The 56,624-nt window shown below is 61.9% G+C and carries 49 protein-coding genes and 1 pseudogene (1 of these 50 cut by a window edge); 20 read left to right on the forward strand and 30 right to left on the reverse strand.

All coding sequences use genetic code 11. The features are described 5' to 3' along the window. Positions 1 to 134 precede the first annotated feature (134 nt). From EGJ86_RS10515 to EGJ86_RS10540, 6 genes are all read right to left on the reverse strand, one after another. Positions 135 to 1,481 (reverse strand): class II 3-deoxy-7-phosphoheptulonate synthase, encoded by a 1,347-nt coding sequence (locus EGJ86_RS10515; RefSeq protein ID WP_125835065.1) that lies wholly within the window; start codon positions 1,479 to 1,481, stop codon positions 135 to 137. 74 nt (positions 1,482 to 1,555) lie between these two features. Beyond that, positions 1,556 to 3,349, reverse strand: coding sequence for an amidohydrolase family protein (locus EGJ86_RS10520; RefSeq protein WP_125835066.1), 1,794 nt, complete (start codon positions 3,347 to 3,349; stop codon positions 1,556 to 1,558). Further along, positions 3,346 to 4,086, reverse strand: a complete 741-nt coding sequence (locus EGJ86_RS10525; RefSeq protein ID WP_125835067.1) for a sulfite exporter TauE/SafE family protein — start codon at positions 4,084 to 4,086, stop codon at positions 3,346 to 3,348. The genes EGJ86_RS10520 and EGJ86_RS10525 overlap by 4 nt, the downstream gene beginning before the upstream one ends. After that, positions 4,086 to 4,868, reverse strand: a complete 783-nt coding sequence (locus EGJ86_RS10530) for an SDR family NAD(P)-dependent oxidoreductase (RefSeq protein ID WP_125835068.1) — start codon at positions 4,866 to 4,868, stop codon at positions 4,086 to 4,088. Before EGJ86_RS10530 ends, EGJ86_RS10525 begins: the two co-directional genes overlap by 1 nt. Then, positions 4,868 to 5,806, reverse strand: coding sequence for a bile acid:sodium symporter family protein (locus EGJ86_RS10535; RefSeq protein WP_125835069.1), 939 nt, complete (start codon positions 5,804 to 5,806; stop codon positions 4,868 to 4,870). The genes EGJ86_RS10530 and EGJ86_RS10535 overlap by 1 nt, the downstream gene beginning before the upstream one ends. Then, positions 5,803 to 7,131: an NAD(P)/FAD-dependent oxidoreductase gene (locus EGJ86_RS10540; protein ID WP_125835070.1), complete on the reverse strand. Its 1,329-nt coding sequence runs from the start codon at positions 7,129 to 7,131 to the stop codon at positions 5,803 to 5,805. The genes EGJ86_RS10535 and EGJ86_RS10540 overlap by 4 nt, the downstream gene beginning before the upstream one ends. 134 nt (positions 7,132 to 7,265) lie before the next feature. Between EGJ86_RS10540 and EGJ86_RS10545 the strand changes: the two genes are divergently transcribed. Together EGJ86_RS10545 and EGJ86_RS10550 are read left to right on the forward strand one after the other, a co-directional pair. After that, the gene (locus EGJ86_RS10545) at positions 7,266 to 8,045 is read left to right on the forward strand and encodes a spermidine synthase (RefSeq protein WP_125835071.1); all 780 of its coding nucleotides are present in this window, start codon (positions 7,266 to 7,268) and stop codon (positions 8,043 to 8,045) included. A 319-nt stretch (positions 8,046 to 8,364) separates the two neighbouring features. After that, positions 8,365 to 10,047 (forward strand): DEAD/DEAH box helicase, encoded by a 1,683-nt coding sequence (locus EGJ86_RS10550; RefSeq protein ID WP_125835072.1) that lies wholly within the window; start codon positions 8,365 to 8,367, stop codon positions 10,045 to 10,047. An 86-nt stretch (positions 10,048 to 10,133) separates the two neighbouring features. On the opposite strand, the gene EGJ86_RS10555 is transcribed toward EGJ86_RS10550, so the two are convergent. The 3 genes from EGJ86_RS10555 to EGJ86_RS10565 form a co-directional block, all read right to left on the reverse strand. Next, positions 10,134 to 10,535: a transcriptional regulator gene (locus EGJ86_RS10555; protein ID WP_125835073.1), complete on the reverse strand. Its 402-nt coding sequence runs from the start codon at positions 10,533 to 10,535 to the stop codon at positions 10,134 to 10,136. Positions 10,536 to 10,678: 143 nt separating this feature from the next. After that, a complete protein-coding gene (locus EGJ86_RS10560) occupies positions 10,679 to 11,176 on the reverse strand; it encodes a DUF934 domain-containing protein (RefSeq protein WP_125835074.1) in 498 nt (165 codons plus the stop codon). Further along, positions 11,160 to 12,818: a nitrite/sulfite reductase gene (locus EGJ86_RS10565; protein ID WP_125835075.1), complete on the reverse strand. Its 1,659-nt coding sequence runs from the start codon at positions 12,816 to 12,818 to the stop codon at positions 11,160 to 11,162. The genes EGJ86_RS10560 and EGJ86_RS10565 overlap by 17 nt, the downstream gene beginning before the upstream one ends. Positions 12,819 to 13,283: 465 nt before the next feature. Between EGJ86_RS10565 and EGJ86_RS10570 the strand changes: the two genes are divergently transcribed. Next, the gene (locus EGJ86_RS10570) at positions 13,284 to 14,312 is read left to right on the forward strand and encodes an ABC transporter substrate-binding protein (protein WP_125835109.1); all 1,029 of its coding nucleotides are present in this window, start codon (positions 13,284 to 13,286) and stop codon (positions 14,310 to 14,312) included. Here EGJ86_RS10570 and EGJ86_RS10575 read toward each other — a convergent pair whose 3' ends face one another. Beyond that, positions 14,313 to 14,540, reverse strand: a complete 228-nt coding sequence (locus EGJ86_RS10575) for a DUF2970 domain-containing protein (RefSeq protein WP_099524039.1) — start codon at positions 14,538 to 14,540, stop codon at positions 14,313 to 14,315. Between the two features lie 118 nt (positions 14,541 to 14,658). Between EGJ86_RS10575 and EGJ86_RS10580 the strand changes: the two genes are divergently transcribed. The 4 genes from EGJ86_RS10580 to EGJ86_RS10595 are packed head-to-tail and all read left to right on the forward strand — an operon-like array spanning position 14,659 to position 18,432. Continuing rightward, positions 14,659 to 15,480 carry a nuclear transport factor 2 family protein gene (locus EGJ86_RS10580; RefSeq protein ID WP_125835076.1) on the forward strand — a complete coding sequence of 274 codons (822 nt, stop codon included), beginning with the start codon at positions 14,659 to 14,661 and terminating at the stop codon, positions 15,478 to 15,480. Between the two features lie 45 nt (positions 15,481 to 15,525). Then, on the forward strand, positions 15,526 to 16,932 hold the full coding sequence (locus tag EGJ86_RS10585; protein ID WP_125835077.1) for an FAD-binding oxidoreductase: 1,407 nt from the start codon (positions 15,526 to 15,528) through the stop codon (positions 16,930 to 16,932). A 34-nt stretch (positions 16,933 to 16,966) separates the two neighbouring features. Then, positions 16,967 to 17,308, forward strand: coding sequence for a cupin domain-containing protein (locus EGJ86_RS10590; protein ID WP_125835078.1), 342 nt, complete (start codon positions 16,967 to 16,969; stop codon positions 17,306 to 17,308). Positions 17,309 to 17,355: 47 nt separating this feature from the next. Further along, the gene (locus EGJ86_RS10595; RefSeq protein WP_125835079.1) at positions 17,356 to 18,432 is read left to right on the forward strand and encodes a polyamine ABC transporter substrate-binding protein; all 1,077 of its coding nucleotides are present in this window, start codon (positions 17,356 to 17,358) and stop codon (positions 18,430 to 18,432) included. Between the two features lie 183 nt (positions 18,433 to 18,615). On the opposite strand, the gene EGJ86_RS25600 is transcribed toward EGJ86_RS10595, so the two are convergent. From EGJ86_RS25600 to EGJ86_RS10610, 4 genes and pseudogenes are all read right to left on the reverse strand, one after another. Further along, positions 18,616 to 19,443, reverse strand: coding sequence for a methyl-accepting chemotaxis protein (locus tag EGJ86_RS25600; RefSeq protein ID WP_370605062.1), 828 nt, complete (start codon positions 19,441 to 19,443; stop codon positions 18,616 to 18,618). 30 nt (positions 19,444 to 19,473) lie between these two features. After that, positions 19,474 to 20,499, reverse strand: a pseudogene (locus EGJ86_RS25605) (cache domain-containing protein); the annotation flags it as partial. Positions 20,500 to 20,626: 127 nt separating this feature from the next. After that, entirely contained in the window at positions 20,627 to 21,676 is a 1,050-nt protein-coding gene (locus EGJ86_RS10605) for an RNA methyltransferase (protein ID WP_099524051.1), read from the reverse strand. 15 nt (positions 21,677 to 21,691) lie between these two features. Next, positions 21,692 to 22,717: a DUF5924 family protein gene (locus tag EGJ86_RS10610; RefSeq protein ID WP_125835081.1), complete on the reverse strand. Its 1,026-nt coding sequence runs from the start codon at positions 22,715 to 22,717 to the stop codon at positions 21,692 to 21,694. A 139-nt stretch (positions 22,718 to 22,856) separates the two neighbouring features. On the opposite strand from EGJ86_RS10610, the gene EGJ86_RS10615 reads away from it, so the two are divergent. Continuing rightward, on the forward strand, positions 22,857 to 23,150 hold the full coding sequence (locus tag EGJ86_RS10615) for a DUF1883 domain-containing protein (RefSeq protein WP_074914993.1): 294 nt from the start codon (positions 22,857 to 22,859) through the stop codon (positions 23,148 to 23,150). A gap of 232 nt (positions 23,151 to 23,382) precedes the next feature. Here EGJ86_RS10615 and osmE read toward each other — a convergent pair whose 3' ends face one another. Together osmE and metH are read right to left on the reverse strand one after the other, a co-directional pair. Then, positions 23,383 to 23,718, reverse strand: coding sequence for an osmotically-inducible lipoprotein OsmE (gene osmE, locus EGJ86_RS10620; RefSeq protein ID WP_125835082.1), 336 nt, complete (start codon positions 23,716 to 23,718; stop codon positions 23,383 to 23,385). A gap of 152 nt (positions 23,719 to 23,870) precedes the next feature. Next, a complete protein-coding gene (metH, locus tag EGJ86_RS10625; RefSeq protein ID WP_125835083.1) occupies positions 23,871 to 27,581 on the reverse strand; it encodes a methionine synthase in 3,711 nt (1,236 codons plus the stop codon). A gap of 152 nt (positions 27,582 to 27,733) precedes the next feature. Between metH and EGJ86_RS10630 the strand changes: the two genes are divergently transcribed. From EGJ86_RS10630 to nfuA, 3 genes are all read left to right on the forward strand, one after another. Then, positions 27,734 to 30,010, forward strand: coding sequence for a fatty acid cis/trans isomerase (locus EGJ86_RS10630; protein WP_125835084.1), 2,277 nt, complete (start codon positions 27,734 to 27,736; stop codon positions 30,008 to 30,010). Positions 30,011 to 30,189: 179 nt separating this feature from the next. After that, a complete protein-coding gene (locus EGJ86_RS10635; RefSeq protein WP_125835085.1) occupies positions 30,190 to 31,209 on the forward strand; it encodes an acyltransferase in 1,020 nt (339 codons plus the stop codon). Between the two features lie 70 nt (positions 31,210 to 31,279). Then, entirely contained in the window at positions 31,280 to 31,864 is a 585-nt protein-coding gene (gene nfuA, locus EGJ86_RS10640) for a Fe-S biogenesis protein NfuA (RefSeq protein ID WP_099524064.1), read from the forward strand. Positions 31,865 to 31,914: 50 nt separating this feature from the next. Here the strand turns inward: nfuA and EGJ86_RS10645 are convergent, their stop codons facing one another. The 4 genes from EGJ86_RS10645 to EGJ86_RS10660 all read right to left on the reverse strand — a co-directional run bounded on the left by EGJ86_RS10645 (position 31,915) and on the right by EGJ86_RS10660 (position 35,792). Then, positions 31,915 to 32,142 carry a DUF1272 domain-containing protein gene (locus EGJ86_RS10645; RefSeq protein ID WP_099524066.1) on the reverse strand — a complete coding sequence of 76 codons (228 nt, stop codon included), beginning with the start codon at positions 32,140 to 32,142 and terminating at the stop codon, positions 31,915 to 31,917. 100 nt (positions 32,143 to 32,242) lie between these two features. Next, positions 32,243 to 32,509 carry a hypothetical protein gene (locus EGJ86_RS10650; protein ID WP_099524068.1) on the reverse strand — a complete coding sequence of 89 codons (267 nt, stop codon included), beginning with the start codon at positions 32,507 to 32,509 and terminating at the stop codon, positions 32,243 to 32,245. 181 nt (positions 32,510 to 32,690) lie between these two features. Beyond that, complete coding sequence (locus EGJ86_RS10655; protein WP_125835086.1) at positions 32,691 to 33,884, reverse strand: catalase family protein; 1,194 nt, start codon at positions 33,882 to 33,884, stop codon at positions 32,691 to 32,693. A gap of 33 nt (positions 33,885 to 33,917) precedes the next feature. After that, positions 33,918 to 35,792 carry a di-heme-cytochrome C peroxidase gene (locus EGJ86_RS10660; RefSeq protein ID WP_125835087.1) on the reverse strand — a complete coding sequence of 625 codons (1,875 nt, stop codon included), beginning with the start codon at positions 35,790 to 35,792 and terminating at the stop codon, positions 33,918 to 33,920. 227 nt (positions 35,793 to 36,019) lie between these two features. Between EGJ86_RS10660 and EGJ86_RS10665 the strand changes: the two genes are divergently transcribed. Together EGJ86_RS10665 and EGJ86_RS10670 are read left to right on the forward strand one after the other, a co-directional pair. After that, positions 36,020 to 37,231: a sigma-54 dependent transcriptional regulator gene (locus EGJ86_RS10665; RefSeq protein ID WP_177432818.1), complete on the forward strand. Its 1,212-nt coding sequence runs from the start codon at positions 36,020 to 36,022 to the stop codon at positions 37,229 to 37,231. A gap of 68 nt (positions 37,232 to 37,299) precedes the next feature. Next, positions 37,300 to 37,767 carry a DUF3429 domain-containing protein gene (locus tag EGJ86_RS10670; protein ID WP_099524076.1) on the forward strand — a complete coding sequence of 156 codons (468 nt, stop codon included), beginning with the start codon at positions 37,300 to 37,302 and terminating at the stop codon, positions 37,765 to 37,767. Here EGJ86_RS10670 and EGJ86_RS10675 read toward each other — a convergent pair. Genes EGJ86_RS10675 through EGJ86_RS10690 form a run of 4 tightly spaced genes read right to left on the reverse strand, consistent with a single transcriptional unit; the run spans position 37,735 to position 41,159 of the window. Continuing rightward, positions 37,735 to 38,286, reverse strand: coding sequence for an AAA family ATPase (locus EGJ86_RS10675; protein WP_125835088.1), 552 nt, complete (start codon positions 38,284 to 38,286; stop codon positions 37,735 to 37,737). The genes EGJ86_RS10670 and EGJ86_RS10675 overlap by 33 nt on opposite strands. After that, the gene (pnuC, locus tag EGJ86_RS10680; RefSeq protein WP_125835089.1) at positions 38,283 to 38,852 is read right to left on the reverse strand and encodes a nicotinamide riboside transporter PnuC; all 570 of its coding nucleotides are present in this window, start codon (positions 38,850 to 38,852) and stop codon (positions 38,283 to 38,285) included. The genes EGJ86_RS10675 and pnuC overlap by 4 nt, the downstream gene beginning before the upstream one ends. Before the next feature lie 50 nt (positions 38,853 to 38,902). Next, positions 38,903 to 39,517, reverse strand: a complete 615-nt coding sequence (locus tag EGJ86_RS10685; protein ID WP_125835090.1) for a hypothetical protein — start codon at positions 39,515 to 39,517, stop codon at positions 38,903 to 38,905. Positions 39,518 to 39,524: 7 nt separating this feature from the next. Then, on the reverse strand, positions 39,525 to 41,159 hold the full coding sequence (locus EGJ86_RS10690) for a methyl-accepting chemotaxis protein (RefSeq protein ID WP_125835091.1): 1,635 nt from the start codon (positions 41,157 to 41,159) through the stop codon (positions 39,525 to 39,527). 249 nt (positions 41,160 to 41,408) lie between these two features. Between EGJ86_RS10690 and EGJ86_RS10695 the strand changes: the two genes are divergently transcribed. Together EGJ86_RS10695 and EGJ86_RS10700 are read left to right on the forward strand one after the other, a co-directional pair. Further along, entirely contained in the window at positions 41,409 to 42,239 is an 831-nt protein-coding gene (locus tag EGJ86_RS10695) for an undecaprenyl-diphosphate phosphatase (protein ID WP_099524084.1), read from the forward strand. Continuing rightward, positions 42,236 to 42,958 (forward strand): cold shock and DUF1294 domain-containing protein, encoded by a 723-nt coding sequence (locus EGJ86_RS10700; RefSeq protein ID WP_125835092.1) that lies wholly within the window; start codon positions 42,236 to 42,238, stop codon positions 42,956 to 42,958. The genes EGJ86_RS10695 and EGJ86_RS10700 overlap by 4 nt, the downstream gene beginning before the upstream one ends. Here the strand turns inward: EGJ86_RS10700 and EGJ86_RS10705 are convergent. After that, positions 42,944 to 43,297, reverse strand: coding sequence for an MmcQ/YjbR family DNA-binding protein (locus EGJ86_RS10705; RefSeq protein ID WP_125835093.1), 354 nt, complete (start codon positions 43,295 to 43,297; stop codon positions 42,944 to 42,946). The genes EGJ86_RS10700 and EGJ86_RS10705 overlap by 15 nt on opposite strands. A 222-nt stretch (positions 43,298 to 43,519) precedes the next feature. On the opposite strand from EGJ86_RS10705, the gene EGJ86_RS10710 reads away from it, so the two are divergent. Next, positions 43,520 to 45,376, forward strand: a complete 1,857-nt coding sequence (locus tag EGJ86_RS10710) for a diguanylate cyclase (protein WP_125835094.1) — start codon at positions 43,520 to 43,522, stop codon at positions 45,374 to 45,376. A gap of 67 nt (positions 45,377 to 45,443) precedes the next feature. On the opposite strand, the gene EGJ86_RS10715 is transcribed toward EGJ86_RS10710, so the two are convergent. From EGJ86_RS10715 to EGJ86_RS10730, 4 genes are all read right to left on the reverse strand, one after another. Continuing rightward, complete coding sequence (locus tag EGJ86_RS10715; RefSeq protein ID WP_125835095.1) at positions 45,444 to 46,832, reverse strand: efflux transporter outer membrane subunit; 1,389 nt, start codon at positions 46,830 to 46,832, stop codon at positions 45,444 to 45,446. Next, positions 46,829 to 50,008: an efflux RND transporter permease subunit gene (locus tag EGJ86_RS10720; protein ID WP_125835096.1), complete on the reverse strand. Its 3,180-nt coding sequence runs from the start codon at positions 50,006 to 50,008 to the stop codon at positions 46,829 to 46,831. Before EGJ86_RS10720 ends, EGJ86_RS10715 begins: the two co-directional genes overlap by 4 nt. Positions 50,009 to 50,037: 29 nt before the next feature. Beyond that, positions 50,038 to 51,276, reverse strand: coding sequence for a multidrug efflux RND transporter periplasmic adaptor subunit MexE (mexE, locus tag EGJ86_RS10725; protein WP_055985636.1), 1,239 nt, complete (start codon positions 51,274 to 51,276; stop codon positions 50,038 to 50,040). 186 nt (positions 51,277 to 51,462) lie between these two features. After that, on the reverse strand, positions 51,463 to 52,377 hold the full coding sequence (locus EGJ86_RS10730) for a LysR family transcriptional regulator (protein ID WP_055985639.1): 915 nt from the start codon (positions 52,375 to 52,377) through the stop codon (positions 51,463 to 51,465). A gap of 218 nt (positions 52,378 to 52,595) precedes the next feature. Here EGJ86_RS10730 and EGJ86_RS10735 point away from each other — a divergent pair, with 218 nt between their 5' ends. From EGJ86_RS10735 to EGJ86_RS10750, 4 genes are all read left to right on the forward strand, one after another. Then, on the forward strand, positions 52,596 to 53,618 hold the full coding sequence (locus EGJ86_RS10735; RefSeq protein WP_125835097.1) for a zinc-dependent alcohol dehydrogenase family protein: 1,023 nt from the start codon (positions 52,596 to 52,598) through the stop codon (positions 53,616 to 53,618). A 202-nt stretch (positions 53,619 to 53,820) separates the two neighbouring features. Beyond that, a complete protein-coding gene (locus EGJ86_RS10740; RefSeq protein WP_055985653.1) occupies positions 53,821 to 54,714 on the forward strand; it encodes a chemotaxis protein CheV in 894 nt (297 codons plus the stop codon). Positions 54,715 to 54,878: 164 nt separating this feature from the next. After that, positions 54,879 to 55,382, forward strand: a complete 504-nt coding sequence (locus tag EGJ86_RS10745; protein ID WP_055985657.1) for a hypothetical protein — start codon at positions 54,879 to 54,881, stop codon at positions 55,380 to 55,382. Between the two features lie 206 nt (positions 55,383 to 55,588). Next, complete coding sequence (locus EGJ86_RS10750; protein ID WP_055985660.1) at positions 55,589 to 56,452, forward strand: AraC family transcriptional regulator; 864 nt, start codon at positions 55,589 to 55,591, stop codon at positions 56,450 to 56,452. Between the two features lie 46 nt (positions 56,453 to 56,498). On the opposite strand, the gene EGJ86_RS10755 is transcribed toward EGJ86_RS10750, so the two are convergent. Further along, positions 56,499 to 56,624, reverse strand: the 3' portion of a protein-coding gene (locus EGJ86_RS10755) for an NAD(P)/FAD-dependent oxidoreductase (RefSeq protein WP_125835098.1). Its footprint extends 1,080 nt past the window's final position; only the last 126 of its 1,206 coding nucleotides appear in the window; the start codon falls outside the window, past its right edge — the gene reads right to left on this strand; it ends in the stop codon at positions 56,499 to 56,501.

Below are 56,624 nucleotides of genomic sequence, written 5' to 3' on the forward strand. Positions count from 1 at the left end.
CCGCGGCCCCCCCGGGCCTGGTCCCCCTCCCGGCCCCCGCCCGGGGCCCGCGGTGGGGGCGCCATTTCCCCGCTCCCCCAATAAATCCCGGCCCCCCGGGGGCGCCCCGGCCCCGGGGCCCGGGCCGCTGAGGGTCAGCGGCGTACCTGCTTCAGCGTTTCGGCGATCATGAAGGCCAGTTCCAGGGACTGGTCGGCATTCATGCGCGGGTCGCAGTGGGTGTGGTAGCGGTCGGACAGGCCGTCCTCGGTGATCGGGCGTGAACCGCCGATGCACTCGGTGACGTTCTGCCCGGTCATCTCGATATGGATGCCGCCGGCGTAGGTGCCTTCGGCCTGGTGCACAGCGAAGAACTGCCGGACTTCGCTGAGAATCTGCGCGAAATCGCGGGTCTTGTAGCCGCTGCTGGCCTTGATGGTGTTGCCGTGCATGGGATCGGAGCTCCACAGCACCTGGCGACCCTCTTCCTTGACCTTGCGCAGCAGACGCGGGAAGTGTGCTTCGACCTTGTCCGCGCCCATGCGCACGATCAGGTTGAGGCGACCCGGATCGTTGTCCGGGTTGAGGGCGTCGATCAGGCGGATCAGCTCGTCCGGGTCCATGCTCGGGCCGACCTTGACGCCGATGGGGTTCTCGATGCCGCGCATGAATTCGATGTGTGCACCGTTCAGCTGGCGGGTGCGGTCGCCGATCCAAAGCATGTGCGCCGAACAGTCGTACCAGCGGCCGGTGAGGCTGTCGCGACGGACGAAGGCTTCTTCGTAGTTCAGCAGCAACGCTTCGTGAGCGGTGAAGAAGCTGGTTTCGCGCAGTTGCGGCGCGCTGTCCATGCCCACAGCGCGCATGAAGGCCAGGGTTTCGTCGATGCGACCGGCGAGCTGGTGGTATTTCTCGGCCAGCGCCGAGTTGGCGATGAAGTCGAGGTTCCACTGGTGCACCTGGTGCAGATCGGCGAAGCCGCCCTGGGCGAAGGCGCGCAGCAGGTTGAGGCTGGCGGTGGCCTGATGGTAGGCCTGCATCAGGCGTTCCGGATCGGGTACGCGACTGGCGACGTCGAAACCGATACCGTTGACGATGTCGCCACGGTAAGCGGGCAGGGTGACGCCATCGATGGTTTCGCTGCCGGACGAGCGCGGCTTGGCGAACTGGCCGGCCATGCGCCCGACCTTGACCACCGGACAGCCCGCGGCGAAGGTCATGACGATGGCCATCTGCAGCAGCACCTTGAAGGTGTCGCGGATCTTCGCGGCGGAAAATTCGGCGAAGCTCTCGGCGCAGTCGCCGCCCTGCAGCAGGAATGCGCGGCCCTGGGTGACCTCGGCGAACTGGCGGCGCAGCTCGCGCGCCTCGCCAGCGAATACCAGCGGCGGGTAGCCGGCCAGGGTTTGCTCGACGCGAGTCAGGTGCGCGGCATCAGGGTATTCAGGTTGCTGCTGGATGGGCTTGGCCCTCCAGCTTTCGGGGCTCCAGGCGTTGGACATGCTGCGTCTCTAGCGGTTGATCAGGCGGAGGCGCATGGTAACCGATAAGCCCCGCGGCCCCTACGTGTATTGGCTCATGACGCCGGGGCAGGCTCGAATGCCCGCTCGGGTAGCGTGCGCGGCGACAAATCACGCGCTGGCAGGAAGCGTCCGTAGCGCTGCGCCTTGCCCAGGTCATCCGGGTATTCCTGGCCGCGTCGATAGGCGATACGGCCGTTGATCAGGGTCAGCGCGACCGCTGCATCGTTGCGTTTGACCACCCGCACCAGGCCGAGCACTTCCATCGGCGCTTCGTGCAGTTCATCCAGCGTATCGTTGAGCCCGGCGGGATCGATCAGCACCAGGTCGGCACGATCACCGACGCGCAGGTAGCCGGCATCGACGCCGATGAAGTCGGCCAGCTCACCGCTGCAGCGGCGCACCGCCTTGCCCAGTTCCATGAATGGCTCGCCGGCCAATTCGGCGTCCCGCACGTACTTGAGAAAACGCAGCGGGAAGTTGTACTGGGCGATGGAACGCAGGTGCGCGCCGGAGTCGGCGAAGCCGGGGTGTGTCCAGGGGCTGGCCAGCAGCTTGCGCATGATCGCCTCGCGTTGGTTGCCGTAGCAGGTCGTCCACTTCAGCGCCTCGCGGTACTGGCAGGCCAGTTCGAAGTAGGCGTCCACCGCATCCAGGCCGCGAGTCTGGCCCAGTTGCTTGAAGTTCTTGCCGACCAGGCTGGCATCCGGGCATTCGGTCACCCAGCAATCGGAGAAGTCGCGGTGCCACAGGCCCTTGGTCAGTACGGCCTTTACCTGCTTCTTGAACAGGGCGCGGAACGCCGGCTCCTTGACCTTGGCGTAGAGCTCATCCGGGTCCTTGATGTTGCGCAGGATCTCGCCGGCACCGAATTCCTCGAAGGCATTCACGTTGAGCCCTTCCAGGCGCAGGGTGAAGGGCGCCGGTAGGGTCTGCCAGCGGAAGTGGCCGCGCAGCACCTTGTTCGCCAACCAGCCGGAAAGGCGGGTGAACCGGTGCAGCAGTGGCTGCGACTTGAGATCCAGCGCCGTCAGCATGGTGCATTTCAGCGGTTTCCTGAACCAGCCGTGGGCCTGCCAGAGGAAGGCGAACACGTTGACCTTGGTCACCGCGTTCGGCGCGCCCTGTAGCACCGCGCCGCGCCGCCGCAGCACAGCGAACAGGCGAGAGAACTCCTTCCAACTGGCGAAGGTCGACGGCAACGGTCTGGACCAGGCGCGGTCGCCGTCCATCTTGTCCAGCCGCGTGGTCATCACCGACAGGCCGATACAGCCAGCGTCCAGCGCTTCTTCGAGCAGTTGCTCCATGCGCGCCAGTTCGGCGTCGCTCGGCGTCACCCGGCTGGTGGCGCGCTCCAGGCCCATCACCGCCGCGCGCAGTTCGGAATGGCCGAGGAAGGAATTGACGTTCGGCCCCAGCGGCAACTGGTCGTAGAAGGCGCGATAACCAGCGGCGTCGCGCCAGGTTTTCTTCTCCTTGAGGATCGGCAGCACGTACTCGCGCGGCACCGCTTCGACGCGGGTGAACAGGTCGGAGCAGTCCTCGGCGTCGGCCAGCACCATGCTGATGGAGCAGGAGCCGATGGTCACGCTGGTGACGCCATGGCGCACCGACTCCTTCAGTGCGGGGGCGGCGATCACCTCGGCATCGTAGTGCGAGTGGATCTCCAGGAAGCCGGGAGTGAGCCAGTGGCCTTTGGCGTCGATCACCTTGGGGCAACCGGCCTCGGCCAGCGGGCTGAGGCTGAGTACCTCGACCTTGCCGTCACGGATACCGATATGGCGGATTGTCCCCGGTGCGCCGGTGCCGTCGAAGTACAGACCGTTGTTGATGATGATGTCGTAGCTCATGGCAGTCTCCAGGGCGCCAGCAGCAGGATGCCGGTGACCAACAGCAGGATGTAGATGGCGAGGCGGAAATGACGCTCGTCGAAGCGCCGATGCAGGCGTTCGCCCAGCCACACGCCGAGCAGCAGAAGCGGGGCGTAGGTGAGCACCTGAGGCAGCGCCGGCAGCAGGCGGCCGTCGAGCAGAAAGGCGAGGGTAAGCAGGCTGTTGAGGGTGAACCAGACCGTGACCAGAGTGGCGCGCAGCCGTGCTTTGTCCAGTTGGGTGCCGGCCAGGCCGTAGACCAGCAGGGGGCCGCCCGAGGCGAACAGGCCATGGCTGAGGCCGGCAGCCAGGGTAATGAGGCGGGTGAGCCAGGTCGGGCGTTGTGGCAGTGCGCTCACCCGGCGCAGCCGCCACAGCTCGCGGCCGGCGAACCAGATGATCAGCGCGCCGAAGCCGACCTTCAACGCGTGGGTGTCCAGATAAGGCAGCAGCCAATAGCCGAGCAGCGTGCCGATAAGCATCCCGGGCAGCAGAGTGCCAAGCAGCAGGCGGTGGTCGATCTGCCGCCAGTGGCGATGCACCAGGTAGCCGGTCATGCAGATGTTCAGCGGCACCAGAATCGGCAGCAATTGATCGATGGGCAGCAGCAATGCACCGAGCGACAGGGCGATGACCACGCTGCCAAAGCCGGTGACGGCTTCCAGGGTGTAGGCCAGCAAAATGAAGCCGCCGAGGGCGTAGGGCGCCAGGGCCATCAGCTGATCTCCCCGGCGAAACGCTGGCTCATCTTGCGGTGGTAAAGCGCCGGCGCCAGGCGCCAGAGCAGGCTCGCCAGCCAGCTGCCACGATCAGGGAACAGGCGTTCGCGGCGCTGCTGCAGTGCCTCGAGAATCAGGCTTGCCATCCAGTCGGCGCCGCGAATCTTGCCAATGGTCGAGCGAGCATGGCCGGCCGGTTTGCCATCGCCGCCCAGGGCATTGCGGTCGATGGGGGTATCGAGAAAGCTCGGATAGACCATCAGCAGGCCGATGCCGTCACGGGCGATCTCGGCGCGCAGCACCTCGAAGGCCTGGCCCAGGGCGCTTTTTGCGGCGCAGTAACCGGCGCGGCCGAGCACCGGCATCCAGCCGGACATGGAGCCGATGGCGGCCACCTGGCCGCGGCGTTCACGCAGCAGCGGCAGGGCGGCCAGGGTCAGTTCCAGCGGTGCGTGATAGTCCACCGCCATGACCTTGCGAAATACCGCGGGATCGGTGCGCAGCGTGGGCGAACGGTGGGTGATGCCGGCGTTGTTGATCAGCACGTCCAGCCGGCCGAAGCGCTGCCGGCAGCCGTCGATCAGGCGTGCATGCAACTCGGGGTCGGTGATGTCGCCAGCAAGGGCCAGCACGCGCTCACTGCCCAGTTCATCGGCGCGAGCCGCGAGACCACTGGCGTCGATATCGGTGAGCAGCAGGGCATCGCCACGTGCGTGAAAGGCGCGCGCCAGTTGCCAGCCGAGGCCGCTGGCGGCGCCAGTGATGAGGACCACGCGCATCATCGCTCTCCTGTGCTGGACAAAGGTGTCAGCGCAGCGCTGGTTTCGGGTGGCCTGCGTGACCAGAGCCAGGCCAGGCTGAGGCCGGAGACCAGATGCCAGCAACCCCAGAATGCAGCGATCAGCAACATGCCGCTGGCCTGTGGGAAGAAGGTGAAAATGATCACCAGACCCAGCGCCGAATTCTGGATGCCCACTTCCAGTGTCAGGGCGCGGCGGTCTGCCACCGGTAGCCCGCTCAGGCGTGCGCTGAGGTAGCCAATGCTCAGCGCCAGGGCGTTGTGCGCCACCACCAGCCAGAAGAACAGATGGAAATGCCGAGTGAACTGCTCGAGGTTGCGGCTGAACGCCAGTGCGACGAAACCGAGCATTACCAGCAAGGCGAACAGGCGCAGGGGCTTTTCCACTTTCGGCGTCAGTTGCGGGAAGCGTCGGCCGATCCACATGCCTGCCAGCAGAGGCAAACCGAGCACCAGCAGTACGAGCAGCAGCAAGCTCAGCGGGTCCAGTTCGATCTGTGTCAGCAACGGCCGCGTGTGTGGATTGAGCCAGGCGTACAGGGCGAAGTTGAGCGGTGTCAGCACGCTGGCGACGACGCTGGAAACGGCGGTCATGCTCACCGACAGCGCGACGTTGCCGCGCGCCATCCAGGTCATGATGTTGGAGAAGCTGCCGCCTGGGCAGGCGGCGATCAGGGTCATGCCCAGCGCCAGCTGTGGCTCGATGGCCAGGGCCCAGCAGGCCACGCAGGTCAGTGCCGGCAGCAGCAGAAATTGCGCCAGCATGCCAATCACCGGGGCTTTGGGCGCGCGGGCGATGCGCCGGAAGTCCTCGGCACGCAAATCCAGGGAAACGCCGAACATCATCAACGCGACGATCAGGTTGATCAGCACCAGGCTGCTCGGGTCGAAGGCGATATTGACCTGTTCCATGCTCATGCTCCCTGCGCGGCGAGTACGCCGTCGTTGGCCAGCTCATGGCGCAGGGCGGCGCTGTGTTCGGCTATGCGTCTACGATAGCTGTCCTTGTGCACGTAATAGGCCATGCGCTCCAGGTGCAGGTAGCGATAGCCGCCATCCAGGCGCTGGCTGGCTCGAGCACGAATGGTCTGGCGCAGGGCCTGAGCGGCGGCGCTGCCAGCCTGCAATTGACGGATATACAGCGCGACCAACTCCGCCTGCTCGTCACGCCCCTGCCAGCCCAGGCCGGAAGCTTCGACCATGCCGAGCATGAACAGGTCGTCGTGCTCGGGGTGGAAGACATTGAGGTACAGCTGCGGTGCACCGGCCTCTTGTGGCCAGTTCAACTCGTTGCGGTCGATGAAGGGGTAGTCGAGCTTGTAGCCGGTGGCCATGAGGATCAGGTCGTACTCGGCCTGTTCGCCATTGGCGAAGGTCACGCCTTGCCCGCTCACCGACTGGATGTCGCCCCGAGGGTGGATATCGCCGTGGCCGATATGGTGCAGCACCAGCGAGTTCATCACCGGGTGGGATTCGTACAGGCGGTAGTCCGGGTCGGGCAGGCCGTACTGCGAGGGTTTGCCGACCAGGGCACGCACCAGCAGGCCGTCGACCAGCTGTTTGAGGCGGCGCGGTAGCTTGATCGCGCTGCCGAAGGTGTCGGTGGGCTTGCCGAGGATGAATTTGGGCAGGAAGTGATAGCCACGGCGTACCGAGAGGTCGACCGAGGCGGCGCGGTGTACGGCATCGACGGCGATATCGCAGGCTGAGTTGCCGCAGCCGACCACCAGTACCCGTTTGCCAGCGAATATATCCGCGCTCTTGTAGGCATTGGAGTGCAGTAACTCACCGGAGAAATCACCGGGCAGGCGCGGCAGGTTGGGCGTATGCAGGGTGCCATTGGCGATCAGTACGCCCTTGAAGTGCCATTCGCGCTGCTCGCCGTTGCGCTCGCTGATCAGCTTCCAGCCATGCTGCTGGCGCTGCACCTGCAGCACACGGGTGTCGAACTGGTAATGCTCGTAGAGACGAAACTGCCTGGCGTAGTCGCGAAAGTAGCGGCGCATTTCGCTGTGGTGCGGGTAGGGCGCCACCTCGGCGCGCATGGGGAATTCACGAAATTCGGTGGTGCCCTTGGAGGAGATCAGGTGCGCCGATTGGTACATGCTGCTGTGCGGGTTATCGATATCCCACAGGCCGCCAACGTCGCTGTGCAGCTCGAAGCCGACGAAATCGATGCCGTACTTCTTCAATTGCCGTGCCGTGCACAGGCCCATGGGGCCGGCACCTATGATGGCGTACATGGCGAACCTCGTTATTGTTATGAGTGCAGCGCAAGTGTTGGAATTATTGCGTGACCGGGGGCGGCTGCTTCAATGACAATCGGCGCCTTTAGCCCGGTTGTTGTGGTACGGGATGTCACTGTGGGGAGGTTTCGATGCCAGGGTTGCCGCCGGACGACGAGTTGCAGCTGCAGGACGAGGTTCTGCTGGCCGAAGTGCGCGATGCCTTCGGGGTTATCCGTGTGGTGCAGATCGGCGCCTACCGCTTTCTCGAGTTCGGCGATGCCATCGAGCAGAGCTGCGTGTTCCAGGGCGATCCGAGCTGGCTGGAGTACGATTACACCCGCGCCATGCTGCTGGGCGCGCTGTGCCACGATGAGCCGGAAACCGCGCTGTTCCTGGGGCTGGGTGCCGGCAACCTGACCCAGGCTTGCCTGAAATTCCTGCCGCTGGAGGACGTCGAGGCCATCGAGCTACGACCGGACGTGCCGCGCCTGGCCATGGAGTTTCTCGGGCTCGACGACGATCCACGGCTGACCATTCGCATCGGTGATGCCACCGAGCTGCTGGACAGCGCGGAAACCGCCGATCTGATCTTTCTCGACCTGTACACCGACCAGGGGCCGGGCGCCGGGCATCTGGCCTGGCGCTTTCTCGAGCGCTGCCGCGAAAAACTCAACCCAGGCGGCTGGCTGATCATCAACCAATGGGCAGGCAACGACGGCAAGCCGCTTGGCGCGGCACTGCTGCGTGGTCTCTACCATCGCCATTATTGGGAGTGCCCGGTGAAGGAGGGCAACGTGGTGCTGCTGATCCCCGCCGACCTCGAGCAGAGGCTGGACCTGGGACGCCTGCAGATGCGTGCTGGCGAACTGGCACCACGCCTGGGTTATTCGCTGCAACCGTTGATCGCGGCCTTGCGCCCGGCTACCTGATGCGCCGCCCGGCGTAAAAACTGCGCAAAGCTCTAGAAAAGCCCCTGCGGGGTGACATGTAAGGATAAAAAACAGCACCTTGGTCAGGAATTTCCGGTATGATGCGCGCCGGCCAATTTTCTGGCCACGTTCAGGTAGCGCAACTCGCCCGGGAAATTAAACCCGGCAGCCAGTCCCCAGCGGACTATCCTTGACGATTCACTTTCATCACGTTTTCGCAAATCCCCGCCGACCAGGCTGCCAGGGTGACCCAAAAGGTCTTACACGGCATGCGCAGCTTTGGAACATGGGTCTTTGCGGATGCACTTGAGGCAGACCCATGACCCAGGAAATCGGCGGCTTCGCCGCGCTCGGACTTCACCCCAATATTCTCGCCGCTCTGACCGCCGTTGGTTACGAAGAGCCGTCTCCGATCCAGTCGCAGGCCATTCCGGTGATTCTCGCCGGCCACGACATGATCGGTCAGGCGCAGACCGGTACCGGTAAAACCGCAGCCTTCGCGCTGCCGCTGCTGTCGAAGATCGACCCGGCCAAGCGCGAGCCGCAAGTGCTGATCCTGGCGCCGACTCGTGAGCTGGCCCTGCAGGTTGCCACCGCCTTCGAAACCTACTCCAAGCAGATGCCTGGCCTGAACGTCGTTGCCGTATACGGCGGCGCGCCCATGGGTCCGCAGCTCAAGGCCATTCGCCAGGGCGCTCAGGTTATCGTTGCCACCCCGGGTCGTCTTGTCGACCATCTGCGTCGTGACGAGAAAGTGCTGTCCACCATTCAGCATCTGGTACTCGACGAAGCTGACGAAATGCTCAAGCTGGGCTTCATGGATGACCTCGAAGTGATCTTCGAAGCCATGCCGGAAAGCCGCCAGAGCGTGCTGTTCTCCGCCACGCTGCCGCATTCGATCCGTGCCATCGCCGAAAAGCACCTGCGCGAACCGCAACACGTCAAGATCGCAGCCAAGACCCAGACCGTCTCGCGTATCGAGCAGGCGCACCTGATGATCCATGCCGATCAGAAGACCAACGCCGTGCTGCGCCTGCTGGAAGTCGAGGATTTTGACGCGCTGATCGCTTTCGTACGCACCAAGCAGGCTACTCTGGACCTGGCTGCTGCCCTGGAAGCCAAAGGCTTCAAGGCCGCTGCGCTGAACGGCGACATCGCCCAGAATCAGCGTGAGCGCGTGATCGAGTCGCTCAAGGATGGCCGCCTGGACATCGTCGTCGCGACTGACGTTGCTGCTCGTGGTATCGACGTACCGCGCATCACCCACGTGTTCAACGTCGACATGCCATACGACCCGGAGTCCTACGTACACCGTATCGGCCGTACCGGCCGCGCTGGTCGCGATGGCCGTGCGCTGCTGCTGGTGACCCCGCGTGAGCGCCGCATGCTGCAGGTGATCGAACGCGTCACCGGGCAGAAGGTCGGAGAGGTCAAGCTGCCGAACGCCCAGCAAGTGCTCGATGCCCGTATCAAGAAACTGACCAGCAGCCTGGCGCCGCTGGTGGCCGATGCCGAAGCCAGCCATGGTGACCTGCTCGACCGTCTGACTGCCGACATTGGCTGCAGCCCGCGCGCTTTGGCCGCTGCACTGCTGAAGAAGGCCACCAATGGTCAGGCGCTGGATCTGGCTACCGTCGAGCGCGAGCAGCCGCTGGTGCCGGGCGTTGGTGGTGCTCCGCGTGAGCGTCGTGAGCGTGATGGCGAGCGTGGTGGTGAGCGCGGCGAATACCGCGAGCGCCGTGCGCCGGTACCGCTGACCGAAGGTCGCGTGCGTTGCCGCACTGCGCTGGGTACTCGCGACGGTATCGCTGCGAAGAACCTGCTCGGCGCCATCCTCAACGAAGGTGGTCTGGCTCGCGAAGCGATCGGTCGTATCCAGATTCGCGAGACCTTCAGCCTGGTCGAGCTGCCGGAAGACGGTCTGGACCGTCTGCTGGGCAAGCTGAAAGACACCCGCGTTGCTGGCAAGGCGCTGAAACTGCGTCGCTACCGCGAGGATTGATCCGCCAGGCTTGATGCCTTGTCACAGGATCAGCAAAACGCCGCGCCCTTTCGGGGGCGCGGCGTTTTTATTTGCGCGATGACTGGTTAGCTGGTTTCACTAAGATTAGCCTTGGGCGCCAGGCGGTCGAACACCTCGGGCGTCAACGCCGCTTCGCCGGCTTCGTCGAGCACTTCACGCGGGTGCTCGCTGCCGGGGATGCTGCTGTCGAGCATGCTCAGCAGTTGCGCGCCGCGCGCTGTCAGCACGAAGTTTTCGCCGTTGCCGCCTTGGTCTTCTGGACGCGGCTCGATAAAGCCATTTTCCAGTAGACGTGCTTCGTAGCGAGCGGCCTCCGCGCGCAGGTGGTCGAGGTCCTGCACGGGATCGCCCGCATTCTCTTGTTCCGCAGCCAAGTCTTCGGCGTAGCGACGCGGGGCGAATGGCTTGCCAGCGGAATTCTGCGCCTCATGCAGCAGGCGTTCGATCAGGTCCCAATCATGCTTCATGGCTGTCTCTCCCTATGCGATGGACTTATAGGGTCCGACTCCAGAGATGGGCCACGGTTCGACCTGAATTGATCGAGCGTAGATGCACAAAGCAAAACGCCCCGAACCAGTCGGGGCGTTTTGGGTGCTTCAGCTGCGGTGGATCAGGCGCGGCGACGGAACAGCGGTTGCGGCTGATCGGCCGAAGCCTGGTACACCTCGCTGTAGTCCTCGAAGGCCTTCAGCGCATCGTACGGGTCCTTGTCGGCACGCACGGCGAAGGCGTCGAAGCCGACGCGGCGCAGGGCGAACAGCTGATCGCGCAGGACGTCGCCGATGGCGCGGACTTCGCCTTTGTAGTCATAGCGAGTGCGCAGCAGGTAGGCGGTGGAGGAGTGGCGGCCGTCGGTGAAGGCCGGGAACTCCAGGGCGATCACCTGGAAGTGCGCCAGATCATCGGCAATTTCCTCGATCTCGTCGCCAGCTTCCAGCCACACGCCGAGGCCGCCGTCGCGGGCCTTGAGGGCGTGAGCATGCTCGCGCCACAGGGCCAGCGGGACGATGATGTCGTCGCAGTTGGGGATGACGTCCAGGGTCACGTCCTTGGGCAACAGGTGCCAGGTTTCGTCGACCACCTGACCGTTCTTAATGATTCGCTGCATAGACGCGCTCCTTGAACGGGTCGATACCGACGCGGCGGTAAGTATCGAGGAAGCTTTCCTCTTCTGTGCGTTGTTCGACGTAGACCTTGATGATCTTGTCGATCACATCGGCCATGTCCGCTTCGGCGAAGGATGGGCCGAGGATCTGCGCCAGGCTGGCGTCACGGCCGGCGCTGCCGCCGAGCGAGACCTGATAGAACTCCTGGCCCTTCTTGTCGACGCCGAGGATGCCGATATGGCCAACGTGGTGGTGACCACAGGCGTTCATGCAGCCGGAAATGTTCAGGTCGATATTGCCGATGTCGAACAGGTAGTCGAGATCGTCGAAACGACGCTGAATGGCTTCTGCAATCGGGATCGACTTGGCGTTGGCCAGCGAGCAGAAGTCGCCACCCGGGCAGCAGATGATATCGGTCAGCAGACCGACGTTCGGCGTGGCGAAGCCTTGCTCGCGCAGCTCGCCCCACAGTGTCAGCAGCTGACGCTGCTCGACATCGGCAAGGATGATGTTCTGGTTATGGCTGTTGCGCACTTCGCCGAAGCTGTAGCGATCGGCCAAATCGGCGATGGCATCGAGCTGCTTGTCGGTAACGTCGCCTGGCGCCACGCCGGTGGGCTTGAGCGACAGGGTCACGGCAACGTAGCCAGGCTTCTTGTGGGCGAAGGTGTTGCGCTCGCGCCAGCGGGCGAAGCCAGGATGCTCTGCGTTCTGCTGGGCGAGCAGGGCGTCTTCGTCCTGCAGGGCCAAGTAGGCCGGATCAACGAAGTGTGCGGCAACGCGGGCCACTTCAGCCTCGGTCAGGGTGCTGGGGCCATCTTTCAGGTGTGCCCATTCGGCGTCCACGCGCTGCGCGAACACTTCCGGGGTCAGCGCCTTGACCAGAATCTTGATGCGCGCCTTGTACTTGTTGTCGCGACGGCCATAGCGGTTGTACACACGCAGGATGGCGTCGAGATAACTGATCAGGTGCTGCCACGGCAGGAATTCGTTGATGAAGCTGCCGACGATCGGGGTACGGCCCAGGCCGCCACCGACGGAAACACGGAAGCCCAGCTCGCCGGCTGCGTTCTTCACCGCTTCCAGGCCGATGTCATGCACTTCGATGGCAGCGCGGTCGCCCACGGCGCCGTTGACGGCAATCTTGAACTTGCGCGGCAGGTGGCTGAACTCGGGGTGGAAGGTCGACCACTGACGGATGATTTCGCACCAGGGACGCGGATCGATGATCTCGTCCTTGGCCACACCAGCGAACTGGTCGGTGGTGGTGTTGCGGATGCAGTTGCCGCTGGTCTGGATAGCGTGCATCTGCACGGTGGCCAGCTCGGCGAGAATCTCCGGCACGTCCTCCAGCTCCGGCCAGTTGTACTGGACGTTCTGGCGGGTGCTGATGTGGGCATAGCCTTTGTCGTAGTCACGGGCGATGCGTGCAAGCACGCGAACCTGGGCGGACGACAGCAGGCCGTAAGGCACGGCGACGCGCAGCATGGGCGCGAAACGCTGGATATACAGACCGTTCTGCAGGCGCAGCGGACGGAATTCCTCGCCGCTCAGTTCTCCGGAGAGATAGCGGCGGGTTTGATCGCGGAACTGCTTGACGCGATCCTCGACGATCTGTTGATCGTACTGGTCATATACGTACATGAAGGGTCCTGTTTTCAGGCTACTTACTGCCAATCAGCGCGCACGGCCGCGCACTCCCCGAGGAGCCGGGGCACGATACCAGCTCAGGTTTATGCGTAAAAGTGATGTTTGAATATATAAACCTGAGTTTAAGGAATAAGACTGCCCCAGAGCATAACCAGATGGTTTGAGCGATGGCTCAGGCTGGTCTTAAATGCAGTGTGCGTCACCCAAAAGCACAAGAAGAGGGGGAACCATGAGCGAACATACCGAAGTGGAAAATTCCGACAGCGTCATCGATGCCTGGGCGATCTTTTGCCTGATACTTCTTGCGGTAGGTACTGCGGTCTTCTGGGTCAGCGGACAGTGAGGATAAAGGTCGACGTGCATTAGCGGTCGGCCTTTTTTCATTTGCGCCCTATACTGCGCCCCGGTTAATTGGGGAGGGGTGCCGTGATCCGATGGGTATTGGGCCTGTGGCTATTGCTGTGCTGCGCATCGGTGACAGCACAACCTCGTGCGCCGTTAGTGATATTCCTCAATCCCGGCTATTCCGACGAGCCATTCTGGAGCGATTACTCCCGCTACATGCAGGACGCCGCCGACGATCTTGGCATGGAGCTCAAGGTGCTCCATGGCGAGCGCGATCCTGTGCGGATGTTGGCCAATGCTCGGCAGGTGCTCGATGGCGAGCATCCCGATTATCTGATCTTCACCAACGAGCAATTTCAGGGGCCAGTGGTGTTGCGCTTGTTCGAGAACAGCGCGGTCAAGCTGTTTGCTCTTCATAGCACCCTGACTGACGAACAACAGGCACTGATCGGTGGGAGTCGCGAGCGCCATCGCAACTGGTTGGGAAGTCTGGTACCCAATGATGAAGAGGCCGGGTACCTGATGGGGCGTGACCTGATCGCCCTCACTGAGGGACAGCCAGCCGAGTTGCTGGCGTTTTCCGGGGTCAAGCAAACGCCATCCTCCATCCTGCGTCTGGCGGGCTTGCAGCGGGCCTTGAATGAGGCGCCGCAGATCAAGTTGATGCAGGCCGTGCACGGTGAATGGCAGGAGCAACGCGCCTATGAGCAGGCGGTAAGCCTTTTGCCGCGCTATCCAGGTGTGAGTCTGGTCTGGTCTGCGAACGATGCAATGGCATTTGGCGTGATGCGTGCGGCTGATGAGCTGGGCAGAGATCTGCGCTATGCGGCCCTGAACAACTCGACTCGGGTGCTGCAGGCGCATATCGATGGGCGAATCGATGTGCTGGCGAGCGGCCACTTCATCCTCGGAGCCTGCGCCATGGTGATGCTCAATGACCATGCCCGTGATTTGGATTTCATTACGCGCGGCGGCGAAAGCCAGGTGGCATCTCTACTGCGCGTAATCGATAGGACGCAGTCGGAGAAACTGCTGAAACGCCTCGCCCGGCCGGATATCGACCTGGACTTTGGTCAGTTCAGCCTGCTCAAGCACCCGGAGCAGTCGCGCTACGACTGCTCGGTCGCCTCCCTGCTGGAGTGATCAGCCGGTCGCCAGGTGCAGGATCAGTTTCACCGCTGCCAGTAATACAACCACGAACAAGGCGGTGAAGAGCACGCCGAGCAGGATGAAGTGGCTGGGCTTGCCGCGGCTGAAGTCGCGGCTACGGTTCTTCCCGCTCTGTACGCCAAGGGCAGCGGCCAGCACGCTATGCAGCATTTCGCGCAGGGTCAGCGGGGCCTGTTGGGGGTCTTTGTCCTGATCACTCATGGTCAGCCTCTCCGTCGGTCCTGCAAGCATAGTCCGCAACCGCCACGCCAGCACGAGGGGCTAGGCTGGCTGCGGCGAATCAGGCAATCTGCGCGAGCGCTGACCACCGACCTTGACCATGCCTGACGATCTCTTTCCTGACGATGCCGCGCAGACCGAGCGCACCCGCGAAACCATCCTGCGCTACCACCTGAGCTGGAAGCACCGCGACCTCGACGCGGTAATGGCGCTGTATCACCCGCAGATCGAGTACAACGACTTCTATCAGCAGCGCTGCATGCGCCTGAGCGAACTGCGTGAGTACGTCGAGAACAACCTGCCGCGCCGCCCTGGCGAGCTGTTGGAGCATGTCGACCGTATCCGCATCGACGGCCATACCGCGTTCATCCAGTACTGCACCAGCCTGCAGGGTGGCGAAGGACTGGTGTCGTTCCGCACTGGTGAAGCCATCACCGTGCGTGATGGGTTGATCTGGCGCATCAACGAATACGCCACGCTGGTGCGTGAGGCTAGTGGCGCCGGCGAGGCTGTCAGTTCACGCCCGGCCATCAGCCGCCTGGGGCTGTCGACCCGCCAGCTCGGCCAACTGGCGCAGGACCTGCAGGACTACTTCCAGCGCAGCCAGCCGTTTCTCGACCCTGAACTGGACCTGCAGCAGGTGGCAGCAGCGACGGGTTACAGCCGTAACCAGATCTCCCACCTGCTCAACCAGGTGCTGGGCGAGAGCTTCTACCGCTACGTCAACCGCGCCCGCCTGCAGTACCTGCTCGAAGGTTTGCAGGCGGGCAGCGACCTCAGACGTATCGATGAGCTGGCTTTTGCGGCGGGTTTCAACTCGCTGTCGGCCTTCTACAGCTGCTTCAAGCGCCATACCGGGCTGTCGCCAAAGGCCTACCTCAAGCAGATTTCCGCGCGGGCACGCACACAAGACAATCACTGATCGCCACGACTAGCCTTGGGTCATCGATTGATGACGGAGGCGTGGATGAATCACTGGCGCAACATCAGTCTGTGGATGGATCAGCTCGATGATCCGCTGCAGGCGCGGCCCAGCCTGCAAGCCGAGCTGCATGCCGACGTGGTGATCATCGGCGCGGGTTACACCGGCCTATGGACAGCCTATTACCTCAAGCGTCAGGCGCCGCAGCTGCGTGTGGTGATTCTGGAAGCCGAGACCGCCGGTTTCGGTGCGTCTGGGCGCAATGGTGGCTGGTTGATGGGCAACCTGCTCGGCGAGGATCGCTTGTTGGCCGGCCTGCCTGCGTCCGAGCGCAAGGCAACCTTCGACCTGTTGCACGGCATTCCCGATGAAGTGGCCTCGGTGGTCGCCCGCGAGGGCATCGACTGCGACCTGCGCAAGGGCGGCGTGCTGTATTGCGCGGCGCGCTATCCCGAGCAGGAGGTGCGCCTGCGGGAGTACCTCAAAGAATTGCGTGCGCTGGGTCTGAGCGAAGACGACTACCGCTGGCTGCCGCCGAGCGAATTGGCCGCCCAATTGCGCGTGGCCAATGCCTACGGCGCGCTGTACAGCCCGCATTGCGCGACGATCCAGCCGGCCAAGCTGGTGCGGGGCCTGGCGCGCTGCGTCGAGGGTCTCGGTGTCGAGCTCTACGAGCGCAGCCCGGTGATCGACTGGCAGCCCGGCCTGGTGCGCACGGCTCACAGCCGGGTCACGGCTGATTGGGTGGTGCCGGCCATCGAGGGCTACGCCGCTACTTTGCCGCCGTTGGGCAATCACCAGTTGCCGGTGCAGAGCCTGATCGTAGCCACCGAGCCGCTGCCGGCGGACGTCTGGGCTGGTATCGGCCTGGAGCGTGGGCAAGCGTTCAGCGAATTCAGCCGTCAGGTCACCTACGGCCAGCGCAGCCTCGATGACCGTCTGATCTTCGGTGCGCGCGGTGGCTACCGCTTTGGCGGACGCCTGCGCAGCGATTTCAATCTCACTGAAGACGAGCTGGGTCTGCGCCGCTACCTGATGGGGGAAATCTTCCCGCAGTTGCGCAATGTGCGCTTCACCCATTCCTGGGGCGGCAATCTGGGTATGGCGCGGCGTTTCCAGCCGCACATATTGCGCGACACGCGCAGCCGCATCGCGCTGTCTGGCGGTTATGGCGGCGAGGGCGTTGGTGCCACCAACCTCGGCGGGCGCACCCTGGCCGACCTGATTCTCGGGCGTGACAGCGAATTGCTGCGCCAGCCCTGGGTATTGAGCGACAGCCCGATTTCCACCCTGAGGCGCTGGGAGCCCGAACCCTGCCGCTGGCTCGGTTACAACGCGATCATCCGCAGCTTCGTCCATGAGGACGAAGTCCTCGCCAACCCGCGCAGCCCGGCCTGGCGCCGGCGTCTGGCGCAAGCGGTGGCGGCCCGTATGGAAAGCCTGATGGGCTGAGTGAATGCCAGCCGTTCCTTTATCCGGTGTACCAATGAACATCACCCATTTTCGCAACACCCCCAACGTCGCTCTGGACGAGTCCAATCCGGTCGCCGTCCCCCTGAGCGAGCCGGTGGCGATCACGTCGACTACCAGTGTCGAGCGCAGTGATGGCGTGGAAACCGGTATTTGGGAGTGCACGCCGGGGCGCTGGCGCCGGCAGATCGTGCAGCAGGAGTTCTGCCACTTCGTCGCCGGACGTTGCACCTTCACCCCGGACGGCGGCGAGCCCATCGAGATTCGTGCCGGCGACGCGCTGATGATGCCGGCCAATACCCTCGGCATCTGGGACATACAAGAAACGGTGCGCAAAACCTACGTGCTGATCTTCTGAATCAGCCTTTTCAGTACTGCCTAGAACAACAACTCACGAGGTATCCCATGCTGAAGAAACTTCTGCCATGCCTGATCCTGGCCGGCACCGCCCATGCCGCTGACAGCGTGCGCATCTATAACTGGACCGATTACATTGCCCCGGACACCCTCAAGCAGTTCGAGAAGAGCAGCGGCCTGGGCACTCATTACGACGTCTACGACAGCAACGAGACGCTGGACGCCAAGCTCATGGCCGGTCGCTCTGGTTATGACGTGGTGTTCCCCTCCAACCATTTCATGGCCCGGCAGATCCAGGGCGGTGCACTGAAGAAACTCGACCGCAGCAAGCTGCCGAACTGGAACAATCTCAATCCGGTGCTGATGAAGGCGCTGGAAGTGAACGACCCGGGCAACGAGCATGGTTTCCCTTATCTCTGGGGCAGTACCGGGATCGGCTACAACGTCGACAAGGTGCGCGCGGTGCTGGGCGATGACGTGAAGATGGACAGCTGGGACGTCCTGTTCGACCCGGCCAAGCTGGCCAAGCTCAATGAGTGTGGCGTCGCCATCCTCGACAACGGTCCGGAAATGCTACCGATCGCCTTGCATCACCTGGGCTTGCCACATCACAGCAAGAACCCCGAGGACTACAAGCGCGCCGAAGCGCTGCTGATGGAAATGCGCAAGAACGTGCGCTACTTCCATTCATCCAAGTACGTCGGTGACCTGGCCAACGGCGAGATCTGCATGGCGGTCGGCTTCTCCGGCGACATCATGCAGGCTGGCGCCCGCGCCGCTGAGGCGGGTAACGGGGTGAAGATCCAGTACGAGATTCCCAAGGAAGGCGCGCCGATCTGGTTCGACATGGTGGCCATGCCGGTCGATGCCGGCAACGAGGAGGGTGGTTATGCCTACATGAACTACCTGCTGCAGCCAGAAGTGATGGCGGCCATCAGCAATCATGTGAAGTACGCCAATGGCAATGCCAAGGCCGATGGTTTGGTCGACCCGGCGCTGAAAGCCGACCCGACCGTGTACCCGCCGGAGGCGGTGATGGACAAGCTGTACACCCTGGAGGCCATGCCGCTGAAGATCGACCGGGTGCGCACGCGCATCTGGAGCAAGGTCAAGAGCGGCGTATGAGCGCTGGGCTCCCGCCTTCGCGGGAGTGACCGTGAGTTTTTCAGAACCTCCTGATGCAGCTCTGAAACAAAAAAAACGCCGCAAGCCTTTGCAGGTTCGCGGCGTTATCTTTTCCTGTAGGAGCGAGCTCTGCTCGCGAACAAAAAGCGCAGGCCTCGCTCCTACGACAAGATCATCCCGGCATCAGACCTTGAAACGGCCCAGCAGGCGATCCTGCTGGCCAACCTGTTCCACCATAGAGCCGCACTGACGCACCTGCTGTTCGGCGCCGCCAGCCAGTTCGTGGCTGATGTCACGGATGTTGGTGGTGTTGCGGTTGATCTCCTCGGTGGTCGCGCTCTGCTCCTCGGCTGCGGTGGCGATCTGCAGGTTCATGTCATTGATGCGGGTGATCGCCTCGCGGATGCGGCCGAGCATGTCGTTGGCTGCGCCAGCGTCTTCGGCCGTCTTGCTGGCCGTATCGCGGCTCTGCTGCATGCGGCTCTCAGCTTGACGCACACCGCCTTGCAACTGGTCGATCATCTGGCGGATTTCCTGGGTGGCTTGCTGGGTACGCGAAGCCAGCGAGCGCACCTCATCGGCCACCACCGCAAAGCCACGACCCGATTCACCGGCACGCGCCGCTTCGATGGCAGCGTTCAATGCCAGCAGGTTGGTCTGTTCGGCGATGCTGGTGATCACCTGCAGGATCGACTCGATGTTGTGGCTGAGCTTGGCCAGCTCGTTGATGGCGTGGCTGGTGCCATCCATCTCGTCGGCCAGATGGCGGATCGCTGCGCTGGATTGCGACACCACGCGCACGCCATTCTCTGTCTCTTCGTTGGCGGCAACGGCGGCCTGGGCGGCAGCCTGGGCGTTGCGCGCCACTTCCTCGGCGGTCGAGGCCATTTCCTGCATGGCAGTGGCCAGCTGATCCAGCTCTTGCAGCTGTTCCTGCAGGCGGCGCGCGGCCTGTTCCGACTCGTTTGAGGTCAGGGCCGTGCTTTCGCGGACCTGGCGCGAGCTGCCCATGACGTCACCGATCAACGTCTGCAGAGTTTGCAGGAAGCGGTTGAATTCCTGCGACAGCTCGCCGATCTCGTCATTGCTGGTGATCGCCAGGCGGCGCGTCAGGTCACCTTCGCCGCTGTTGATCTCACGCAGCGAGGTGCTCAGCAGGCTCAGCGGCTTGAGCAGGCTGTTCATCAGCAGGCCCAGCACCACCAGGCTGATGGCCACGCCGACCACGGTACCGACCACTGCCAGCCAGGTCAGGCGGTTGGCTTCGGCCATCACCACGCTCTCGTCCAGCACCACGCCGATGTACCAGTCCATGCCGCGCAGGTTGGGCAGCGGGGTGAAGGAAACCAGCAGGCTCTTGTCGCCGGCATCTACTTCGCGCAGTTCCTTGCCCAGCGCCGGGCTCTGACCATCGAACAGCGCGCTGTAGGACTTGCCGTTGAACTCGGCATTGGGGTGGGAAATGATGTTGCCCGAGCGACTGAGCAGGAAGGCGTAGCCTGCACCATTGAAGTCCAGGGTGTTGACCGCATCGGCCACCGATTGCAGGCGGATATCGCCACCGAACACACCGAGGAACTGGCCAGCGTTGCTGATTCGGGCCACGGCAGAGATGAGAATTTCATTGGTGGTGGAGTCGACATAGGGTTCAGTCAGCACTGCCTGGCTGCCAGCCTTGCCGGTTGCATACCAGGGGCGCTTGCGGCCGTCCCAGTCGGCGCTGGGTTTCCAGTCGGCGCTGTTCTTTATGGGCTTGCCGTCGGCTTCCAGCGCGCCGAAGACCAGGATGAATTCACTTTTCAGCAGCGGTGAATCGAATACACGCTGGTTCTCTTCGGGGCTGTAGTTGCTGTCGATGGTTTGCGACATCAGGTCGATCAGGCGCAACTTGGCGTTGAGCCAGTTTTCGATCTGTCTGGCCAATGCATTGCTCGATTCGGCAATGCTCGACTCAACCTGATTGCGCAGGGTGTCGCGAACCTGGCTGACCTGGGACAGCGACAGCAGGCTGGTGGTAAGGAACAGCACGGTAGCGGCCGCGACACCGACCTTGTGGGCGATTTTCATGAATGGGCTCCTGGGCACCAAGACGACGGGGCTGCATCCATGCACGGCAGTTGTCTACAAGGCAAATACAGTGCCGGCTTTTCGCCAGCGGGACGTGTGGTCTCTCTGTACGCTTTTGTATCGGCTCTCAGGTGCCGTTCTTGAGCTTTCTGTGCAGGCGGCTGGTGTTGATCACATCCACCGCGCGGGCGCGCAGTTGGCCGCAGCCACCGTCGACATCCTGGCCAGCCGAGTTGCGTACTTTGGTCAGCACGCCACGGCTGTGCAGGTAGCGCACCATTTCGACGATGCGCTCGCCGTCGGGGCGCTGGTAGTCGTCGGCTTCCAGGCTGTTGTAGGGGATCAGGTTGAGCACGGCGAACTTGCCCTTGAACAGGCGCAGGATGTTATCCATTTCTTCCTGGCTGTCGTTGATGCCTTTGAGCAGCGTCCACTGATACTGAATCGGGTAGTCGATGGTGCGGGCATAGGCTTCGCCCAGCTCTACCAGCTCTTCAGGATCGATGCGCGGCGCCTTGGGCAGCAGACGCTGGCGCAGTTCGGCATCAGTGGTGTGTAGCGACAGCGCCAGGGCAGGGCGCACGCGTTGCTTGGGCAGGCGCTCGAATACCCGCGGGTCGCCTACGGTGGAGAACACCAGATTGCGCTGACCGATACCGCCCTCGGTGCCAAGCAGATCGATGGCCTCAAGCACGTTGTCGAGGTTGTGTGCCGGCTCGCCCATGCCCATGAACACCACTTTCTTCACTGGACGAAAGCGTCGACCCAACGCGACCTGAGCGACCATCTCGGCGCTGCTGAGCTGGCGCAGCAGGCCGCTCTTGCCCGTCATGCAGAACACACAGGCCACGGCGCAGCCGACCTGGCTGGAGATGCACAGACCATCGCGCGGCAGCAGTACGCTTTCCACCATCTGTTTGTCTGCCAGCTCCACCAGCAAGCGGGCCGAGCCGTCGGCGCCAGGGTGTTCGGAGCGCAGGCGGGCCAGTGCGTCCAGTTCGCTGGCGATAGCTGGCAGCCCTTCACGTACAGTCAGCGGCAGGAAGTTTTCGGTCTTCTGATGCTTGGTGCCGGTGTCCAACGGCTTGCCCTGCAGCCAGGCACGGGTAATCCGCCCGATATGCTGGGGTTTGGCGCCAAGGTCGGCGAGGCGTTGGTTGAGTTCGGTGAGCTGCATGGGGCGCGCATGCTATCACTTGGCCGTGAGGGCGACCACGTCGAAGCGCAGCGCGCCGATCATCTGCCCGGCTTCGGTGACGACCCGCACCTGCCAGCGGCCTTCGGGCGAAGCGGGGAAGTTGAGTTTGTGCGTCCAGGCGCGATAGCCCTCCTTGCGCCCGCCGTTGATGTCCAACGCAATGCGGTCGACTTCCTGACCGTTGTGCTGCCAAACGTGGTAGATGCGCTCGTTGAGGCCGCGTGGAGCATTGATCGAGGTGTAGGCGTAGAGCCCGTCATTGAGCAATTGCTCAGGGCTGATCTGCTGCAGGCTCTCGCCTGGCGTGCGCTGCTCGCCATCGAAGTGATCGCTGATCGCTACCTCGGTCAGCCACAGCGTTGCCGGCGGCACCCAGACTCGCGCCATCCAGCCGGCGCTGGCCATCGCCAGAGGCAGGGCAGCCAGCAACACAATGCGCCGCCAACCAGCGAAACCGATCAAGCCGGGCAGACTTGGTAGTGCCAGTACCGTGGCAACCGCCAGGGCGATCCGGTAGCTCTGCGGTGTGCTGAGGTGAAAGATGATCGGCAGCGCGGTAAGCAGCACCGCGAACAGCGCCAGGCTGTGAAGGATCAACAGCAGCCAGCGCCGCGGCGCCAGCCAGCGGTAATAGATCGGGTCGGTGATCGAGGCCAGTGCGGCGACCGCCAGCAGGCCACTGAACAATAACTGCCCGCTGTTCCAAGTGGTGGTGATGAAGAAGAACGGCAGGACGAAGAACAGGCTTTCCTGGTGGATCATCTGCGTGCCGTAGCGCAGCAGCGGCAATGGCAGTTCGAAGCCGAAGCGCCGGGCAATGCGTTCGCGCAGCAGGTTCTCGAGAATCAGCCAGACCCAACTGACCAGCAATACCACGCCGAGCACCTTGGCCAGATGCGCCTGGCGGTCGACCAGGAGGAAACTGGCCACGCCCGAGCAGAAGCCGAACAGGGCGACCAGGCCTGGGTAACGGCGCAGCAGGGCGATCAGCGTGGGGATGCGGTCGAGTACGACTTTCATGGCAGTAGCAAATGGCAGTATTGGGCGCGCATCCTAGGTAGCCCGAGCCTCGGCTGCAAGCGAGTCGTCAGCTGCGCTGGCGGTGCCGGGCTGCTTGCGGCACTATTGCGCCCCCGTTTCACCACCGAGTCCGAAAACGATGAAATTCATCCATCAACGTGAGCATCTGGAAGAGGGCGATCTGGTGGTCATCCAGTGTTCGCAACCTTGCAACATCCGCCTGATGAACGATGCCAACTTTCGCGCCTTCAGAAACCGTGGTCGTCACAGTTATCACGGCGGTGCGTTCATCAAGTTCCCGGCGAAGATCCGCGTGCCCTCCGGCGGTTTCTGGAACATCACGCTGGATACCGTCAGCCGTCGTGCGGTGAGCGTGACGCGCAAACCGCAGATGGAATACAGCATCAAGATCGTTCGTCGCCCGGGCGCCTGATTCCGATGCGAACCTCATGTCAGGCGAGACGCTGAAGAAAAAGACTAAACGCGGCCACGCCGGAAGAGGTCAGAGCTGATGAACCCACAAGAAGGAGAGTCAGCATGCTGAAGTTTCTCGGAGGCACCGTCGGTATCATTTTCATCATCGGCCTGATCGTGGTGGTGGGGTTGCTCTCACTGATCTTCTAGGCAGTTATCAGCCCCGCTGCGCGCAGCGGGGCTGATCGCATTCAGAGCCGCTTGTGCAGGTTGCCCTGGTGCTGTTCGCAGGTCATGAAGCCCTTGCTGTCGACCCGGCCGTTGACGTCGAAATCCACATAATAGGGCTGCTCCAGGCCATCGACATTCAGCACATAGTTGTTGCAGGTGCCGCCTGTGACGCTGTTGCGCACGTCCGAAGAGGGTGGCCCGCCGAGGGTGCGCACCTGCTCCTGAGTCATGCCGTGGTCGACCTGCTTGACCAGTGGCTCATTGCGAAAGGTCACGTAATCGGCTGGGTTCTCGATAGTCGAGCAACCGCTCATCACGGCTGCCACTGCCAGTACTGCAAGGCTGTGCTTGTACATGTCATCGCTCCGTCGAACGAGCCGAAGTGGCTCGGTAAGTCTTGGAGCATTGATCAGGCTTGGGAGTTCGTGTTTTTTGACAATCGGCACGAGTCGACTCGCGTTCGCTGCCGTATGAATGAAAAGAGCCCGCGATTGCGGGCTCTTTTGCGTCAGTCGTCGTAGCCCAGGTTGGGCATCAACCAGCGTTCGCTGACGCTGATGTCCTGCGCCTTGCGCTCGCTGTAGCTTTCGATCTGATCCTTATCGACCTTGCCGACAGCGAAGTACTGCGCCTCGGGGTGGGCGAAGTACCAGCCGCTGACTGCTGCTGCCGGGAACATCGCGTAGTGCTCGGTGAGGAACACGCCGCTGCGGCCTGCCTTGTTGTAGTCCGCCTCGGGATCGAGCAGTTTGAACAGCGTGCCTTTCTCGGTGTGGTCCGGGCAGGCCGGGTAGCCAGGCGCAGGGCGGATGCCCTTGTAGGCTTCCTTGATCAACTCGTCATTGCTCAGGTGCTCGTCCGGCTGATAGCCCCAGTGCTCTTTACGCACGCGCTCGTGCAGCCATTCAGCGCAGGCTTCGGCCAGACGGTCGGCCAGGGCCTTGACCATGATTGCGTTGTAGTCGTCGCCCTTGGCCTCGTAGGCCTTGGCGACTTCCTCGGCGCCGATGCCGGCGGTGGTGATAAAGCCGCCCACGTAGTCAGTCACGCCGCTGCTTTTCGGTGCAACGAAGTCGGCCAGGGACAGGTTCGGCTTGCCGTCCGGCTTGATGGTCTGCTGGCGCAGGTGGTGCAGGGTGGCGAGTTGCTCGCCGTTGTCCCCGTACACCTCGATATCGTCGTCACGCACCTGGTTGGCAGGCCAGAAGCCAAGCACCGCGCGGGCCTTGATCAGCTTCTCGTCGATCAGTTTCTTCAGCAGTTCCTGGGCATCGGCAAACAAGGTGGTGGCTGCTTCGCCGACTACTTCGTCGGTGAGGATGCGCGGGTATTTGCCGGCCAGGTCCCAGGAGATGAAGAACGGCGTCCAGTCGATGTACTCGGCCAGTACGTTGAGGTCGATATCGTCGAGCACCTTGATACCGGTGAAGCTCGGTTTCGGTGCGCTATAACCGCTCCAGTCGAACGTCGGCTTGTTGGCGACGGCGTTGTCGTAGCTCAAGCGCGCGGTGCGGGTCGCGCGGGCGGCGGTGCGCTCACGTACCACTACGTACTCGTCGCGGGTCTTCTGCACGAAATCGGCCTTTAGCTCCTTGGACAGCAACTGGGTGGCCACGCCCACAGCGCGCGAGGCGTCGGTGACATAGACCACCGCGTCGTTGCTGTATTGAGGGTCGATCTTCACCGCGGTGTGGGCCTTGGAGGTGGTCGCGCCGCCGATCATCAATGGCAGGGTGAAACCCTGGCGTTGCATTTCCTTGGCGACGTGGACCATTTCGTCCAGCGACGGGGTGATCAGGCCGGACAGGCCGATGATGTCGCATTTTTCGGCGATGGCGGTCTGCAGGATTTTTTCCGCCGGCACCATCACGCCGAGGTCGACGATGTCGTAGCCGTTACAGCCCAGCACCACGCCAACAATGTTCTTGCCGATGTCGTGCACGTCGCCTTTCACGGTGGCCATCAGGATCTTGCCCTTGGCTTCCGGCTTGTCGCCTTTTTCGGCTTCGATGAACGGGATCAGGTGCGCAACTGCTTGCTTCATCACCCGCGCAGATTTGACTACCTGGGGCAGGAACATCTTGCCCGAGCCGAACAGGTCGCCGACCACGTTCATGCCGCTCATCAGCGGGCCTTCGATAACCTCGATGGGCCGCGCGCACTGCTGGCGGCACTCCTCGGTGTCTTCGACGATAAAGGCGGTGATGCCTTTTACCAGCGCGTGCTCCAGGCGCTTGTCGACTGGCAGCGAGCGCCACTCTTCGTTCTCGACTTCCTTGGTCGCGCCGCCGCCACGGTAATTGTCGGCGATGGCCAGCAGGGCGTCGGTACCGCCTGGCGTGCGGTTGAGCACCACATCCTCGACGCGGTCGCGCAGCTCCTTGGGAATCTCGTCGTAGATTTCCAACTGGCCGGCGTTGACGATGCCCATGGTCAGGCCGTTCTGGATGGCGTAGTAGAGGAACACCGAGTGGATCGCCTCGCGCACCGGGTTGTTGCCACGGAACGAGAACGACACGTTGGACACGCCGCCCGAGCTCAAGGCGTAGGGCAGGTTGTCGCGAATGAAGGCGCAGGCTTCGATGAAGTCCACGGCGTAGTTGTTATGTTCCTCGATGCCGGTGGCCACGGCGAAGATGTTCGGGTCGAAGATGATGTCTTCCGGCGGGAAGCCTACTTCGTTGACCAGAATGTCGTAGCTGCGCTGGCAGATTTCCTTCTTGCGCGCGGCGGTGTCGGCCTGGCCGACTTCGTCGAAGGCCATCACCACCACGGCGGCGCCGTAGCGCTTGCACAGCTTGGCGTGGTGCTTGAACTGCTCGACGCCTTCCTTCATGGAAATCGAGTTGACGATGCCCTTGCCCTGAATGCACTTCAGGCCCGCCTCGATCACTTCCCACTTGGAGGAGTCGATCATGATCGGCACGCGGGAGATGTCCGGCTCGCCGGCGATCAGGTTCAGGAAGCGAACCATGGCCGCCTTGGAGTCGAGCATGCCCTCGTCCATGTTGATGTCGATCACCTGGGCGCCGGCTTCCACCTGCTGCAGGGCGACCTCCAGCGCTTCGGTGTAGTTTTCCTCGCGGATCAGGCGGGCGAACTTGGCCGAGCCGGTGATGTTGGTGCGTTCGCCGACGTTGACGAACAGCGACTTGCGGTCGATGGTGAACGGCTCGAGGCCCGACAGACGGCAGGCCTTGGGAATCTCTGGAATGGCGCGGGGCTGGTACTTGGCCACTGCTTCGGCAATCGCCTGGATATGCGCCGGGGTGGTGCCGCAGCAACCGCCGATGATGTTGAGAAAGCCGCTGGCGGCGAACTCTTCGACCACCGCGGCCATTTCTGCCGGGCTCTCGTCGTATTCACCGAAAGCGTTGGGCAGGCCGGCGTTGGGGTGGGCGGACACATGGGTGTCGGCCTTGTTCGACAACTCTTCCAGGTACGGGCGCAGATCTTTGGCGCCAAGGGCGCAGTTCAGGCCGACGGAGATAGGGTTGGCGTGGCGCACCGAGTTCCAGAACGCCTCCGTGGTCTGGCCAGAAAGGGTGCGGCCGGAGGCATCGGTGATGGTGCCGGAAATCATGATCGGCAACTCGACTGCGTCTTCATCGAACACCTGCTGCACGGCGAAGATCGCTGCCTTGGCGTTGAGGGTGTCGAAGATGGTTTCGATCAGGATCAGGTCGGCGCCACCAGCGATCAGACCACGAGTGGCCTCGGTGTAGTTTTCCACCAGTTCATCGAAGGTGACGTTGCGGTAGCCAGGGTCGTTGACGTCTGGTGAGATCGAGCAGGTACGGCTGGTCGGGCCCAGGACGCCGGCGACGAAGCGTGGGCGATCCGGAGTTTCCAGGGTCTTGGCGTCGGCCACTTCACGGGCCACGCGGGCACCGGCCAGGTTCAGCTCATAGGCCAACGACTCCATGCCGTAATCGGCCTGCGACACCTGGGTGGCGTTGAAGGTATTGGTTTCCAGAATGTCGGCGCCGGCATCCAGATAAGCCTTCTCGATGGCGGCAATGATCTGCGGCTGACTGAGCAGCAGCAGGTCGTTGTTGCCTTTGACGTCGCTCGGCCAGTCGGCAAAGCGCTCGCCACGGTAGTCGGCCTCTTCCAGCTTGTAGCTCTGGATCATGGTGCCCATGCCGCCGTCGAGGATCAGGATGCGCTCCTTCAGGGCTTGCTGGAGGGCTTGGAGGCGGGCGCTGCGATCGGACATGAGAACTACCTGAGCAAAGCGGAAACAAAGGTGCGCGATGATAGCAAAGCTGCAGGGTTTTGGAGCGTCAGCGGGCTTTCCATGAATTTCATTCATGTTGCTAGGCCCGCCGTCTCGTTAGAATTGCCAGCATTGCAATCAAGGACGTGGCCATGCTCAAGCCCGCTGCTCTGTTTTTCCTTTCTTTCGCAGCCGGCCTGGCCCGCGCGGAAGCGATTTCCTATATCGACGATGTTCAGCCGATCCTCACCCACAAGTGCGTAGCCTGCCATACCTGCTACGACGCGCCCTGCCAGCTCAATCTCGGCAGTGCTGAAGGCATCCTGCGCGGTGCCAGCAAACAGCCGGTCTACGATGGCACGCGCAGCCAGGCGCAAGCGACTACCCGACTTTATCTGGACGCACAGGGCGAGGCGGCCTGGCGTAAGCGCGACTTTCATTCGGTGCTCGATGACGAGAACAGCCAGGCCGCGCTGATCAAGCGCATGCTGGAGCTGGGCCGCAGTCAGCCATTGGAGCCCAATGGCAAGCTCCCAGACACGCTCGATATCGCCATCACCCGCAGCAACAGCTGCCCATTGCCGGGTGAGTTCGCGGCTTATGCGCAGAAGAATCCCCATGGCGGTATGCCGTTCGCTGTGACGGGCCTGGACGATGCTGAATACGCCACCCTTGAACAGTGGCTGGCGCAGGGTGCACCGGTCGCCGAGCAGCCCCTGAAACCCAGCGCCACCGAGTTGCGCCAGGTCGAGCAGTGGGAGAACTTCCTCAACGCTCCCGGAGCGCGAGAGGATCTGGTTTCGCGCTGGTTGTACGAGCACCTGTTCCTTGCCCACCTGCATTTCGAGGGCGGTGAGCCGGGGCATTTCTTCCAGATGGTGCGTTCGCGTACCCCCAGCGGCAAGCCTATCGACCCCATCGCCACGCGCCGTCCCAATGATGATCCGGGCACCGAGTTCTATTACCGCCTATGGCCGATCCAGGGTGTGATCGTGCACAAGACGCACATCACCTATCCGCTGGGCGACGCCAAGCTGGCGCGGGTGAAGGAGATGTTCTTCGGTGAGGACTGGACGCTGGATGCTGTCCCCGGTTATGGCGCACAACGCCGTGCCAACCCCTTCGAAACCTTCGCCGCGATTCCGGCGCGCGCGCGCTATCAGTTCATGCTGGATAACGCCGAGTACTTCGTGCGCACCTTCATCCGTGGTCCGGTGTGCCGCGGGCAGATCGCCACTGACGTGATTCGCGACAACTTCTGGGCCGTGTTCCAGGCGCCGGAGCACGATCTCTACATCACCGATGCCGAGTACCAGCGCGAGGCCACGCCGCTATTGGCCATGCCGGGTCAGTTCGATGATGTCGGCGATCTGCTGGGCCTGTGGCGCGACTACCGCAACAAGCGCAATGATTACGAGGACCTGCGCAAGGATGCCTACGCCGACGCGCCTGCTGCCGATTGGGCGCATATCTGGAGCGGCAACGACAACGCGTTGCTGTCGATCTTCCGTCAACACGACAGCGCTTCGGTACGCAAAGGCCTGCTCGGCGAGATTCCGCAAACCCTCTGGTGGCTGGACTATCCGCTGCTCGAGCGCACCTACTACCAGTTGGTGGTCAATTTCGACGTGTTCGGCAACGTCTCGCACCAGGCGCAGACACGGTTGTATTTCGATCTGATCCGCAATGGCGCCGAGGTCAACTTCCTGCGCTTGCTGCCGGCGCGCTCGCGTGAGGCTTATCTGGACGATTGGTATCAGAACAGCGGCAAGTTGAAGATGCTGCTGGACTACACCTCGGGCGACCATCGTTCGCCGAGCGCCATTGGCCTGAGCAGCAACGATCCGAAAAAGCAGTTCGCCGAGCAGCTCCTGCAGCGTTACGCCAAGCTCAATGCACGCCCTGACCCAATCAACCGCTGCACGGGCGCGCATTGTTATCGCGACGGTTTGCCCAAGGAGCTGCAAGATGTCGAGCAGACGTTGGCGCGCCTGGCCAGTCGCCCAGCCGGTGGTTTGCGGGTGATCGATCAACTGCCGGAAGCGACCATGCTGCGGGTGGAACTGAGCGACGGCTCGCGCGAGATCTACAGCCTGCTGCGCAACCGTTCGCACAGCAACGTGGCGTTCATGCTGGGAGAAGAACTGCGCTATCAACCACGGCTGGACACCCTGACCATCTACCCGGAAGTGCTCAGCAGCTACCCGAATTTCCTTTTCACGGTCAAAGCGAGTGAAGTGGATGCCTTCGTCAAACAGATGGAAGGTGTCAGCGACGCAAAATCCTTCGAGCGTATCGTCGAGCGCTGGGGTGTGCGGCGCAGCCATCCGGAGTTCTGGCGCTATTTCCATGACCTGGCCGAGCACATCCGCGAAACCCAGCCGTTGGAGGCCGGGGTGCTGGACATGAATCGCTACCAGAACTTCTAGCCGCGCCCCGAAAACCAGGCGCCGCAGGGATTAATGTCTCTGCGGCGCTGCTTAGGGCCCGCCCGTCGATCCCGGTTAGGTGCCATCGACCTTTCGCCTACCGCTGCGGTCGGACGCTGAGGCTGCCTGATTCCAGGCCGCTCGGTTTCGATCTTGGCGACAGGGGGAATAGCGGTTCCATGCTGGTTTCAGTACAGGCTTTACGGGCGCTGGCAGCCTGGGTTGTGGTTTTTCATCATGTCATGCAGGTGTTCTTCGATTTTCAGGCCGACAGCTTCGTCGGTCGTCTGTTTGCCGAGCGGGGCGCCGTTGGTGTCGACATCTTCTTCGTCATCAGTGGCCTGGTGATCTATCTCTCCACTCAAGGCAAGCGCATCACGCCCTGGCGCTTCATGCTCAATCGCGTACTGCGTATCGTCCCGGCCTATTGGATCTACTCGCTGATGGCAGCGCTGATCATCGCCTTTGCCAACCCGGTGATGCCGGTGCAGGAATTCGACCTGCATTATCTGCTGCTCTCGCTGTTCTTCATTCCCGCCGAGAACCCGGGTGGGTTCGGTCTCTATCCCACGCTCAATGTCGGCTGGACGCTGAATTACGAGATGTTCTTCTACCTGCTGTTCGCCCTGACTTTCATCTTCACCGAGCGTTTGCGCCTGGTGTTCATCGTCCTCAGTCTGGCGGTGTTCGGCCTGCTGGCCACGCAGCCATGGATGAGCGACTTCTACCGCAACAGCATCGTCTATGAGTTCGTCTTCGGCATGGGACTGGGCGTGATCTACACGCGTGGCTGGATTCGTCAGGGCTTCTGGTTGCCACTGTTGGTCATCGCCGCATCGCTGCTGACCATCTACCACTTCGACAACTCCATGCGCCTGCTGCACTGGGGCGTGCCGAGTGCGCTGATCGTAGCTGCCTGCATTGCGATGGAACCCTGTTTCCGGGGCAATCGCCTGCTCAGTCATATGGGCGATTGCTCCTATTCGGTGTATCTGCTGCACGTGATCGTGCTGTCGCTGGGTTGGTACCTGCAGGCCCGTCTGGGGCTTGCCCCGGCCCTGGTCATCGCTGCCTGCATACCGGTGATCGCGCTGGCCGCCTGGGGCAGCTACGAATTGATCGAAAAGCGCTTTTTCGTGCGCGCAAAGCTCTGGATAGGGCAGCGAACCGACTCGGGAACGCTGCAGTCGTTATCCTGAGTAAATTAGTAGGACTATATTCAGGCCGTCACTTGGCGTACAATTCGCCGCATGACCGTGAGGAGTTGCCATGAGCGCCATCATCATTACTCAAGCTGCTGAAGACTACCTGGCCGAGCTGCTGAGCAAGCAGGACACACCGGGTATTGGCATCCGCGTTTTCATCACCCAGCCAGGTACGCCTTATGCGGAAACCTGCATTGCCTACTGCAAACCGGGTGAGCAAAAACCTGAAGACACCGCCGTTGGCCTGGCCAGCTTCACCGCCTGGATCGATGGCGTCAGCGAGCCTTTCCTGGATGACGCTGTCGTCGACTACGCCACTGATCGTATGGGCGGCCAGCTGACCATCAAGGCACCGAACGCCAAGGTGCCGATGGTCAACGAAGACAGCCCGCTGAACGAGCGCATCAATTACTACCTGCAGACCGAGATCAATCCCGGTCTGGCCAGCCACGGCGGTCAGGTGACACTGATCGACGTGGTCGAAGAGGGCATCGCTGTCCTGCAGTTCGGTGGCGGCTGCCAGGGTTGTGGCCAAGCCGACTACACCCTCAAGGAAGGCATCGAGAAAACCCTGCTCGAGCGCATTCCAGAGCTCAAGGGTGTGCGTGACGTGACTGACCACAGCAATCGCGAGAACGCCTACTACTGACAGGCGCAGTGCACAGGAAAACGGGGCGACCAGGTCGCCCCGTTTTCATTTCAGGCTTTGAGCACGCGTTTGCTGGACGCGGGGAAGCGTTCGAGCTTCTCGGCCGGGCGAATGGGGCGCTTCACCAATTCGCCGCTGCAGTTCGGGCAGCGTAGCGCCAGCACGGACTCGGCGCAGGACCGGCAGAAGGTGCACTCAAAGGAGCAGATCAAGGCGTCGCTACTGGCTGCAGGCAGGTCACAGTCGCAGTTCTCGCAATTAGGGCGCAGTTCAAGCATGGCGCTAGGCTCGGTTCAGTGGGGATCGCAGTAGTCTGCAGTCGCCGCAGGCCAGGCGCAACGGGCACATCCAGGGGCGCGCAAGGCGCCCCGACAGGATTTACTCCGGCATGCTCCAAGGAGCCAGGTCGAAACCCTGGCTGCTCAGCTCATCGCGTGAACGCTGCAGCGCGTCTTCCAGTTGTTGCGGGTCGCTGTAAGTGGCGCTGGAAAGCTGGCGGCCGAGCAGGCGGGTGTTGGTGCGGTCGATAACGCTGATGCTGACGACGCCGGTGCCGTCCTGCGGAGCCCAGGCTACGCACTGGAACGGGCGGAAGGCACGATCGGCAATCAGCAGGGCTTCGTTGAAACGCAGCGGTGTGTTCATGGGGTCGGTTTCTCCGAGTTGATCCCAACAATTAATTGCGGCCAACAGGTTATTGGTGTTGGCCTTTCAATAGTGTTGATGAACTCAGTAGATCCATAAGTCACACATGGCTGAAAAAAGTTTTATTACTGGCGCAGTGTGCCTTCATGAAAACTTCTGGCGTCTCGCCGGCAACAACTTTCTACCGCGAAAGTTCCACCTCTGTTTCCTGCAGGGTCGGCTGTGGCGCAACGCTAGCGGGGGCTGGAGCGTTTCGCTGATGGCGATAGGCACTTACTGCCTCATATACCGACTTGCGCAAACGGTTTATGCCACCGATAGGACGATGTTCGGGAAGTGCATGCCAGGGGTTGAAGGACAAATTGTCGCAGAACAGGTTTTGTTCCCGGCTATCGAAGTCCTGAGGCTGCACGGTAATACGGGCAACGCTTTCGAAGGGCGATATCTTTTCGCTCCACTCGACACTCGGATCTTCGATAGGCATGTAGTACTGCGCGTTCTGTTTTTGTACCTGCAGTTCAAAGCACGCCGGCGCGCGGTCCAGTGACAGTTGCTGGTAAAGCGCATTGCGCAGGAAGTTGGGGAGGGCGTTGTTTTGTTCCGGCAACTCATAGGGCGGGCAATTCTGCGGTGCCGGTACCACGCGGTATTTGATGTTCGACTCGCCGAGCTTGAACGGTGCAATGGAGTTGTAGGTGGTGGCCACGGGGCTTTCTGGTGCCGGAGCCAGCGTTTTCAGGGCGATGACCAGATGACGCACCTCCCAGGTGCGCGGGTCCAAGCTGGGGAAGAAGGCCTGGACCTTCTTGCCATCTGCCTGAGCAGCGAAATTGGTGCGGTACTCGGCCACGTCGCGAACGAAGAAAGCCGGATGGTTGAACATCACGAAGTCCTGCTCGCCAGCATGCGCAGGGCTCTTCATGAGTTTCTCGCCCGGTACGTCTAGCAGCTTGATGGCCATGCCGCGTGCATCACGGGCGCGGTCTAACTGCGGGTAAGCGTTGCCGTTGGACAGGCGCATCCAGGCTTGCCAGGTATGCCCGGGTTCGCTGAAGACGCCATGGCGTAGTGACTCATCCAGCGTATCCAGCACCTGTACCTCGGCTTTCACGCAGCCATGGGCCTTGGCGTGGGCGTCACGCAGTACGCGGGTGTTATCGCGGTGTTGCTCGACGATACGTACAGCGTCTTCGATGATAAGCCTGGTGAGCGCAGCCTCATCCGGCTCGATCTGTTCTTGCGTAGAGACCGGGCCGGAGAATTTCCAGGCGTAATAGGCTTCGCCCAGGCCCCAGCCAACCAGACCTACGAGGGCGACGGTGAGCAGCAGTTTGCCGAGCAGGCGACCGAGCCAGAGCCAGAAGCGTTTCAACATCGTTGCAATCCTTGTTCTAGATATCGGTTGAAATCAGCCTTCGCAGTTCGGGCCGGGCGTCCAGGCTCGTACCGGCACGTCAGTGAGCTGAGTTTCCAGCTCGGCGTTACCCAGCACTTTCAGGAATTCGATCAGTGCCAGGCGTTCGTCCGGCGATAGAGCACGGCCGATGACGCCTTCCTGGCGGCAACCATCGCGGAACTCATGACCGCCATTGCCGTTGCCGGTCACACGGGTATCGAGCAGGAAACCGCCTGGGAACTTGTCGCTGCGATAACCCACGCGTTCCGGATCGAATTCGAAGTTACCGACCCAGAACTGGGCCTGCCGCTCGTATACGGGGGAGAGCAACTCGAACAGGTTGGGCACCGAACCGTTGTGCAGGAAGGGCGGTGTAGCCCAGATGCCGTCGAGAGGGCGGGCCTTGTAGCCGCGCTTTTCCTGAACGCCGATGGGCAGGCCATAACCGTCCATTTCCTTGCGCTGGCGCGGGCCTATGCCGGCGTCCTGATAGGCGCGGTTCTCCACGTAGGCGGTGATGTAGGCCAGGCCCTTGGCGCTGGAGATACTCTTGAAATCGACCTCATCGAGGCTGGCACCGTACAGACGCACGTCCAGCTTGGATAGCTCTGCTTTGGTCCAGCCCAGGCGACTGATGTCGAAACGGTGGTCAGCGATGTTGTCGGCGGTGGTTGGGTCGGTGCCGACGATGCTGATCGGTACCACGCGCATCTTCCACTCGGGATCGCGCGACGGCGCCAGGCGCTGATCACGCGGCTTGGGATCGGGGGCATGGCAATAGGCGCAATTCTCGGTGTAGAGCGCTTTGCCACGGCTTGCCAGGGGCAGGTCCACCTTGCCGAATACGGCTTCTGGCCACTTGGGTGGCTGCAGTTGTTTCAGGGTTTCCTCGAGGGTGTAGAGGTCATGCAAGCGCACGCTGGAGGCGTAGCGATCAGCCTCGGCGACGCCTTTGCCATGTTCGTCGAGCAGATACAGGCTGGCGCCGACGCCAAGGGCTTCACCAACGTTGCGCGCCATCGGCTGCATGGCCGAGCCATTCCATTGCACCCAGTCGAATTTCCAGATGTCCCAGAGTTGCGGGTAGCTGACCGGGGCATTGGCGACGCGGTAGTTGGCGTCATCGAGAACATCGCCGAATACGGTATTGGCGATACGACCGAATGCATCGGTACGGCCAAAGCCTTCTTCTGTCGGATACAGGCCGCGGTGCCAGTCGTTGAAGGCAGTCGCCAGCAGCCGGTCGAGCACTTGCTTGAAATCCTCGCGCAGTTGGTCGCGACCTTGCGGGTACTGATCGCCCAGTACCTCCTGGGCAAAGCGACGGAATTTCAGCGGGTTGTAATAGGTGAAGGCCATGCTCATGCCCAGCGCCTGGCCGAAGCCGCCACCGCGCAGGGTCGGTACGGTAGAGGCGAGGGAGTGCAGGGCGGCACCGCCATCGATACGCACGGCCTGGCCTTTGTAGCGCAGTTCGCCGGTATGGCAGGCGGCGCAACTGATATCGAGAAAATGCTCGCCGCTTTCGCTGTCCTGATGCCGGGTAAAACCAACCGGCAGATTGGCCGGGTTCAGAGCGCTTGGCTGCTGTTTGGGGTCAGTAAGAAAGCCGAAGCGGGCCAGATAATCGAGGCGGGCGAATTTCTCGGTGCCGAACGGCATCTCCAGCGCGCTGATCCAGTCATAGCGCAGGCCTTTTACCGTCGTGCCCTGCGGCGTGTAGTAATAAGTCTGACGCTGCTCTTCGCTCCACTGGTCCAGGTAGTGCAAGTCGCTGGGCTGCTGATAGGTGGGAAGGTTGGGGTTGGCGATGTAATACAGCACCACCGCCAGACCGATCAGTGCCAGCAATATGACGAGTTTCAAGGTGCGACGGAGCAGACGCATCAGAGACTTCCTTGTAGCGTTCTTATTAATCGGCCTGTTATGCCAACACTGCAGGCTGTTGGCAAGATGCCATCGCGGTGATTATGAAAACTCTGCAATAACCAGCAGGAACGACGCATATAGCGAAATGATCCATTAAGCGTCAAAGTTCTTGCTAGCTTTACGTTTGCGAGCGCCAAATTATTGTTTTTATTGGGGTTACAAAATAATGGCGCCAAGGAAGGAGTATGTTGGAGGCTGTTTCCGTCGCACCCCGGCAACTACTGGTGCTCGATCCATTCGAGGCGTGTGAAGCGCTATTTCAGCCATTGCAGGCTGCTGGCTGGAGCGTGCAGCGCTGCACGCCACAAACACTCAACGGCCATACAGGTGATGCACTCCTGCTTTACCTCGATCAGCAGCCCAGTCATGCGCTGCTCAAGCAACTGCAACTGACTGGGCTTGGTTGCATCGTGCTGATGGATGCCGAGCGAGTGCAGCAGATCAATAGCGAAGAGTTGGTCGGCGAATGGTGCTTCGCCGCGCTGACATTGCCGGTGGAATTGCCCCGGTTACTGGAAACCTTGCAACTGGCGCAGACAGGTACCCGCTTGTGCAGATTGAAAAGCGCACGACAGGCGCCACAGTTTCTCGGCAACTGTGCTGCAGCGCGCAGCCTACGCCGACAGTTGGATCGCCTCAGCCGTATCGATGGCCCGTTGTTTATCAGTGGGGAGCGCGGTAGTGGCAAGCATCTGCTGGCGCGCTTGCTCCACCAGCGTTCATCTTTTGCTGCGCAGGCCATGCGCGCTATCGATTGCACCGAGTCTCTCGAAACCGAGTCTCTCGCCGCTTCGAGCTTCACCAACGTGCTGCTCGAAAACGCATCTCGGCTCTCTGCGGTCGACCAGCAAAAGTTGTTGGACTACCTGCAGTGCCATCCTCGAGCACATCTACTGACCCTGGACCGAGGCGAGCTGGTACAGGCCCTGCAGCAGGGGCGCTTCAGACCGGATCTGTTTCATCAATTAGCGGCGCAGCAACTGCAAACGCCGAATCTACGCGAACATCCTGGTGATTTGGTGCTACTGGCCGAGCACTTTGCCAAACAACACGGGGCGGTGATCGGACGGCATCATCGGCATTTCAGCGAGGAAGCGATGGATGCCATGATCAGCCATCCTTGGCCAGGCAATGTGCGTGAGTTGCGCAATCACGTGGTACGCGCCCTGGTGTTGGCTCAAGGTCAGCAGATTCTTGCAGCCGATCTTGGTTTGCGCCCGGCACAAGCGAGCATCGATGCTCCGGTGACGCTGGAGGACTACATACGACGGGCCGAACGCCAGGCGCTCAACGACGTGCTGGGCCACTATGCCAACAACATGAGCCAGGCCGCGCGCACGCTAGGAATTTCGCGGCCAACCTTCTATCGCTTGTTGCACAAGCATCGCCTGCGCTGAGGGTCATGGCTGTAACGCTTGAGAAACACTGCTAAGGTGCTCGGCAACCCCATCGCAAGGAGATCGTCATGCACCCGTTCGAGGCCGAGAAACCGCCGCAACTGGCCGGATTACTGGGGTATGCCGGGCTGGTACCATTCGTTGGTGGTGCATTGGGGATCTGGGTGATTCCCCTGGGCTGGCGGCCTTTCGTGCTGGACGCGCTGCTGGATTTTGCTGCGGTGATTCTGGCCTTCATGGGCGCCATTCACTGGGGTTTGGCGATGCGTGCGGAGGAAACCGATGAAAAGGCCAAGCTGCAACTGGGGCTGTCGGTAATTCCGCCCTTGCTGGGCTGGGCCGCATTGGCTGGTGGACTGCCGATTGGCTTGTCCCTGCCGATTTTCCTTTTTGCCTTTATCGGCCTGTACCTGGCAGACATGCACGCAGTACGCGTAGGGCTGGCGCCGCAATGGTATCCGGCCCTGCGTACGCCGTTGACCCTGGTGGTCTGCCTGAGCCTGCTAGTGGCCTGGGCCAGCGTGTTGATTCGCTGAGCCGAGCAGCGTCGCGACCTGCTTCAGCGCAGCCTGGCGCCTCTCGTCCCAGCCACCTGAAAGTTCGCAGAAACGCTGCCCGTTACCCTGCAGCCAGCCCCGGCAAGCCTGATGAAAAGCCTGGCGCTCTGCCAACTGTGGCTGGCAACGCTGGCCATCTTCAACCCAGGGCACGCCAGCGGGGTCGAGCAACAGATGCTGGTCGTAGTGACGCGCCAGCAACTCGGCCTCCAACCAGTGCGGACAATCGCCGAACAGGAATTGGCTCCAGAGCATGTTGCTCAGCAGGTGCGTGTCGAGAATCAGCAGCGGCGGCCTGGTTGCTCGTGCAGCATCCTCCCAGGCCAACTGGCCGCGCGCGATCTCGGCGATGTCGGCGTAGCAAGTATCGCGCTGTTGTTCGTCGATGAAGTGGCGCACGTACTCGCCCACCACCACGCCACCGAAGCGCGCCTGTATTTGCGCTGCCAGCCAGCTCTTGCCGCTGGACTCGGGGCCGGTCAGCACCAGGACTTTCATGACGCGTGCTGCAACGCCGGATCGCGGCGCCAGGTGAGCCAGCCATTTATGGCCAGGGCGGTGAAGGCCGCGTAGAGACCTGCAGTCAGGTACAGCTCGCTATAAAGGAAGAAGGCCACGTAGCAGATATCGACCATTACCCAGAGCGCCCAGCATTGCAGGCGTTTCTGCGCCATCCACAGCTGCGCGACCAGGCTGAAGGCGGTCAGTGCCGAATCCAGCCAGGGCGAGCTGGCATCGGTGTAAGTGGCCATAAGGTAGCCGAGCAACCCGGCACCGAGCGCGCCGATCAGCAATCCAGTCAGAACGGCGACCACACCCAGGCGGCTGACCTTGCGTCCATCGTGGCGGTCACCGCCACGGGTCCACTGCCACCAACCGTAGAGCTGCAGCGCGGCGAACAACAGTTGCAAGAGCAAGTTGGAATACAGCCGCCAGTCGTAGAACAGCCAGGCGTAGAGCAGCACCATGATCAAGCCGATTGGCCAGCACCAGGGGTTCTGTCTGACCGTCAGCCAGACAGCGACGATGCCGAGCCCGGCAGCAACGAGTTCGAGCCAGGACATCTGGCGCCCTCAAATCAGGAAAGGGTGGCGATTGTACTGATGCAGGCGGCTCAGCACACCAGGCTGTCGGCTTGTCGATAGAGCATCAGCAGCTTGCGGGTGATGGTTTGCTGGATGTCGTCACGCTCGAAGCTCGACAGTCGCTCCAGGCGTGCCAGCTGCAGGCGATGCAGGTGGATATAGGGCATCTGCTGGTCGAACTCGCGCAGGTCGCCCTTCATCAGCACCGGCAGGAACAGATCACCGATTTTCTTCTGGTTGCTGATGATCTGCGCCAGGGCTGGTTTGAAGGGCATGGTCTTGGGCGCCGGCCCGCCATCCCTGATCTGGGTGCTGAGCAGCAGGCCCGGTTTACCCAGAACCTTGCCCGGCAACACGCACAGGCCCGTCTTGCGGATGGCCTGGCTATCGATGCCGTGCAGGGTGTCGTGGAAGGCGTAGGGATTGGGCAGCACCACCATCTTGCGCCCGAGATCGGAGGGGAAGTGCAGGCTGTAGTTGGTGTACAACTGCCCCACCGACTCGGAATAGACGCACAAGCGGTTCTCGAACAGCTTGATGAAACGCTCGGCCAGCTCACGGCGGGCCATGCTGTCCAAGTCCCAGATCAGGTCCTGGTTCTGTGGTCGACTGAAATCGACCTCCTGATGCTGCATGCTGCTCATGGTCGACTCATACGCGGAACTGCCCAAGCAGACGACTGAGCTGGTCGGCCAGCTGTTTCAGGTGCTGGCTGGCCGCGCTCGACTGCTCGGCAGCCTCGGCGGTGTTGTGGGCCAGCGCTGCCGTCTGCGTGACGTTCTGATTGATGTCCTCCACCACGTGGGATTGCTGCAGGGTGGCGCTGGCGATCGAGGCATTGAGACCGGTCAGGTTGCGTAGCGACTGAGCGATCTGGGCGAGGCTTTCGCCGGCCTGGCTGGCTTGTTCCACAGTCAGTTGGGAGGCGCGACTGCTTTCGTTGATCACCTTGACCGCGGCCTCGGAGTTGCCCTGAAGACGCTCGATCATGCCCTGAATTTCTGCGGTGGAGGTTTGCGTACGTTGCGCCAGCAGCCTCACTTCGTCGGCAACCACAGCGAAACCGCGACCCTGCTCACCAGCGCGGGCAGCCTCGATGGCAGCGTTGAGGGCGAGCAGGTTGGTTTGCTCGGCGATGGAGCGGATCACCTCCAGCACGCTGCCGATCTGCGTGCTCTCGCTGGCCAGTGACTGGATCACCTCGACGGCCTTGTCGATGGTGCCCGACAACTGATCGATCTGGCGCAGGCTCGCTTCGATGTTCTGCTGGCCATGTCTGGCCTGGTCCTCGGCGGTGTGCATTTCGCTGGAGGCGTGCTCGGCGTTCTTCGCCACGTCCTGCACACCGTAGGTCACCTCGTTGACGGCGGTCGCGACCAGCTCCATCTGCTGCGCCTGTTGCTGGCTGTGACGCTGCGCCTCACTGGAAATGTCGCCAAGCGAGCGGGCGGCCTGATCGAGCGAACCGGCTGAATCGAGCATCTGCCGGATCACATGGCGCAGCTTTGCGGTAAAGGCATTGAAGTAGGTTGCCAGGGCAGTCAGTTCGTCACGCCCGTGGGTGTCGAGGTTACGGGTCAGGTCGCCTTCACCGCTGGAAATGCTGGCCATGGCGTCCACTGCAGCTTGCAATGGCTGCACGATGCTGCGCGTGATCAGCACGACCAGCACCGCCAGCAGCACGGCAATCAGCAAACCGATGCTCATGGCTTTGATCGCCTGAGCCCGGAACTCCACCTGGACATCATCGACATAGACGCCGGAGCCAATAATCCAGCCCCAGGGTTGGAACAGCTCGACATAGGAAATCTTCGGTACCGGGTCAGTGGCGCCGGGTTTGGGCCAGCGATAATCGACCTGACCCGCACCTTTGCTACGGGTCACAGCGACCATCTCGTTGAACAGCTCTTTGCCATCCGGGTCCTTGAAGCCACCAAGATTCTGGCCTTCGAGCTTGGCATTCATCGGATGCATCAGCATGACCGGGGTCTGGTCGTTGATCCAGAAGTACTCCTGGCCGTCATAGCGCAAACCGCGCACCACATCCATGGCTTGCTTCTGCGCCTCTTCGCGGCTCAGGCTGCCGGCGCTTTCCAGGCTATGGAAATGCTTGAGAATACCGGCCGCGCTCTGCACCACATGCTCGGTCTTTTCCGATTTGCCGGCATAAAGGTCGGTGTGGATCTGGCGCAGCATATAGGCGCCCTGCAAAATCAGCGTCAGGATGGCCAACGCGAGGATCAGCCAAAGACGTCGGCTGATGGGAAGACTACGCAAGCTGTTCATGGACGAATTCCTGATTGTTGTAATTGTCGGCTTCAGGGTTGCTTCGAGTGGCACAGGGCAATACTGGCACAACGAGGCATTATTCACTCTAGTTGTCTGATAGCATTTCGGCACCCCGGCAAAGAACCTGAATAGCACCGCGTTAGACCGTTGCCAGGAACCTCCACAACTGACTTGTGTCCCACGGCCGGGGCCAAGCTCCACGTTTTAAATTTACGCGTAGGTAGTCGCCACGCTTTGGGGGATTTGATGGATATCTGGATGGCCTTTCAGGCCCTGATTCTGGGCATAGTGGAAGGCCTGACCGAGTTCCTGCCGATTTCCAGTACCGGACACCTGATCGTGGTCGGTGACCTGCTGGGCTTCAATGGCGAAACCGCGACGGCGTTCAAGATCATCATCCAGCTCGGCGCCATTCTGGCCGTTATCTGGGAATTTCGAGCGAAAGTACTCGGCGTGGTCGTGGGCTTGCCCAGTGACCCGAAAGCCCAGCGTTTCACCTTCAATCTACTTTTGGCGTTCATCCCTGCGGTGATCTTCGGCCTGGCCTTCGCCGATCTGATCGAGCACTGGCTGTTCAATCCGATCACCGTGGCCATGGCGTTGATCATCGGTGGCGTCATCATGCTCTGGGCGGAGAAGCGCGAACACGCGATCAAGGCCGAGTCGGTCGACGACATGACCTGGAAACTGGCGCTCAAGGTTGGTTTTGCGCAATGCCTGGCGCTGATTCCGGGCACGTCACGCTCAGGCGCCACCATCATCGGCGGCCTGGTATTCGGGCTGTCGCGCAAGGCCGCGACCGAGTTCTCGTTCTTTTTGGCCATGCCGACCATGGTCGCGGCCACGGTCTATTCGCTGTTCAAGTACCGCGACATCCTGCAGATGAGTGACTTGCCGATCTTCGCCATCGGTTTCGTCAGCACCTTCATCGTGGCGATGATCACCGTGCGCGCCTTGCTCAAGTTCATCACCAGCCACAGTTACGCGGTGTTCGCCTGGTACCGCATCGCTTTCGGCCTGGTGATTCTCGCCACCTGGCAGTTGCACCTGATCGACTGGAGTACGGCGCAACCGTGATCGGTAACGAGCGCAAGGGGCGTCTGAAAAGCTGGGACGACGCCAAAGGCTTTGGCTTCATCCAGCCGCAGGACGGAGGGGGCGAGGTATTCGCGCATATCTCTGTGATGCGCGGTGATCGCCGCCCGCAGCCAGGTGACGAGGTGTTGTTCATCGCGGGGCGTGACGAGCGAGGGCGGCCACGTGCCGAGCACTTGCGCCTGGCTGGTGAGCTCAGCCTCGATCGCCAGGCGATTCGGCGTAAACCGAAAGCGCCTGTCAAGGCCGCGCCCGCAACGCGAAAGCCTGTTGCCAAACCCACGCAGCGGTCAGCGGCGCAGGGGACTATCCAGAATTTCTCCGGCAAGGCCGTGATGTTCGTATTACTCTGCATCCTGCCATTGCTCGGCTCCGTGACACTGTTCGGCAAGGGGCTCTGGTGGATGCTACCGCTCTATCTGCTGGCCAGCCTGCTGAGCTTTATGCAGTACTGGCTGGATAAACGTAGCGCTCAGAGCGGTGGTCAGCGCACGGCAGAAAACACCCTGCACCTGGTTGAGCTGGCCGGTGGTTGGCCAGGCGCGCTGATCGCTCAGCAGGCGTTCCGGCACAAAACGCGCAAAGCGTCCTATCAGGCGGTTTTCTGGCTGATCGTCGCCGGTCATCAGTTGTTCTGGATCGATCTGCTGTTGCTCGATGGCGCCTATATCGCCCGTCATATCCCCTTATTCGTCCAGTAGCAGGCCGGGTTGCAGGCGTTTGGGCAGCTTGCGCACCACCAGTTGATGCGAGCGCGTCAGTAACTGGCGCAGTTCATCGTCGCCCAACGGCAATCGCTGGGCGCTCATGCTGACCCAGTGAGCGCGCGCCAGATACGGGGTAGGGCGGATGCCCGGGCGGTCGACATAGCCGAGAAACAGGTCGTTATCGACCTTGAAGGCCAAGTCTTCGCCGAGAAAATCGAGGATGGCGAACATCTTGTTGCCCGCTACCGAGAACACCCGGTTGCTGCCCCATTTGAGGTCTTCACGGGCACCGGGTAGGGCGAGGCAGAAAGCGGCGATCTGGTCTGCAGTCATGGATATGTCCCTGGCGATTCCGACAAGCAGTCTATCGGACACCGAAGGGTAGTGCGTAAGCCCTGCTTTCTGGTGCTGTCTATGAAGATGCTGGCGACGATGATTGGCATCGCAGTGCTGTGATCATCCGGCGTTTTGGCGCCGCTCGGGGGAGTCTTGTAGACTCTGCTCCCCGTGATCACGCGCGAGCCGGAGCTCATCCGAGCCTCAGTCAAAACCTCCATGAAAGCCCATCGCCGTCTTAGGTTCTCTCCCTGGCTGTTACTGAGCCTGTTGCTGCTGTCACTCTCGACAAGGGCCGATGTTGGCTATCTCGACGTCGCGCAGCTGGGCACGCAGCCGCTGTCGCTGACTACACATGTCGGAATGCTGGAGGATGCCGCGCGAGGGCTGACGCTGGAGGACGTAAGCTCGCGCGAAGTGAGCGAGCGCTTCCGATATGAGCGCGTCGAAAGCTCATCCTTCGCACTGGGCTTCACCCGTTCGGCCTACTGGTTTCGTCTTGACGTCGGCAATGCCAGCGACCAGTCGGTGACGCGCCTGCTGGTGGTCGACAATCCACGTATATCCCTGGTCGATGCCTACGTGCCAGACGGGCAGGGTGGCTATCGCGCCTGGTTCACCGGGGCTGACCGCCCGCAGGGCGGCAAGGCTTACGACAATCGCAACTTCGTCTTCCCGCTGCACCTGGCTGCGCACTCTCAGCAAGAGGTGTACCTGCGGGTCGAGTCGAGCATAGGCCTGCTGGTGCCGTTACAGCTCTGGTCGGTGCAGGCGTTCCATGCCTACGAGCGCGAAGACTACATGGCGCGTGCCGGATACATGGGGATCGCCATTGCCATGATCCTGTTCAACCTGATGCTGTTCATCGCCCTGCGTGAGCGGATTTACCTGCTCTATGTGACCTTCGTGTTGTGCGCCGTCTGCGCTTTGACGATCAAGAACGGCATGGCGCCCGACTGGACATTGTTTGGCCTGCCGCTCAACTCCAACGTGGTGTATTACTCCGGCGCATCGCTGGCGCTGAGCGGGATGTTGCTGTTCATGCGCAGCATGCTGCAGACCACACGCCTGTTGCCCCGAGTAGACCGCGGTTTGCTGGCGTTGGTGGCTCTGTACCTGGCTTCCCCACTGATCTACGCCGTCGCCTTGCCACAGGTCTCACGAGTGGCCATCGTCGTCTATTTGCTGACCGCCTTCGTGATGATGGGGGTAGGGCTGGCCTGCGCCCTCAAGCGCCAGCGCAGCGCCTACTTCTTTCTTGCTGCCTTCGGCCTGCTGATTCTTGGTGGTGCCACCACGACCCTGCGTGCCCTGGGCATCTTGCCGACCAACGCGTTTACGGAAGACGGCCTGCAGATCGGCTCGTCACTGGAGATGCTGCTGCTGGCCTTCGCACTGGCCGACCGCATCAACGTGATGCGTCAGGAAAAACTGCAAGCTCAGGCAAGGTTGCTGCAAGCCCAGGAACAACTGGTGGAAACCCTGCAGCATTCCGAACGTGAGCTGGAGCACCGCGTTGCCGTACGTACCGAAGAGCTGCAGGTACTCAATAGCCGGCTGGAGACGCTCAGCCTGACCGACGCACTCACGGGCATCGCCAACCGTCGGCACTTCGACGAGGTCTTGGCCAAGGAATGCAAGCGCGCCCAGCGTGTCGGTGAGCCGTTGGCCCTGGCCGTGCTGGATGTCGACTGGTTCAAGGCCTACAACGACCATTACGGCCACCCCGCCGGCGATAGCTGTCTGCAGCAGATTGCGCATACCCTGGCAGCAACCATCAGTCGTTCCACCGACCTGGTGGCACGCTATGGCGGTGAGGAATTCGTCTTTCTCGCACCTTCGACCGGGCTTGCCGGGGCGCAAAGCATGGCAGAGAAACTGGTGAAGGCGGTCGAAGCATTGACGCTGTCACACGAGCGTTCGCCTTTGGGGCACGTCACGATCAGCGTCGGCATCGCCTTGATGCAGAGCGACTCCAACAGCCCTGCGCAGACGCTTCTGCAACGGGCCGATGCAGCGTTGTACCGGGCCAAGAGCCAAGGTCGCAATCGCGTGGTGTGTGATGGGCAGGCATAAAAAAGCCCCGGAGCATCCACCCTGGGGCTGAGGAGGGCCGGCAGGGCGCCGACCGGGGAGAGTGGGTTCAGGCCTGCGGCTGCCAGCCGCCACCGAGCGCCTTGTAGATCGCGACGATGCCGCTGTACAGCTCGACCTCCGCAGAGGCCTGGGCATCTTCGGCGGCCAGGCGCTCGCGCTCGGCGTCCAGCAGCACGAGGAAATCTACCGTGCCTTCGCGATAGCGAATCGCCGCTTGATCCGCCGCCGCACGGCTGGCTTCGGCCTGGCGAACCAGGGAAACCAGGCGCTGCTGGCGTTTGGCGTAGTCGCTGAACGCGTTTTCCGATTCCTCCAGCGCCAGCAGCACCTGCTGCTCGTATTGCGATAGCGCACCATCGGCCTCGGCTTCGGCGCCGCGCAGACGCGCCCGCACGCTACCGAGATCGAAGGCCGCCCAGCTGATGCTCGGTGCTACGCCCCAGGCGCGGGCAGCTGAGGAGCCCAGCTGTGAGCCGCGCCCGGCGGTAAAACCGAGAAAGCCGGAGAGGCTGACCCGTGGAAACAGGTCAGCAGTCGCTACGCCGACCTCTGCCGTGGCCGCCGCCAACTGACGCTCGGCCGCCTGGATATCCGGGCGGCGGCGCAGCAGTTCGCCCGGGTTGCCGATGGGCAACGCCTTGGCAATCACCGGTAGCGGTTTGGGCGACAGATCGATCTGCAACTGCTCCGGGCGTTGGCCAAGCAGGGTGGCGATGCGGTTTTGCGCACGCACCTGTTGGGCCTGCAGTTGCGGCAGGCTGGCTTCGGTGGCGGCCAGGCGGGCATCGGCACGCAGTACGTCCAGCTCGTTGCCAACGCCGGCATCGCGCAATTGCTCGGTGATGGAACGCGAATCCTGCTGATTCTTCAGGTTTTCACGGGCGATGCTTTCGCGTAATTGCGCGCCGCGCAGGGTGCCGTAGGCATCGACCAGCTCGGCGATCAGGCTGACCTGCAGCTGGTAATAATCCGCTTCAGCCACTTCGATGCGTGCTTCGCTGGCTTCCAGTTGGCGCTGGATACGGCCGAACAGGTCCACTTCCCAGGCCATGTCCAGGCCCAGGTCGTAGCGTTCCTGACGAATACGTTCGTCCGTGGTCGGAGGCTGCTGGGCCTTGCCGAACTCACCACTGGCGCGGCTGGTAACGGTGGGGAAACGGTCATGGGCCACGTCATCACGAATCGCCCGCGCCGCACGCAGGCGATTGAAGGCGACGCGCAGCTCGCGGTTGTCCTGAAGCGAGCGCTGCACCAGCTGGTTCAGCGTCGGGTCGTCGAACTGCTGCCACCAGGCGGCTTCGAAACGGCTACGGTCATAATCGGCCGCTTCCAGCGCGGCGATGCGCGCCGGGTCGGTTACAGGCGCTCGGTAGTCCGGGCCGACGGCGCATGCCGACAGCGCCAGGGTCAGGAGAGCGGGGGCAAAGGCTTTCATGCATGCGACTCCTGCAGACGGGCGGCTTTGCGGGCTTCGCGTTTTTCGACGGAGCCGCGAATCAGGACATAGAACACAGGCGTCAGCAGCAGACCGAAGAAGGTCACACCGATCATCCCGGAGAACACCGCCACACCCATGGAGTGGCGCATCTCGGCACCTGCACCGCTGGACAGCACCAGCGGCACCACGGCCATGATGAAGGCGATCGAGGTCATCAGGATCGGGCGCAGACGCAGGCGGCAGGCCTCGAGCACGGCCGCGACACGATCAAGCCCTTCTTCCTGTTTCTCCTTGGCGAACTCGACGATCAGGATCGCGTTCTTGCAGGCCAGGCCTACCAGTACGATCAAGCCAATCTGGGTGAAGATGTTGTTGTCGAGACCCGCGATGATCACCCCGGTGATGGCGGTGAAGAGCACGATCGGCACGATCAGAATCACCGCCAGCGGCAGGCTCCAGCTTTCGTACTGGGCGGCCAGCACAAGGAAGGCCAGCAGCACGCAGAGCGGGAAGATGAAGATCGCGGTATTGCCGGCGAGGATCTGCTGGTAGGTCAGATCCGTCCACTCGAAGGTCATACCGATCGGCAGTTCCTCGTTGAGCAGTTTGGCGATGGCCGCTTCGGCCTGGCCCGAGCTGTAACCCGGCGCGGCGGCACCGTTGATCTCGGCAGTGAGGAAGCCGTTGTAGTGCATCACCCGATCCGGACCTGCGCTGTCATCGACCTTGACGAAGGTCGACAGCGGCACCATCTCGCCACGGTTGTTGCGTACCTTGAGCTGACCGATCTGCTCCGGCTCCAGGCGGAATTGCTGGTCGGCCTGGACGTTGACCTGGTAGGTGCGGCCGAAACGGTTGAAGTCGTTGGCATACAGCGAGCCCAGGTACACCTGCAGGGTGTCGAAGATATCGCTGATGGCCACACCGTGGGTCTTGGCCTTCTCGCGGTCGATGGCGGCATCGACCTGCGGCACGTTGACCTGGTAGCTGGTGAACACCGACATCGGGCTCAGCTCCGGCAACTGACGGGCCTTGTTGAGGATGTTCTGGGTCTGCGTATACAGCTCTTCATAGCCCAGGTTGCCACGGTCCTGGATCTGCAGGCGGAAGCCGCCAATGGTGCCCAGGCCCTGTACCGGCGGCGGTGGGAAGATGGCGAGGTAGGCCTCCTGAATCTCACTGAACTGGCCGTTGAGCTCGGCTGCAATGGCGCCGGCAGACATGCTTTCGTCCTTGCGCAGGCCGAAGTCCTTGAGCGTGACGAAAACGATGCCGCTGTTGGGGCTGTTGGTGAAGCCGTTGATCGACAGGCCCGGGAAGGCCACGGTGTTTTCCACGCCCGGATGTTTGCTGGCGATTTCGCTCATGCGCTTGATCACCACTTCGGTGCGATCGAGGGTCGCCGCGTCGGGCAACTGGGCGAAGGCCACCAGATACTGCTTGTCCTGCTGCGGCACGAAACCGGCCGGCGTGCTGGAGAAACCCAGGTAACCGAGCACCAGCAGGCCACCGTAGATCAGCATGGCGATGCTGCTGCCACGCAGTACGCGACGCACGGTACCGACGTAGCGGTTACTGGCGCGCTCGAACATGCGGTTGAACGGGGCAAACAGCCAGCCACCGAACAGCTTGTCGAGCCCGCGAGAGAAGGCATCTTTCGGTGCGTGATGGTCCTTGAGCAAGATGGCAGCGAGGGCCGGCGACAGGGTCAGCGAGTTGATGGCCGAGATCACCGTGGAAATGGCGATGGTCAGTGCGAACTGCTGGTAGAACTGGCCAGACAGGCCGGAGATGAAGGCCGTCGGCACGAACACGGCGCACAGCACCAGGGCGGTGGCGACGATGGGGCCGGTCACCTCTTTCATGGCCTGGCGAGTGGCCTCGACCGGCGATTTGCCCAGCGCGATGTTACGTTCGACGTTCTCCACCACGACGATGGCGTCGTCCACCACGATACCGATGGCCAGCACCAGGCCGAACAGCGACAGGGCGTTGAGCGAGAAACCGAACATGTGCATGACCGCGAAGGTGCCGATCAAGGACACAGGTACGGCAGCCAGGGGGATGATCGAGGCGCGCCAGGTCTGCAGGAACAGCACGACCACCAGCACCACCAGCACGACGGCTTCGAGCAGGGTGTGCACCACTGCCTCGATGGAGCCGCGGACGAAGATGGTCGGGTCATACACCACTTCGTAGTCCATGCCTTGCGGGAAGGACTTCTTCAGCTCGGCCATGCGCTCGCGCACCGAGTCGGAAATATCGATGGCATTGGAGCCGGGACGTTGGAACACCGGGATGGCGACCGCCGGCTGGTTGTCCAGCAACGAGCGCAGGGCGTATTGGTTGGAGCCCAGTTCGACGCGGGCGATGTCGCGCAGACGAGTAATCTCGCCGTTGTCACCGACGCGGATGATGATGTTCTCGAACTCTTCCTCGCTGACCAGGCGGCCCTGGGCGTTGATCGACAGCTGGAAGCTGTTGCCTGCATCGGAAGGCGGCGCGCCGAGCGCACCGGCGGCGACCTGACGGTTCTGTTCGCGAATGGCGGTGACCACGTCGGTGGCGGTGAGACCGCGCGAGGCTACCTTGTTCGGGTCGAGCCACACGCGCAGCGAATAGTTGCCCATGCCGAACAACTGCACGTCGCCGACGCCGTCCAGGCGCGCCAGCTCGTCCTTGACGTTGAGCGCGGCGTAGTTGGACAGATAAAGCATGTCGTAGCGCTGATCCGGCGAGGTCAGGTGCACCACCATGGTCAGGTCCGGGGAGGCCTTGTCCACGGTCACGCCAAGACGCTGCACTTCAGTGGGCAGTGTCGGCATGGTGCGGGTGACGCGGTTCTGCACCTGCACCTGAGCGTTGTCCAGATCGGTGCCGAGGGCGAAGGTCACGGTCAACGTCAGGCGACCGTCGATGGTCGACTGCGACGACATGTAGAGCATGCCCTCGACGCCGACGATGGCCTGTTCCAGCGGCGAAGCGACGGTTTCACCGATCACCTTGGGGTTGGCGCCGGGGAAATCGGCACGCACCACGACGGTAGGCGGTACCACTTCCGGGTATTCGCTGATCGGTAGCTGGAACAGCGAGATGGCGCCGCCGATCAGGATCAGCAGTGACAGCACCGCGGCGAAGATCGGCCGCTGGATGAAGAATTGCGAGAAGTTCATGGGTCTTTCCTCTAGACGCGCGGGCTTGATCAGCCGCGCGGCGAGCGAGCTTCGATTTTTTCAGCGGCAACACGCGGGGCCTGGCTGCCATCGACGGCCTGGCGCATGCGGGCCAGTTGTTCGAGGGTGCTGTCATCGGCCATGGACACGGGTTGCGGATCGACGGTGGAGCCGGGCATGGCGCGCTGCAGGCCATTGACGACAATCTTCTCGCCCTTGCTCAGGCCGCTACGCACGATGCGCAGGCCTTCGAGCTTCGGCCCCAGCTCGATGGAGCGATAGGCCACGGCGTTGTCGTCGCCCAGCACCAGCACGTACTTCTTGCCAAGGTCGGTGCCGACGGCTTCGTCCTTGATCAGAGTGGCAGCGTAGGGCTTGCTGCCAACCAGTTTCAGGCGCGCGTACAGACCCGGGGTAAAGCGACCATCCTGGTTGTCGAACACGGCGCGGCCACGAATGGTGCCGGTGCGCGGGTTGACCTGATTGTCGAGAAAGTCCAACTGGCCAAGGTGCGGGTGGTCGGTTTCATCGGACAGGCCGAGATATACCGGGCTGGCACCACGGGCGTCGGCGCCGGATTGACGAGCCAGCTCGATGTACTTGAGGAAGGCACGCTCATCGGCATCGAAGTAGGCGTAGACCTTGTCGGTGGAAACCACCGAGGTCAGCAGGCTTTCGCCGGCACCAACCAGGTTGCCTTCGGTGATTTCTGCGCGGCTGACCCGGCCATCGATGGGCGCGGTGATGCGCGTGAAGCCAAGGTTGAGGCGAGCGTTTTCCAGTTCGGCAGCAATCGCAGCGACCTGAGCCTGAGCTTCGGTGGCGGCGCTGGTACGGGCATCGGCCAGCTCAGCGGAAATGGCGTTGCTCTGACGCAGGCGTTCGCCGCGGCGGGCTTCGTTGGCGGCGCGGGCCTGGCTGGCACGAGCCTGTTGCAGCTGGGCTTCGAGACGTTTGACTTCAGCCTGGAATGGACGTGGGTCGATCTGGAACAGCAGGTCGCCTTTCTTCACCAGCGTGCCTTCGTTGAAGGCGACCTTGTCGATGTAACCGGAGACGCGTGGGCGGATTTCGACGGATTGCGGTGCTTCGAGGCGCCCGGTGAACTCGTCCCATTCGTTGATCGGCTGCTCGATCACTTCGGCAACGCTGACCTTGGGTGCGGGCATTTGCGCCTGAGTCTGCGCAGCCTGTTCGCAGCCGCTGAGTGCGAGGACGCCGGCGAGGGCCAGGGGGAATATCCAGATGTTCTTGTGCTGCTGTTCCATGGGTGACTCCGCCAGTCGGATTTGTGGATTGGCGGAGTCTGCGACGAGTCTTGGAGGGCTACGAATCGAATGCCATGAATTTCAATATCAGCGGGAATGATAAAAGACGGACTTATATCAATTTCGATCTATGAGGGTGCGCCAAGGTTCCTGAAAGCACTTGGATGGTGCATTTCCAGATATTTATCAGAGGCTGTCCGGGTCGCCGCAGAACATCTGAATGCGCGAACGTAGCCAGCGCTCGGCCGGGTCATTGTCCTGGGCGCCGCGCCAGGCCATATGCAGCTCGAAGGTCTGCGTTTCCAGCGGCAGCTCCTCGGCGCGCAGGCCGCCAGCTGCGGTCAAGGCGGCGGCGGTGTAGTCCGGCACGCTGGCGACGATATCGGTTTCCGCCAGCAGGGTCGCCAGGCCGTTGAACTGCGGCACGGCCAGTACGATGTGGCGCTCGCGCCCGACCTTGGCCAGCTCATCGTCGATGAAGCCGGTAAGGTCTCCGGCGAATGACACCAGCGCATGCGGACGCGCGCAATAATCGTCGAGGCTCAGTGCCCCGGGTACGGTGTCGGCACGCAGCAGCTTGGCCTTGCTGCGGCGGAGAACCTTGCGTTTGGCGTTGGCCGGCAGCTCCTCGGTGTAGGCAACGCCCACCGAGATTTCGCCCGACGCCAGCAGCCCCGGCATCATCAGGTAGTTGGTGCGGCGAATCACCAGCACCACACCTGGGGCTTCAGCGCGCATACGGCGCAGGAGGGCGGGTAGCAGGGCGAACTCGACGTCATCGGACAGGCCGATGCGAAACACCGCCTTGCTGGTAGCAGGATCGAAGTCTGAGGCGCGGCTGACAGCGGTGGAGATCGAGTCCAGCGCCGGCGAGAGCAGGGCGAAGATCTCCTGCGCGCGCGGTGTCGGTTCCATGCTGCGCCCGGTACGCACGAACAGTGGGTCATCGAACAGGGTACGCAGACGAGCCAGCGCCGCACTGATGGCGGGTTGGCCGAGAAACAGCTTCTCTGCAGCCCGCGTCACACTGCGCTCGTGCATCAAGGTCTCGAAGACGATCAGCAGGTTCAGATCGAGGCGACGCAGGTCGTTGCGGTTCATCCGGGTACCATTCGAGGGATACGGGCCTTGTCAGCACGGCGCTGCAAATGAGAGCCTTTGCCCGGGCAATAGTACGGGCAGTGTGCAGCGGATTGAAAGCTGCTGAATCACTGACAGGCATGAAGACTATCGATAGAGTCTGATAGTGTCGCCGCCGCACAGCGGATAGAGTCCACAGTCATTGAAGTGTTAATCCGCGATCAAGCTCGAGGTAAGCGATGTCCCGCATGATCCGTTTTCATAAGTTCGGCGATGCCGATGTGCTCCAGTACGAAGAGGTTCCGACGCCTGTGCCCGGCCCTGGCGAAGTCTTGGTGCGCGTTCAGGCCGTAGGCCTGGGCTGGAAAGACGTGCTGTGGCGGCAGAACCTGGCGGCCGAGCAGGCCAAGCTTCCGGCCGGTACTGGCTTTGAACTGGCTGGCACTGTGGCCGCGCTAGGTGATGGCGTGAGCGACTTCGACGTCGGCACCGCTGTTGCCGGTTTCCCGGCCAGCACGCCGAACCGTTATCCGACCTGGGGCGATCTGGTGCTGATGCCCAGCCACGCCCTGACCCGTTATCCCGACGTGCTCAGCCCGGTCGAGGCCAGCGTGCATTACACCAGCCTGCTGTTCGGCTATCTGGCGCTGATCGACCTCGCGCATCTGAAGCCCGGCCAGCATGTACTGATCACCGAGGCTAGCCACTGCATGGCGCCGCAAACCGTGCAACTGGCCAAGGCACTGGGTGCCAAGGTCATCGTATCCACCAGTTCCTCGGAGGATCGCGAGTTCCTGCGTGGCCTGGGTGCGGACAAGGTGATCGCGACCGAAGAGCAGGACCTGGTTCTGGAAGTCGAGCGCTACACCGAGGGCAAGGGCGTCGAGGTGATTCTCGACCAGTGTGCCGGCCCGCAGATGAAACTGCTGGGTGATATCGCTGCACCGCGTGGCAAGTTGATTCTGTACGGCATCAATGGCGGCAACGACACGGCATTTCCTGCCTGCGCAGCCTTCAAGAAGCACCTGCAGTTCTTCCGTCACTGCGTACTGGATTTCACTGGCTGCCCGGAACTGGGTATCGAGCCGAACAACGATGCTGTACAACGCGCACTCACACACATTAACCAGATGACGGCGGACCGTCTGCTGACGCCGGTGATCGACAAGGTGTTCGATTTCGAAGACTTCGTCGAAGCGCATCGCTACATGGAAACCTGCCCTAATCGCGGGCGAGTGGCTCTGAAACTGGCCACGGATTAGGCTCTGTACGAAAAGTGCCTACGCTCGGTGATGCTGCGTTAAAAACAGGCTCAGAATGCTCATTTACAGCACGTAAACTCCGCTTCTTCGCCTGTTTTTGCCTTGCCTGACCTTCGCTCGACGACTTTTCATGCAGACCCTAAAGTCTGTGGTCAGGCGGTCGCTATAAACCTAGGTCTACGTTCTTTCTAAGGATAGGTTCATGAGTCTGGTTACCGGCGACGCGCTATCGCTATTGTTGTTTCGTTTGCATAGCGGCCGCCTGCTGGGAATCAACCTGCTCAAGGTCAATGAGATTATTCCCTGTCCGGCCTTGACCAAACTGCCTAATCGTCACCCCAATGTTCGCGGCATCGCCACCTTACGCGGCGCCGCGATGACGGTGATCGACCTGGCGCGCGCCATCGGCGAACGCGGTGCGGCTGACGAAGACGACGGCTGCCTGATCGTCACCGAGCTGAGTCGCTCGCGTCAGGGCCTGCATGTGAAAAGTGTCGAACGTATCGTGCAGTGCTCCACCCGCGACGTGCGTCCGCCACCTGCTGGGGCCGGTAACCGGGCCTTCATCACTGGCGTGACCCAGATCGATGGCGCCATCGTGCAGATTCTCGATATCGAGAAGGTGCTGCACGATATCGCCCCAGCACTGGAAGAGGCCCCCGTTGGGCAACTGCTCGATGGCCAGGACGCACGCCTGTTACAAGGCCGCCGTGTGCTGTTGGTCGACGACTCGCAAGTTGCGCTGCAACAGACCCTCAACGTGCTGCGCCAACTGGGGCTCGACTGCACCGCAGTGCGCAGCGCCCAGGCTGCCCTGCAGCAACTGCATGAATACCATCAGGCCGGCATGCCATTCGAGCTGCTGGTCTCGGACATCGAGATGCCGGAGATGGACGGCTACAGCCTGGTTCAGGAAATTCGTCGCAGCCCCGATATCGCCGATACCTACGTGCTACTACACACCTCGCTGGATAGCACCATGAATACCGAGAAAGCACGCTCGGTCGGTGCCAACGCGGTGCTGACCAAGTTCTCCTCGGTCGATCTCAGTCAGGCACTGCTCGATGCCTTCCGGCAAATGAGCGGTCAGCACTAAGCCTGCCCCTGCAAGTCCTTGCCACCAGCGGCAAGGGCTTGCCTCGTCATCCTCCTTGTCTATCTAAATATTCAATGCTTTCAATTGGTTAAGTGCGCCTAATAAATTGGCATGCGCTTTGATTCAGTGCGCCTGGCAATTGCAACTCAGTCAAGGAGCACAGCATGAGCACGATTGGAGGTATTGGCAGTTACGGTGGCATATCGCTGACGGGGTTTCGCAACAAACCCGGTGAGGAGCAGGGCGGGTTGGCCCAGTTGGCGCGCAATGTCGAGAAGACCACGCGCACGGCTAACGCTGAGTCCGAGCGCGAGTTCCGCGCCAGGCAGGCGACGGAGGAGGGCTTTGCTCGCTTGCGTGTCGCGCTGCAGAACGCGTCAGACGGCAAGGTCGATACATCGGTCAGTTCGGGGCAGGTGGAAAAGCCACTGGGCGACGAGGGCGGTAACGCCGCACTGGAGGCCTTCAAGGCCTATATGGCGATGACCCCGGCGGAGAAGATGCGCGACAGTATCCCCAAGGAAATGGGCATGACCGAAGAGGAGATCGAGGCACTACCACCCGAGCAGCAGAAGGCAGTCGAAGAAGAAATTGCCCAGCGTATGGAGGATCGAGCGAAGATGCAGGCCCTGTCAGAAGACGATGGTCATTCTTATGGGCTGATCTGACTGGCGGGCGCCGTGGCGGACGAATGTTCCTGGGTTTGGTCGGTAAAAATCCGCGAAATAAATCACGGATGATTCTTGTTTTGGTGAAAAGTCATTGGAATTTTCACGGGTTGAACTGTCTATCAATCGACGACAGTTCAACCCATGAGCTTGAAGCCGGTTGAGCTTTCACCAACGCAAAGAATCTTGATCAGGTCGTTCTTAATATGGATGTTCTTTCCGAGTTCTTCGAGCGCACGAGCCTGCAAGGGCGACTGTTATTCGCCGGCCCGGTGGACGGTACTCTGGTGCTGGACAAGCCTCCTGGCATGGCCTTTATTCACGTGATCGAGCGCGGTGCACTGGATATGGTGCATGCCGATAAACCGCGCATTGCGATCAGTGAACCGAGCGTGCTGTTCTGCCCCAGCACCTGCTGCTACAAGCTGCGCGCGCACCAGCCAGGCGGCGTGGATCTGATTTGCGCTTCGTTCCAGTTCGGGCGTTCAGGGCAGCAGCCATTTCCACTGGGCCTCTTGGAAACCCTGGTGTTTCCGCTCAGCGCCCTTGAGCAGCTTGGGCCGGTGATCGGTTCGTTGGTCAACGAATTCCGCACGCCGGCGCCAGGTCGGAGCAAGGCGCTGAACCTGCTGTTCGAGTACGTCTTCGTCCTGCTGGTACGCCGCGCGGTGAGCGAAGGGCGTATTACCAGTGGCCTGCTTTACGCATTGCAGGACAGTCAGCTGGGGCCTGCCTTGATCTGCATCCACCAGGAACCTCAACTGGCCTGGAGCGTCGAGCGCCTGGCCGAGCTGGCGAAGATGTCGCGTACCAAGTTCGCAGCGCTGTTCTCCGAGGTCATGAGCATGACCCCCATGGCTTATGTGACGGCCTGGCGCATGAAGGTAGCGCAGGATCTGCTGCGTGAGGGGATGCCGATCAAGGTGATCGCTGACTCGGTGGGCTACGCATCGCAGGCGTCGTTTTCACGTACCTTTGCCCAGCAGGTCGGGCAGCCGCCAGGCGAATGGCTACGGGCTGAAGGGGAAGATCCGCCGTCAAAGCTGCAGGTGCAGATTTACCGCGACTGAGCATGGTATGCCCAGGGCTGCCAGTGCCCTGGGCATATCTCAGCGATCAGGCGACCACAGGAATCAACGGGTCCGCAGCAGCGAGGGCGATGTCGCGCTTGGCTTCTGGCGGGTAGATCCACTGGGTATTGATCTGCATCTTGAGCTCTTTGCCTTCCTTGCCGGTCAGCAC

The sequence above is a fragment of the Pseudomonas sp. o96-267 genome, assembly GCF_003935465.1.
Lineage (GTDB): Bacteria > Pseudomonadota > Gammaproteobacteria > Pseudomonadales > Pseudomonadaceae > Aquipseudomonas > Aquipseudomonas sediminis.

Coding starts and splice junctions, on each gene's coding strand:
- EGJ86_RS10515 (WP_125835065.1), bottom strand. CDS start 1,481: ATGTCCAACGCCTGGAGCCCCGAAAGCTGGAGGGCCAAGCCCATCCAG.
- EGJ86_RS10520 (WP_125835066.1), bottom strand. CDS start 3,349: ATGAGCTACGACATCATCATCAACAACGGTCTGTACTTCGACGGCACC.
- EGJ86_RS10525 (WP_125835067.1), bottom strand. CDS start 4,086: ATGGCCCTGGCGCCCTACGCCCTCGGCGGCTTCATTTTGCTGGCCTAC.
- EGJ86_RS10530 (WP_125835068.1), bottom strand. CDS start 4,868: ATGCGCGTGGTCCTCATCACTGGCGCCGCCAGCGGCCTCGGCTGGCAA.
- EGJ86_RS10535 (WP_125835069.1), bottom strand. CDS start 5,806: ATGAGCATGGAACAGGTCAATATCGCCTTCGACCCGAGCAGCCTGGTG.
- EGJ86_RS10540 (WP_125835070.1), bottom strand. CDS start 7,131: ATGTACGCCATCATAGGTGCCGGCCCCATGGGCCTGTGCACGGCACGG.
- EGJ86_RS10545 (WP_125835071.1), top strand. CDS start 7,266: ATGCCAGGGTTGCCGCCGGACGACGAGTTGCAGCTGCAGGACGAGGTT.
- EGJ86_RS10550 (WP_125835072.1), top strand. CDS start 8,365: ATGACCCAGGAAATCGGCGGCTTCGCCGCGCTCGGACTTCACCCCAAT.
- EGJ86_RS10555 (WP_125835073.1), bottom strand. CDS start 10,535: ATGAAGCATGATTGGGACCTGATCGAACGCCTGCTGCATGAGGCGCAG.
- EGJ86_RS10560 (WP_125835074.1), bottom strand. CDS start 11,176: ATGCAGCGAATCATTAAGAACGGTCAGGTGGTCGACGAAACCTGGCAC.
- EGJ86_RS10565 (WP_125835075.1), bottom strand. CDS start 12,818: ATGTACGTATATGACCAGTACGATCAACAGATCGTCGAGGATCGCGTC.
- EGJ86_RS10575 (WP_099524039.1), bottom strand. CDS start 14,540: ATGAGTGATCAGGACAAAGACCCCCAACAGGCCCCGCTGACCCTGCGC.
- EGJ86_RS10580 (WP_125835076.1), top strand. CDS start 14,659: ATGCCTGACGATCTCTTTCCTGACGATGCCGCGCAGACCGAGCGCACC.
- EGJ86_RS10585 (WP_125835077.1), top strand. CDS start 15,526: ATGAATCACTGGCGCAACATCAGTCTGTGGATGGATCAGCTCGATGAT.
- EGJ86_RS10590 (WP_125835078.1), top strand. CDS start 16,967: ATGAACATCACCCATTTTCGCAACACCCCCAACGTCGCTCTGGACGAG.
- EGJ86_RS10595 (WP_125835079.1), top strand. CDS start 17,356: ATGCTGAAGAAACTTCTGCCATGCCTGATCCTGGCCGGCACCGCCCAT.
- EGJ86_RS25600 (WP_370605062.1), bottom strand. CDS start 19,443: ATGGGCAGCTCGCGCCAGGTCCGCGAAAGCACGGCCCTGACCTCAAAC.
- EGJ86_RS10605 (WP_099524051.1), bottom strand. CDS start 21,676: ATGCAGCTCACCGAACTCAACCAACGCCTCGCCGACCTTGGCGCCAAA.
- EGJ86_RS10610 (WP_125835081.1), bottom strand. CDS start 22,717: ATGAAAGTCGTACTCGACCGCATCCCCACGCTGATCGCCCTGCTGCGC.
- EGJ86_RS10615 (WP_074914993.1), top strand. CDS start 22,857: ATGAAATTCATCCATCAACGTGAGCATCTGGAAGAGGGCGATCTGGTG.
- osmE (WP_125835082.1), bottom strand. CDS start 23,718: ATGTACAAGCACAGCCTTGCAGTACTGGCAGTGGCAGCCGTGATGAGC.
- metH (WP_125835083.1), bottom strand. CDS start 27,581: ATGTCCGATCGCAGCGCCCGCCTCCAAGCCCTCCAGCAAGCCCTGAAG.
- EGJ86_RS10630 (WP_125835084.1), top strand. CDS start 27,734: ATGCTCAAGCCCGCTGCTCTGTTTTTCCTTTCTTTCGCAGCCGGCCTG.
- EGJ86_RS10635 (WP_125835085.1), top strand. CDS start 30,190: ATGCTGGTTTCAGTACAGGCTTTACGGGCGCTGGCAGCCTGGGTTGTG.
- nfuA (WP_099524064.1), top strand. CDS start 31,280: ATGAGCGCCATCATCATTACTCAAGCTGCTGAAGACTACCTGGCCGAG.
- EGJ86_RS10645 (WP_099524066.1), bottom strand. CDS start 32,142: ATGCTTGAACTGCGCCCTAATTGCGAGAACTGCGACTGTGACCTGCCT.
- EGJ86_RS10650 (WP_099524068.1), bottom strand. CDS start 32,509: ATGAACACACCGCTGCGTTTCAACGAAGCCCTGCTGATTGCCGATCGT.
- EGJ86_RS10655 (WP_125835086.1), bottom strand. CDS start 33,884: ATGTTGAAACGCTTCTGGCTCTGGCTCGGTCGCCTGCTCGGCAAACTG.
- EGJ86_RS10660 (WP_125835087.1), bottom strand. CDS start 35,792: ATGCGTCTGCTCCGTCGCACCTTGAAACTCGTCATATTGCTGGCACTG.
- EGJ86_RS10665 (WP_177432818.1), top strand. CDS start 36,020: ATGTTGGAGGCTGTTTCCGTCGCACCCCGGCAACTACTGGTGCTCGAT.
- EGJ86_RS10670 (WP_099524076.1), top strand. CDS start 37,300: ATGCACCCGTTCGAGGCCGAGAAACCGCCGCAACTGGCCGGATTACTG.
- EGJ86_RS10675 (WP_125835088.1), bottom strand. CDS start 38,286: ATGAAAGTCCTGGTGCTGACCGGCCCCGAGTCCAGCGGCAAGAGCTGG.
- pnuC (WP_125835089.1), bottom strand. CDS start 38,852: ATGTCCTGGCTCGAACTCGTTGCTGCCGGGCTCGGCATCGTCGCTGTC.
- EGJ86_RS10685 (WP_125835090.1), bottom strand. CDS start 39,517: ATGAGCAGCATGCAGCATCAGGAGGTCGATTTCAGTCGACCACAGAAC.
- EGJ86_RS10690 (WP_125835091.1), bottom strand. CDS start 41,159: ATGAACAGCTTGCGTAGTCTTCCCATCAGCCGACGTCTTTGGCTGATC.
- EGJ86_RS10695 (WP_099524084.1), top strand. CDS start 41,409: ATGGATATCTGGATGGCCTTTCAGGCCCTGATTCTGGGCATAGTGGAA.
- EGJ86_RS10705 (WP_125835093.1), bottom strand. CDS start 43,297: ATGACTGCAGACCAGATCGCCGCTTTCTGCCTCGCCCTACCCGGTGCC.
- EGJ86_RS10710 (WP_125835094.1), top strand. CDS start 43,520: ATGAAAGCCCATCGCCGTCTTAGGTTCTCTCCCTGGCTGTTACTGAGC.
- EGJ86_RS10715 (WP_125835095.1), bottom strand. CDS start 46,832: ATGAAAGCCTTTGCCCCCGCTCTCCTGACCCTGGCGCTGTCGGCATGC.
- EGJ86_RS10720 (WP_125835096.1), bottom strand. CDS start 50,008: ATGAACTTCTCGCAATTCTTCATCCAGCGGCCGATCTTCGCCGCGGTG.
- mexE (WP_055985636.1), bottom strand. CDS start 51,276: ATGGAACAGCAGCACAAGAACATCTGGATATTCCCCCTGGCCCTCGCC.
- EGJ86_RS10730 (WP_055985639.1), bottom strand. CDS start 52,377: ATGAACCGCAACGACCTGCGTCGCCTCGATCTGAACCTGCTGATCGTC.
- EGJ86_RS10735 (WP_125835097.1), top strand. CDS start 52,596: ATGTCCCGCATGATCCGTTTTCATAAGTTCGGCGATGCCGATGTGCTC.
- EGJ86_RS10740 (WP_055985653.1), top strand. CDS start 53,821: ATGAGTCTGGTTACCGGCGACGCGCTATCGCTATTGTTGTTTCGTTTG.
- EGJ86_RS10745 (WP_055985657.1), top strand. CDS start 54,879: ATGAGCACGATTGGAGGTATTGGCAGTTACGGTGGCATATCGCTGACG.
- EGJ86_RS10750 (WP_055985660.1), top strand. CDS start 55,589: ATGGATGTTCTTTCCGAGTTCTTCGAGCGCACGAGCCTGCAAGGGCGA.